General features: G+C 35.7%; 62 protein-coding genes and 1 riboswitch (2 of these 63 only partly in view). Of the genes, 53 read left to right on the top strand and 9 right to left on the bottom strand.

What is annotated here, in order from left to right; genetic code table 11:
* From JOC86_RS03990 to JOC86_RS03920, 15 genes are all read left to right on the top strand, one after another.
* Positions 1-990, top strand: the 3' portion of a protein-coding gene (locus JOC86_RS03990; protein ID WP_205168466.1) for a THUMP domain-containing class I SAM-dependent RNA methyltransferase. Its footprint begins 150 nt before the window's first position; 990 of the gene's 1,140 nt are visible here — the last part of the coding sequence; its start codon lies beyond the left edge, outside the window; it ends in the stop codon at positions 988-990.
* Between the two features lie 64 nt (positions 991-1,054).
* On the top strand, positions 1,055-1,237 hold the full coding sequence (locus JOC86_RS03985) for a hypothetical protein (RefSeq protein ID WP_205168465.1): 183 nt from the start codon (positions 1,055-1,057) through the stop codon (positions 1,235-1,237).
* A gap of 161 nt (positions 1,238-1,398) precedes the next feature.
* A complete protein-coding gene (locus tag JOC86_RS03980; RefSeq protein WP_205168464.1) occupies positions 1,399-3,300 on the top strand; it encodes an ATP-dependent DNA helicase in 1,902 nt (633 codons plus the stop codon).
* A gap of 212 nt (positions 3,301-3,512) precedes the next feature.
* Entirely contained in the window at positions 3,513-5,024 is a 1,512-nt protein-coding gene (locus JOC86_RS03975) for a carboxypeptidase M32 (protein ID WP_205168463.1), read from the top strand.
* A 477-nt stretch (positions 5,025-5,501) separates the two neighbouring features.
* A riboswitch (purine riboswitch) is annotated at positions 5,502-5,603 on the top strand.
* 121 nt (positions 5,604-5,724) lie between these two features.
* The gene (locus tag JOC86_RS03970) at positions 5,725-6,312 is read left to right on the top strand and encodes a xanthine phosphoribosyltransferase (protein ID WP_205168462.1); all 588 of its coding nucleotides are present in this window, start codon (positions 5,725-5,727) and stop codon (positions 6,310-6,312) included.
* A complete protein-coding gene (locus JOC86_RS03965) occupies positions 6,309-7,613 on the top strand; it encodes a nucleobase:cation symporter-2 family protein (RefSeq protein ID WP_205168461.1) in 1,305 nt (434 codons plus the stop codon). Before JOC86_RS03970 ends, JOC86_RS03965 begins: the two co-directional genes overlap by 4 nt.
* 190 nt (positions 7,614-7,803) lie before the next feature.
* Positions 7,804-8,037: a hypothetical protein gene (locus JOC86_RS03960; protein ID WP_205168460.1), complete on the top strand. Its 234-nt coding sequence runs from the start codon at positions 7,804-7,806 to the stop codon at positions 8,035-8,037.
* 121 nt (positions 8,038-8,158) lie between these two features.
* A complete protein-coding gene (locus tag JOC86_RS03955) occupies positions 8,159-8,296 on the top strand; it encodes a hypothetical protein (RefSeq protein WP_205168459.1) in 138 nt (45 codons plus the stop codon).
* A gap of 40 nt (positions 8,297-8,336) precedes the next feature.
* Positions 8,337-9,107, top strand: a complete 771-nt coding sequence (locus tag JOC86_RS03950) for an SDR family NAD(P)-dependent oxidoreductase (protein WP_205168458.1) — start codon at positions 8,337-8,339, stop codon at positions 9,105-9,107.
* A gap of 476 nt (positions 9,108-9,583) precedes the next feature.
* Complete coding sequence (locus JOC86_RS03945; RefSeq protein WP_205168457.1) at positions 9,584-10,657, top strand: type III polyketide synthase; 1,074 nt, start codon at positions 9,584-9,586, stop codon at positions 10,655-10,657.
* Positions 10,657-11,220, top strand: coding sequence for an isoprenylcysteine carboxyl methyltransferase family protein (locus JOC86_RS03940; protein ID WP_205168456.1), 564 nt, complete (start codon positions 10,657-10,659; stop codon positions 11,218-11,220). Before JOC86_RS03945 ends, JOC86_RS03940 begins: the two co-directional genes overlap by 1 nt.
* Before the next feature lie 107 nt (positions 11,221-11,327).
* The gene (locus JOC86_RS03935) at positions 11,328-11,495 is read left to right on the top strand and encodes a hypothetical protein (protein WP_205168455.1); all 168 of its coding nucleotides are present in this window, start codon (positions 11,328-11,330) and stop codon (positions 11,493-11,495) included.
* A 249-nt stretch (positions 11,496-11,744) separates the two neighbouring features.
* Positions 11,745-15,383, top strand: a complete 3,639-nt coding sequence (locus JOC86_RS03930) for a dynamin family protein (protein ID WP_205168454.1) — start codon at positions 11,745-11,747, stop codon at positions 15,381-15,383.
* Between the two features lie 204 nt (positions 15,384-15,587).
* The gene (locus tag JOC86_RS03925) at positions 15,588-16,421 is read left to right on the top strand and encodes a sulfurtransferase (protein WP_205168453.1); all 834 of its coding nucleotides are present in this window, start codon (positions 15,588-15,590) and stop codon (positions 16,419-16,421) included.
* A 79-nt stretch (positions 16,422-16,500) separates the two neighbouring features.
* Complete coding sequence (locus tag JOC86_RS03920; RefSeq protein ID WP_205168452.1) at positions 16,501-17,400, top strand: 5'-3' exonuclease; 900 nt, start codon at positions 16,501-16,503, stop codon at positions 17,398-17,400.
* Positions 17,401-17,513: 113 nt separating this feature from the next.
* Here JOC86_RS03920 and JOC86_RS03915 read toward each other — a convergent pair whose 3' ends face one another.
* Positions 17,514-17,645, bottom strand: coding sequence for a small, acid-soluble spore protein L (locus tag JOC86_RS03915; RefSeq protein ID WP_205168451.1), 132 nt, complete (start codon positions 17,643-17,645; stop codon positions 17,514-17,516).
* An 89-nt stretch (positions 17,646-17,734) separates the two neighbouring features.
* On the opposite strand from JOC86_RS03915, the gene JOC86_RS03910 reads away from it, so the two are divergent.
* Together JOC86_RS03910 and JOC86_RS03905 are read left to right on the top strand one after the other, a co-directional pair.
* The gene (locus JOC86_RS03910; RefSeq protein ID WP_205168450.1) at positions 17,735-18,223 is read left to right on the top strand and encodes a divergent PAP2 family protein; all 489 of its coding nucleotides are present in this window, start codon (positions 17,735-17,737) and stop codon (positions 18,221-18,223) included.
* A gap of 37 nt (positions 18,224-18,260) precedes the next feature.
* A complete protein-coding gene (locus JOC86_RS03905; protein WP_205168449.1) occupies positions 18,261-18,545 on the top strand; it encodes a DUF6123 family protein in 285 nt (94 codons plus the stop codon).
* A 135-nt stretch (positions 18,546-18,680) separates the two neighbouring features.
* On the opposite strand, the gene JOC86_RS03900 is transcribed toward JOC86_RS03905, so the two are convergent.
* Together JOC86_RS03900 and JOC86_RS03895 are read right to left on the bottom strand one after the other, a co-directional pair.
* Positions 18,681-19,067 (bottom strand): reverse transcriptase-like protein, encoded by a 387-nt coding sequence (locus tag JOC86_RS03900; RefSeq protein WP_205168448.1) that lies wholly within the window; start codon positions 19,065-19,067, stop codon positions 18,681-18,683.
* A 45-nt stretch (positions 19,068-19,112) separates the two neighbouring features.
* Positions 19,113-19,820, bottom strand: a complete 708-nt coding sequence (locus JOC86_RS03895; protein ID WP_205168447.1) for a queuosine precursor transporter — start codon at positions 19,818-19,820, stop codon at positions 19,113-19,115.
* Positions 19,821-19,951: 131 nt separating this feature from the next.
* On the opposite strand from JOC86_RS03895, the gene JOC86_RS03890 reads away from it, so the two are divergent.
* Complete coding sequence (locus JOC86_RS03890; RefSeq protein WP_205168446.1) at positions 19,952-20,611, top strand: reverse transcriptase-like protein; 660 nt, start codon at positions 19,952-19,954, stop codon at positions 20,609-20,611.
* 26 nt (positions 20,612-20,637) lie between these two features.
* Complete coding sequence (locus JOC86_RS03885; RefSeq protein WP_419096029.1) at positions 20,638-20,814, top strand: zinc-finger domain-containing protein; 177 nt, start codon at positions 20,638-20,640, stop codon at positions 20,812-20,814.
* Between the two features lie 91 nt (positions 20,815-20,905).
* On the opposite strand, the gene cspD is transcribed toward JOC86_RS03885, so the two are convergent.
* The gene (gene cspD, locus JOC86_RS03880) at positions 20,906-21,106 is read right to left on the bottom strand and encodes a cold-shock protein CspD (RefSeq protein WP_071411568.1); all 201 of its coding nucleotides are present in this window, start codon (positions 21,104-21,106) and stop codon (positions 20,906-20,908) included.
* Between the two features lie 351 nt (positions 21,107-21,457).
* Here cspD and mntR point away from each other — a divergent pair, with 351 nt between their 5' ends.
* A complete protein-coding gene (mntR, locus tag JOC86_RS03875; RefSeq protein WP_205168444.1) occupies positions 21,458-21,877 on the top strand; it encodes a transcriptional regulator MntR in 420 nt (139 codons plus the stop codon).
* A gap of 78 nt (positions 21,878-21,955) precedes the next feature.
* Here the strand turns inward: mntR and JOC86_RS03870 are convergent, their stop codons facing one another.
* Positions 21,956-22,174 carry a DUF3892 domain-containing protein gene (locus tag JOC86_RS03870; protein ID WP_239587369.1) on the bottom strand — a complete coding sequence of 73 codons (219 nt, stop codon included), beginning with the start codon at positions 22,172-22,174 and terminating at the stop codon, positions 21,956-21,958.
* 115 nt (positions 22,175-22,289) lie between these two features.
* Here JOC86_RS03870 and JOC86_RS03865 point away from each other — a divergent pair, with 115 nt between their 5' ends.
* A complete protein-coding gene (locus tag JOC86_RS03865) occupies positions 22,290-22,997 on the top strand; it encodes a class I SAM-dependent methyltransferase (protein WP_239587368.1) in 708 nt (235 codons plus the stop codon).
* Between the two features lie 17 nt (positions 22,998-23,014).
* Complete coding sequence (locus JOC86_RS03860) at positions 23,015-23,710, top strand: AIM24 family protein (RefSeq protein ID WP_205168443.1); 696 nt, start codon at positions 23,015-23,017, stop codon at positions 23,708-23,710.
* A 118-nt stretch (positions 23,711-23,828) separates the two neighbouring features.
* Here the strand turns inward: JOC86_RS03860 and JOC86_RS03855 are convergent, their stop codons facing one another.
* The gene (locus JOC86_RS03855; protein ID WP_205168442.1) at positions 23,829-24,983 is read right to left on the bottom strand and encodes an MGDG synthase family glycosyltransferase; all 1,155 of its coding nucleotides are present in this window, start codon (positions 24,981-24,983) and stop codon (positions 23,829-23,831) included.
* A 190-nt stretch (positions 24,984-25,173) separates the two neighbouring features.
* On the opposite strand from JOC86_RS03855, the gene JOC86_RS03850 reads away from it, so the two are divergent.
* From JOC86_RS03850 to JOC86_RS03760, 19 genes are all read left to right on the top strand, one after another.
* Positions 25,174-26,871, top strand: a complete 1,698-nt coding sequence (locus tag JOC86_RS03850) for a formate--tetrahydrofolate ligase (RefSeq protein ID WP_205168441.1) — start codon at positions 25,174-25,176, stop codon at positions 26,869-26,871.
* A 151-nt stretch (positions 26,872-27,022) separates the two neighbouring features.
* Positions 27,023-27,514: a hypothetical protein gene (locus JOC86_RS03845; protein ID WP_205168440.1), complete on the top strand. Its 492-nt coding sequence runs from the start codon at positions 27,023-27,025 to the stop codon at positions 27,512-27,514.
* Positions 27,515-27,546: 32 nt separating this feature from the next.
* The gene (locus JOC86_RS03840) at positions 27,547-28,395 is read left to right on the top strand and encodes a DegV family protein (RefSeq protein ID WP_205168439.1); all 849 of its coding nucleotides are present in this window, start codon (positions 27,547-27,549) and stop codon (positions 28,393-28,395) included.
* Positions 28,396-28,616: 221 nt separating this feature from the next.
* Positions 28,617-29,261 (top strand): HD domain-containing protein, encoded by a 645-nt coding sequence (locus JOC86_RS03835; protein ID WP_239587367.1) that lies wholly within the window; start codon positions 28,617-28,619, stop codon positions 29,259-29,261.
* Positions 29,258-31,141, top strand: coding sequence for an ABC-F family ATP-binding cassette domain-containing protein (locus JOC86_RS03830; RefSeq protein ID WP_205170040.1), 1,884 nt, complete (start codon positions 29,258-29,260; stop codon positions 31,139-31,141). Before JOC86_RS03835 ends, JOC86_RS03830 begins: the two co-directional genes overlap by 4 nt.
* Before the next feature lie 75 nt (positions 31,142-31,216).
* Positions 31,217-32,341, top strand: a complete 1,125-nt coding sequence (locus JOC86_RS03825) for a virulence factor (RefSeq protein ID WP_205168437.1) — start codon at positions 31,217-31,219, stop codon at positions 32,339-32,341.
* Between the two features lie 17 nt (positions 32,342-32,358).
* Positions 32,359-32,796, top strand: a complete 438-nt coding sequence (locus tag JOC86_RS03820) for a BrxA/BrxB family bacilliredoxin (protein ID WP_205168436.1) — start codon at positions 32,359-32,361, stop codon at positions 32,794-32,796.
* Between the two features lie 283 nt (positions 32,797-33,079).
* Entirely contained in the window at positions 33,080-33,856 is a 777-nt protein-coding gene (locus JOC86_RS03815) for a class I SAM-dependent methyltransferase (protein ID WP_205168435.1), read from the top strand.
* Between the two features lie 398 nt (positions 33,857-34,254).
* On the top strand, positions 34,255-34,836 hold the full coding sequence (locus tag JOC86_RS03810; protein WP_205168434.1) for a YpjP family protein: 582 nt from the start codon (positions 34,255-34,257) through the stop codon (positions 34,834-34,836).
* A 274-nt stretch (positions 34,837-35,110) separates the two neighbouring features.
* The gene (locus tag JOC86_RS03805; RefSeq protein WP_338021705.1) at positions 35,111-35,797 is read left to right on the top strand and encodes an anthrax toxin lethal factor-related metalloendopeptidase; all 687 of its coding nucleotides are present in this window, start codon (positions 35,111-35,113) and stop codon (positions 35,795-35,797) included.
* A gap of 25 nt (positions 35,798-35,822) precedes the next feature.
* A complete protein-coding gene (locus tag JOC86_RS03800) occupies positions 35,823-36,617 on the top strand; it encodes a thymidylate synthase (RefSeq protein WP_205168433.1) in 795 nt (264 codons plus the stop codon).
* Complete coding sequence (locus JOC86_RS03795; RefSeq protein ID WP_205168432.1) at positions 36,614-37,099, top strand: dihydrofolate reductase; 486 nt, start codon at positions 36,614-36,616, stop codon at positions 37,097-37,099. Before JOC86_RS03800 ends, JOC86_RS03795 begins: the two co-directional genes overlap by 4 nt.
* 386 nt (positions 37,100-37,485) lie before the next feature.
* On the top strand, positions 37,486-38,265 hold the full coding sequence (locus tag JOC86_RS03790) for a nucleotidyltransferase domain-containing protein (protein ID WP_205168431.1): 780 nt from the start codon (positions 37,486-37,488) through the stop codon (positions 38,263-38,265).
* A 215-nt stretch (positions 38,266-38,480) separates the two neighbouring features.
* A complete protein-coding gene (locus JOC86_RS03785) occupies positions 38,481-39,149 on the top strand; it encodes an SOS response-associated peptidase (RefSeq protein WP_205168430.1) in 669 nt (222 codons plus the stop codon).
* Between the two features lie 89 nt (positions 39,150-39,238).
* Positions 39,239-39,490: a DUF2535 family protein gene (locus tag JOC86_RS03780; RefSeq protein ID WP_205168429.1), complete on the top strand. Its 252-nt coding sequence runs from the start codon at positions 39,239-39,241 to the stop codon at positions 39,488-39,490.
* A gap of 199 nt (positions 39,491-39,689) precedes the next feature.
* Entirely contained in the window at positions 39,690-40,532 is an 843-nt protein-coding gene (locus JOC86_RS03775) for a DegV family protein (protein WP_205168428.1), read from the top strand.
* A 404-nt stretch (positions 40,533-40,936) separates the two neighbouring features.
* Positions 40,937-41,917, top strand: coding sequence for a nucleoside hydrolase (locus tag JOC86_RS03770; protein WP_205168427.1), 981 nt, complete (start codon positions 40,937-40,939; stop codon positions 41,915-41,917).
* Between the two features lie 117 nt (positions 41,918-42,034).
* A complete protein-coding gene (locus JOC86_RS03765; protein ID WP_205168426.1) occupies positions 42,035-42,868 on the top strand; it encodes an SGNH/GDSL hydrolase family protein in 834 nt (277 codons plus the stop codon).
* A complete protein-coding gene (locus tag JOC86_RS03760; RefSeq protein ID WP_205168425.1) occupies positions 42,865-43,449 on the top strand; it encodes a YpmS family protein in 585 nt (194 codons plus the stop codon). The genes JOC86_RS03765 and JOC86_RS03760 overlap by 4 nt, the downstream gene beginning before the upstream one ends.
* An 86-nt stretch (positions 43,450-43,535) precedes the next feature.
* Here the strand turns inward: JOC86_RS03760 and JOC86_RS03755 are convergent, their stop codons facing one another.
* A complete protein-coding gene (locus tag JOC86_RS03755; RefSeq protein ID WP_205168424.1) occupies positions 43,536-44,273 on the bottom strand; it encodes a DUF4397 domain-containing protein in 738 nt (245 codons plus the stop codon).
* Between the two features lie 319 nt (positions 44,274-44,592).
* Here JOC86_RS03755 and rsgA point away from each other — a divergent pair, with 319 nt between their 5' ends.
* The 4 genes from rsgA (at position 44,593) to JOC86_RS03735 (ending at position 47,295) form a co-directional block, all read left to right on the top strand.
* Positions 44,593-45,639, top strand: a complete 1,047-nt coding sequence (gene rsgA, locus JOC86_RS03750; RefSeq protein WP_205168423.1) for a ribosome small subunit-dependent GTPase A — start codon at positions 44,593-44,595, stop codon at positions 45,637-45,639.
* An 89-nt stretch (positions 45,640-45,728) separates the two neighbouring features.
* A complete protein-coding gene (gene msrA / locus JOC86_RS03745; protein WP_205168422.1) occupies positions 45,729-46,277 on the top strand; it encodes a peptide-methionine (S)-S-oxide reductase MsrA in 549 nt (182 codons plus the stop codon).
* A 22-nt stretch (positions 46,278-46,299) separates the two neighbouring features.
* Complete coding sequence (gene msrB / locus JOC86_RS03740; RefSeq protein ID WP_205170034.1) at positions 46,300-46,695, top strand: peptide-methionine (R)-S-oxide reductase MsrB; 396 nt, start codon at positions 46,300-46,302, stop codon at positions 46,693-46,695.
* 99 nt (positions 46,696-46,794) lie between these two features.
* Positions 46,795-47,295, top strand: coding sequence for a PTS sugar transporter subunit IIA (locus JOC86_RS03735; RefSeq protein ID WP_205168421.1), 501 nt, complete (start codon positions 46,795-46,797; stop codon positions 47,293-47,295).
* A 100-nt stretch (positions 47,296-47,395) separates the two neighbouring features.
* Here the strand turns inward: JOC86_RS03735 and JOC86_RS03730 are convergent, their stop codons facing one another.
* Positions 47,396-47,968: a DUF502 domain-containing protein gene (locus JOC86_RS03730; protein WP_205168420.1), complete on the bottom strand. Its 573-nt coding sequence runs from the start codon at positions 47,966-47,968 to the stop codon at positions 47,396-47,398.
* A gap of 195 nt (positions 47,969-48,163) precedes the next feature.
* Here JOC86_RS03730 and JOC86_RS03725 point away from each other — a divergent pair, with 195 nt between their 5' ends.
* On the top strand, positions 48,164-48,313 hold the full coding sequence (locus tag JOC86_RS03725) for a YjcZ family sporulation protein (RefSeq protein ID WP_205168419.1): 150 nt from the start codon (positions 48,164-48,166) through the stop codon (positions 48,311-48,313).
* A gap of 82 nt (positions 48,314-48,395) precedes the next feature.
* Here the strand turns inward: JOC86_RS03725 and JOC86_RS03720 are convergent, their stop codons facing one another.
* Positions 48,396-50,186 carry a methyl-accepting chemotaxis protein gene (locus tag JOC86_RS03720; RefSeq protein WP_205170019.1) on the bottom strand — a complete coding sequence of 597 codons (1,791 nt, stop codon included), beginning with the start codon at positions 50,184-50,186 and terminating at the stop codon, positions 48,396-48,398.
* Positions 50,187-50,534: 348 nt separating this feature from the next.
* Between JOC86_RS03720 and JOC86_RS03715 the strand changes: the two genes are divergently transcribed.
* From JOC86_RS03715 to kamA, 7 genes are all read left to right on the top strand, one after another.
* Positions 50,535-51,866 (top strand): aspartate aminotransferase family protein, encoded by a 1,332-nt coding sequence (locus JOC86_RS03715; RefSeq protein ID WP_205168418.1) that lies wholly within the window; start codon positions 50,535-50,537, stop codon positions 51,864-51,866.
* Between the two features lie 14 nt (positions 51,867-51,880).
* Entirely contained in the window at positions 51,881-52,585 is a 705-nt protein-coding gene (locus JOC86_RS03710; RefSeq protein ID WP_419096009.1) for a CoA transferase subunit A, read from the top strand.
* Positions 52,564-53,229 (top strand): 3-oxoacid CoA-transferase subunit B, encoded by a 666-nt coding sequence (locus tag JOC86_RS03705; protein WP_205168417.1) that lies wholly within the window; start codon positions 52,564-52,566, stop codon positions 53,227-53,229. The genes JOC86_RS03710 and JOC86_RS03705 overlap by 22 nt, the downstream gene beginning before the upstream one ends.
* Before the next feature lie 20 nt (positions 53,230-53,249).
* Complete coding sequence (locus tag JOC86_RS03700) at positions 53,250-54,515, top strand: peptidase (RefSeq protein WP_205168416.1); 1,266 nt, start codon at positions 53,250-53,252, stop codon at positions 54,513-54,515.
* 81 nt (positions 54,516-54,596) lie between these two features.
* Entirely contained in the window at positions 54,597-56,018 is a 1,422-nt protein-coding gene (locus JOC86_RS03695; protein ID WP_205168415.1) for an aldehyde dehydrogenase family protein, read from the top strand.
* Between the two features lie 78 nt (positions 56,019-56,096).
* The gene (ablB, locus tag JOC86_RS03690) at positions 56,097-56,948 is read left to right on the top strand and encodes a putative beta-lysine N-acetyltransferase (protein ID WP_205168414.1); all 852 of its coding nucleotides are present in this window, start codon (positions 56,097-56,099) and stop codon (positions 56,946-56,948) included.
* Between the two features lie 203 nt (positions 56,949-57,151).
* A protein-coding gene (gene kamA / locus JOC86_RS03685) for a lysine 2,3-aminomutase (protein WP_205168413.1) crosses the window boundary here: on the top strand, positions 57,152-57,671 show its beginning. It continues 899 nt past the right edge of the window; 520 of the gene's 1,419 nt are visible here — the first part of the coding sequence; the start codon lies at positions 57,152-57,154; the stop codon falls past the right edge of the window.

Raw genomic sequence — 57,671 nt, 5'->3', positions numbered from 1 at the left:
TGGCTTCGAACTGCTGACCGTGTGAAAATCCTAGTTGGAGAATTTAAAGCATTAACATTTGATCAGCTTTTTGAAGGAACAAAAGCCATTCAATGGGAAAAATATCTTCCGGTAGATGCTCAATTCCCAGTTCAGGGGAAATCGGTAAAATCAAAATTATTTAGTGTGTCAGACTGTCAGTCAATTGTAAAAAAAGCCATTGTTGAAAAATTAAAATCATCCTACAAAGTATCTAATTGGTTGGATGAAACAGGGGCAATTTTCAAAATTGAAGTCGCGCTGCATAAAGATATTGCCAGTATCACGTTGGATACTAGCGGTGCCGGGCTCCATAAAAGAGGGTATCGTGCGGGACAAGGGGAAGCACCACTAAAAGAAACGTTAGCAGCAGCACTAATTCAGTTATCGGTTTGGAATCCGGATCGACCATTGGTTGATCCATTTTGTGGTTCGGGTACCATTCCCATTGAGGCAGCACTCATTGGTCAAAATATTGCACCTGGTTTCAATAGAGAGTTTCTTTCAGAAGAATGGCCATGGATGAGTGAAACGATTTGGGAAGAAGCACGAATAGAAGCGGAAGATTTAGCTGACTATGACCAGCCTCTTGAAATCATTGGTACTGATATTGACCATCGTATGATAGAAATATCAAAAACCAATGCATTTGAAGCTGGGTTTGGTGATTTAATCCAATTTAAACAAATGCAAGTAAAGGACTTTCATTCAGATAAAAACTATGGTGTTATTATTGGAAACCCTCCTTACGGGGAAAGACTTGGAGATCAAAAGCAAGTGGAAAAAATGTATCAGGATATGGGGAATACTTTTGGAAGTCTTGAAACTTGGTCCGTCTACATTATGACCTCTCATGAGGGCTTCGAGAACTTTTATGGGAAGAAAGCGACAAAAAAGCGAAAGCTCTTCAATGGTTTCATTAGAACAGATTTCTATCAATATTGGGGTCCGAGACCACCTAGAAACAATTAAGTAAGAATATCACTTTTCTTTCATGCGTATAATAATTTTATCTATGGAAGAGGAGTGGTTTGACATGTATCAAACTCATATTGATTACACTAAAATCTCAAAAGCGATAGAAACGACTCTAACAACATTAAATAACCATATGGAACCCTCTTTTCAAAGGGCGGTTATGGATTTGAATTACGCAAAAGAAGAGTTGGCGAATGCGTTAGCTTTCGAATTACTTGGTAAGAAAGATTGGAATTATTAAAGGCATCTAAGAAAAACAAATAAAAAACGCAAGCGGCTAAACCGCTTGCGTTTTCTAATGTTATGATACCATAAATTCAATAATAAATTTAGTCTTTTCATAAAGCGTGTTTACATGTAAAGTAGTCTTATTGTATTAGAAGATAGATAGGGAGGGTTCCCATGAGGGGGAAATTACCGTTTGCATTATCAAGAGAGCAGACCTTTTACGAGGCTTTAAATGACTGGATCGGAGATGTATTTTATGACATTTTACCGGAAAAGGGCTTTGATTTAAGGGACGAGCAAATTTTTATGGCTTTTCAATTAACCAATTCTTATAAAAATAAAAAAGTAATGTTTGCGGAGGCAGGAGTCGGTACTGGGAAGACATTTGTATATCTACTATATGCTCTTGCTTATGCAAGATATACTGGAAAGCCTGCTGTCATTGCCTGTGCGGATGAAACCTTAATAGAGCAGCTCGTCAAAAAAGGCGGGGATATTGAAAAGCTTGAACATGCACTGGGTTTATCCATTGATGTACGTTTAGCAAAATCGAGAGATCAATACTTATGTTTACAAAAATTGGATGCTGAAATTTCTTCGGATGAGAAGTATTTTGATGTACATCAATCTCTTCCCGATTTTGTTGAGTCCCCTCAATCATTAAAAAAATATCATTCTTATGGGGACCGAAAAGAATATAGTCATCTCACTGATAGTGAATGGGAGAAGATTGGTTGGGATAGCCTTCAAGACTGCTTCTCTTGTTCAAAACGACATCGCTGTGGACAAACATTATCTAGAGATCACTATAGGCACTCAGAGGATCTGATTGTATGTTCTCATGATTTTTATATGGAACATATTTGGACTAAAGAATCAAGAACGAGAGAAGGACAGCTTCCTTTACTTCCAGAAGCAAGCTCTGTAATCTTTGATGAAGGACATTTACTTGAATTTGCTGCTCAAAAAGCGCTTACTTATCGAATTCAAAAAAATTCATTGGAAATTTTGCTTGAAAGGTTTAGTCATTCTGAAATGAGAGAGAAGACATTAACACTGATGGAAGACGTCTTACGACAAAACGATATTTGGTTTCAGGAGCTAGGCAACTCAGCCGAAACGAAAAATGAATCCTATAGAAAAAACGTTCATAAATCTGAACGTTCAACAAAGCTTGGGAAGAAATTGGTTTCATTAATTGAAAAACTGACAGAAGAATTAGTGTTTGAAGCAGAGCTATACGTTGTCGATGAGTATCAATTGAAAATAGTTGAGGAATATTTAGAGCAAATGCTTTTCTCACTTAAACTATTTAACGAGGATCAAAAGGGTATACAATGGTTAGAAACTACAGGAGATGGAACCCTAGTCATTATGCCTCGTCTAGTAGAGGACATCTTAAAATCACAGGTATTTAATCAGAATGTACCTTTTATTTTTTCTTCAGCTACTCTTTCAACAAAAGGTGAATTTCAATATCTTTCAAATAGTCTAGGAATTGAATCATTCGATTCATTTTCAGTAGAATCACCTTTTGATTATGAACAAAAAATGAAAATCTCAATACCTACATTGACTGATCATGAAAAGTATGAACATACTTATCAACAATTAATGAATATGAATGGCAAAAGTCTTATATTATTCTCCAGTAAAAAATCAATGGATTCATTTCGGAATCAAATGATAGACAAAAAACCGCCATTTAATCTTTATTTTGAAGGAGACGAAGAGATTAGTGTTACGGTAGAAAAGTTCCAAAACGATGTTCAATCCGTCCTTTGCTCTTATCATTTATGGGAAGGACTCGATATTCCAGGAGACTCTTTGTCGCAAGTCATTATTTTTGATTTACCTTTTCCACCTTCAGATCCTGTTTTTGATGCAAAGCGACGACATAGTGCCGATCCATTTCAAGAGGTGGATTTACCCTATATGCTTTTAAGACTTAGACAGGGAATCGGTCGTTTAATTCGTACCCATGAGGATCAAGGAACAGTACATTTATTAGTAAATCAAGATGAAAGTCAACTTCTTTCTTCTATTGAAGAAATTTTACCAGTAAAAGCTCAATAAGTAATAATATTAATTACCTTCTAAAAACAGACCAGCTAGTTATCTAGATTGGTCTGTTTTTGTTTGGAATCATATAAAAATTTTAATGATGTGCTTTATCCATAAGAAACGATTAGGACATAAACCATGGATAGTAAAGTCATTTTAATACTAAAATTCTGAAAAATATGATAAAATTAAATGGTTATTACCATATTAAGGGGGGAATTTTGATGTCTGACAACATAAAAGAATTAGAAGATGATTTTTTAGATTATGTAAAGAAAATGTCTGCCTACAATGAGGCACTTGGACTGATATTTTGGGATTTAAGAACAGGAGCACCTAAAAATGGTGTTGAACAGCGTTCCGAGGTTATTGGTATGCTTTCATCTGAAGTGTTCCAAATGTCAACTTCTAGCGAAATGGCAGCATACATAGCGAAGTTATCCTCACATAAAGATCAATTATCTCTTACTGTAGTGAAAATTTTAGAAGAATGTCAAAAGAACTATGAACGTAATAAAAAAATCCCTGCTGAAGAATACAAGGAATATGTTGTTCTTCAATCTAAAGCAGAGAGTGTATGGGAGGAAGCCAAAGAAGCATCGAATTTTGAACGATTCCAACCATACCTTGAGAAGATAGTAGAGTTTAATAAAAGATTTATTACGTATTGGGGATATGAAGGAAATAAATATAATACACTGCTCGATATCTATGAGCCTGGCGTAACAGTTGAAATATTAGATCGGGTATTTGGAGAGCTGAGAGACCATATCGTTCCACTGGTACATAGAATTAATGAATCATCTCACAAGCCAACGACCGATTATCTGTTTCAGCATTTCCCAAAAGAAAAACAAAAGCAGTTTAGTTTAACTATTTTAGAGCAAATGGGATATGACTTTAAGTCAGGGAGACTTGATGAAACTGTCCATCCTTTTGCCATTGGATTAAATCCTGGAGATGTTCGTGTAACAACAAAATACGATGAGAGTGATTGGAGAACGGCTGTATTCGGTACAATTCACGAGGGGGGCCATGCCCTTTATGAGCAAAATATTTCAGAAGAGTTAATAGGCACACCTCTCTGTACAGGAACATCTATGGGGATTCATGAATCACAATCGCTATTCTATGAAAATTTTGTTGGCCGGAACTATGCTTTCTGGGAAAAAAATTATAGATTGTTGAAAAAATATTCTGATGGGCAATTTGATCATATCGAGCTGGGAGATTTTTATCGAGCTATTAATGAATCAAAACCATCTCTTATCAGAATTGAAGCAGATGAATTAACATACGCCCTTCATATCATCATTCGCTATGAAATTGAAAAGGGTCTATTTAATGGCGAAATTGAAGTTAAGGATCTACCTCAAATTTGGAATGATAAATATGAAGAATATTTAGGTGTTAGACCTGAAAATGATGCTAAAGGTGTACTTCAAGATGTACATTGGTCTGGCGGAAGCTTCGGTTACTTCCCTTCCTATGCATTAGGATACATGTATGCGGCTCAATTTAAAGTCAAAATGTTAGAGGATCTACCAAACTTTGACGAACTTTTAAGAGCAGGAAATCTAAAACCTATTCAAGAATGGTTAACAAATCATGTTCATCAATGGGGGAAAATGAAAAAGCCTCTTGAAATTCTAAAGGAAGTAACAGGAGAAGGACTTAATGCGTCTTATCTCATTCAATACTTAACAGAGAAATATAAAGGAGTTTATAAACTCTAGTTAATTTATAAACAGATATTTATAAGGCTGACTCTAAACATTGCTGAGATGATTTAGAGTCAGTTTTTTATTAGGCTGTTTTCGTACACTTTGTTGCTATTTTTCAATAAAGAGTAGTGGTTGATTAGGGCGAAAGGGTGCTCGCTTTCCGCGAGGCGGACGGTGAGCCTCCTCGACGTTCTGCGCCTGTGGGGTCTACCTGTCCCGCTGCTCCCACAGGAGTCCCGCACCTTCCGCTACAATCAACTTTTTAAAAGGTGGATTGCTATTACAAACTCTATTAATAAAACAACAATCTTTTAAAAAGGAGCCTTTTAATATAAAAAACTTATCCTCTTCATAATCTGTAATCCACAAAATATTCTTTTTTGAAAATAAATGAAAAATACGAACAAATTAATGACTTTTTTGTTTTCTGTTCGGATAAATAACATTTTTAACTTGCATTAATGAGAAATACTGTTATACTAAAATAAAATTTCATTAATATCATTCACTCATATAATAGCGAGAATATGGCTCGCAAGTTTCTACCGAATGACCGCAAATTATTCGACTATGAGTGAACAATGTAAGAATCTAAACATATCTTGATGTTTCTATGGTTCTTGGAAGCTCAAGTAGCATTGTTCACTCTGTCTTTCTGAGTGTGATGTTACTTGAGCTTTTCCTATTAAAAACCTTTAGAGGAGGAACATCAATGAAGAATTTACAAACGAAAATTGTTAAAGAAGGAATTGTATTATCAGAATCTGTTCTAAAAGTTGATTCTTTTTTAAACCACCAAGTAGACCCTTACCTCATGAAGGAAATGGGAGAAACCTTTGCAAATAAGTTTCAAAGTGAAGGGGTTACAAAAGTACTGACGATTGAATCATCAGGAATTGCACCAGGTGTAATGACATCCTTGTCATTGCACGCTCCACTTATTTTTGCTAGAAAAAGAAAATCTGTAACGTTAACGGACGAACTTTATACGGCCAATGTTTATTCCTTTACAAAGAAAGAGGAAAATGTCATCTCTGTTTCTAAAAAGTACTTATCTCCTAATGATAATGTGTTGATCATTGACGATTTCTTAGCAAATGGTCAAGCAGCCTTAGGTTTAATAAAAATTATAGAAGAGGCAGGTGCCTCGTTAGCTGGAATTGGGATTGTTATCGAAAAAGCTTTTCAAGATGGCGGAAAACAGTTAAGAGACAAGGGCGTTAGAGTGGAATCCCTAGCGCGTATTAAATCCTTGAAAAATAATATCGTACATTTTGTTGAAGAGGAAGTGAGCGTATGAATTCATTGAAATTAACTTCACTTGGAATTCAGCATGTTCTAGCCATGTATGCCGGTGCTGTCATTGTTCCATTGATTGTAGGAGGAGCTTTAGGGTTAACAGGTGAAGAATTAACCTACCTAGTCTCCATTGATATATTAATGTGTGGAATTGCAACAATCCTCCAAGTCATGAGTAATCGTTTTTTTGGAATCGGTCTTCCTGTCGTTTTAGGATGTACCTTTACTGCGGTTGGTCCGATGATTGCCATTGGAGGTCAGTATGGAATTTCAGCCATTTACGGTTCCATTCTTGCTTCTGGACTTTTCGTAATATTAATCGCAGGCTTTTTTGGTAAACTAGTTAAATTCTTTCCTCCAATTGTAACGGGTTCAGTCGTTACAATTATCGGAATCACTCTTATTCCTGTAGCCATGAACAATATGGCAGGAGGGCAAGGTGCAGCCGACTTTGGATCATTATCAAATATCTCACTAGCGTTTGGAACTTTATTTTTTATTATTCTTTTATATAGGTTTTTTAAAGGATTTATTCGTGCAATTGCTATTTTACTAGGATTAATAGGAGGGACAGTTGTTGCTTCCTTCATGGGAAAGGTAAATGTTACACCTGTAGCTGAAGCTTCATGGTTTCATATGGTCGAACCATTTTATTTTGGAACGCCGACATTTGAATGGACAGCTATCCTAACTATGATTCTGGTTGCGCTTGTAAGCTTAGTAGAGTCAACAGGTGTCTACTTTGCTCTCGGAGATATATGCGAGAAAAAATTAAAGGAAAAAGATTTAGTAAAAGGATATCGATCGGAAGGAATCGCGATTGTACTTGGTGGATTATTTAATGCATTCCCATACACAACATACTCTCAAAACGTAGGTCTTATGCAATTATCAGGGGTGAAAACAAGAAAAGTCATATTTTTAACCGGTGGTATGCTTGTTGTTTTAGGACTTGTTCCTAAAATTGGTGCCATGACGACGATTATTCCTTCTGCAGTTTTAGGAGGAGCAATGGTGGCTATGTTTGGCATGGTCGTTGCTTACGGAATTAAAATGCTTAGTCGAGTGAATTTTGCTTCACAAGAGAATCTGCTGATTGTGGCTTGTTCTATTGGAATGGGATTAGGTGTTACCGTTGTACCAGATATTTTTAATCAGCTTCCAGAGGGTATTCAAATTTTAACGGATAACGGTATTGTCGCTGGAAGTTTAACAGCGATTGTATTAAATGTTGTTTTTAATATGGTACCAAAAAAACAACAAAAAGAAGCTCTGGAGTGGAAAGAACAACGGGCTTCATAATGGTCAGTTGTGACGTAATCGAGTGACAGACCCATTACTTCAACAATGTTACGATGAATATAACCACAAAAACGCTTGGAAATTTAAATTTCCAAGCGTTTTTGTATGATTTTATGATCAATATTTCAAAGGGAGCAGGAAATTTTTTATATGTGTAGAAGCAAATGGATAAAGAGAAAGGAGTGGAAGCATGAATATATTAAAAATAGAGGAGTTTTTGATACAGATAGAAAGAGAATCAAAAGTGAAAAACTATAAAGGGAATAAGTGGAATTGGGAAGTGAAAATTGCTCAAAACAAAAATGAATACTATGGGATTGCTTATGAACGAGCCTTAGACATTCAAACTTCTTGGATTGAATTAGAAAGTGATGATCCCCTTGAAGAAATGAAACGAATTTGTAAAGAAAAGATGGAACGGTAAGGGTTCAGCATTAACTTGAATGTTCAAGAAGTTATGCAGACTTTGTTTTTAAGTCCTATCACCATCTGATTTTCATTATCATAGAATAGCATATAGGACTATTTTTGGGAGATGAAATCAATTGGAAAGATATTATTGTGAAAAATGTCAAAGGTTATTTGAAATAGCAGGTATTTGTGATGGGTGTCATTTACCAGTTGAACAGAAAATAGTATTTCATAAATATTTTCAAACGAAGATTAAAAAGGAAGAAGAATGAAGAGAGTTATTTGGCAGAAAATAATAAAGGAGAGTTCACATTGTATTTACCATCTTTTTCACTTAAAAATAAAGTCATTGTTGTAACAGGAGCTGGCAGGGGAATTGGTAGAGCGATAGCAATTGGAATGGCAGAAGCCGGAGCAGATGTAGCCCTTTTGGCGCGTACAAAAGAGGACTTGGAGGAAACAGCTTGCCATATACATAATAAAGGGAGAAAAGCGTATGTTCTTCCAACAGATATAACATCACGGATGGAAATTACCGAATCCGTTGAAGAGGTCATAAAAACCTTCGGTAAAATAGACATTTTAGTCAATAATGCTGGGATGAATATTCGTTCACAAGCATTAGAGGTGACTGACGATGAATGGCAAAAAATAATGGATACTAATTTGAAATCTGCCTTTATGATCAGTCAGGAAGTAGGAAAACATTTTAAAGAACAGGAAAGTGGAAAAATCATTACCATTGCTTCTGTTGCAGGGCATGTAGCGCTAAGAACTGGTGTCGTATATGCCGCAACAAAAGCTGCATTGATTCAAATGACGAAAGTTTTAGCCCTTGAATGGGGGAAGTATAATATAAATGTTAACAGTATTGGTCCTTGGTATTTTCGTACGCCGCTTACAGAAAGCTTGTTAAAAGACGAAGAATACGTGAATGATATTTTAGCTGTTACACCATTAAAGAGAATCGGTGAATTACCGGAGCTAGTAGGACCAGCAGTATTTCTAGCCTCGGATGCAGGCAATTATGTTAGTGGTCAAACCCTTTTTGTAGATGGAGGTATGAAGATACAAGGATTTTAGATTTCTAGATAAATGGATAGTCATTCGAATTAATGGGTAATCGAAATCTTCAATGATTTTGATTACTCTTTTTAATTTAAGGCTCTTTTGAGATTGTTGTTTTTTAAGAGCATAAATTTTTGTGAAAAGGTTGGTCTTAAGTTGCAGGTTCGAGACTCCTGCAGGAGAAGCGGGACAGGTGAAACCTAAGCGGGAGTAAGGCCTACCGCTCGCCCCGCGAAAAGCGAGCATCCTTTCGCTGCAAACAACTTACTCTTACAACAAAAATGTTTACGAAAACAGCTTAATATAAAGACTAAGTCCTTCATGTCATATAAGAAATTTATCTGAAGAAAAAATAAAGTATCTAAAGTGCAGTTTTATACCAATGATTAGTGGTAAGGAATGAATAGCACTCTTAATCAATAAAGGTTCGTGCATGATTTCTCTCGATTTGGAAATCATATCCTTTATACATGTTTAAGGAGAGATATATGATGCCTAAAATCATTGCTGTCGAGACTACTTTACCTCCTTATCGAATTTCTCAAGAACAAGTGGCCCGGTTTGCCAAAAATTTATTCTCAAATAGCTTTCGAGATATCAATAGATTATTAAAGGTATTTCAAAATGGAGATATAGAATCAAGGTATTTTGTGAAAGATTTAGAATGGTTTTCCCGTTCGCATACATTTCAAGAAAAAAATGATGCTTTCATAGAAAATGCAGTGAGTCTAGGATCTAAAGCAATTCAAGCCTGTATTGAATCCCAGGACAAACTGAACTATGACAACATTGACGCTATTATTACTGTCTGTACAACAGGATTAGCTACCCCAAGTATTGAAGCAAGAATTATGAATCAGCTTCCCTTTCCCGAAAATGTAAAGAGGATACCCATTTGGGGATTAGGTTGTGCGGGAGGTGTTAGTGGATTGTCAAGAGCCCATGAATATTGCTTAGCCTATCCAGATGCGAATGTATTAGTTCTTTCAATAGAACTATGTTCATTAACATTTCAACATGGTGATCATTCAAAGAGTAACTTGGTGGGGACTTCTTTATTTGGTGACGGTGTAGCATGTGCCTTAGTATGTGGAGACAAGAGTATGTTAGTAGATTCAAATGGTCAAGTTTTTCCTGCGATTGTTACTACCCAATCAACGCTTATGAAGGACTCATTAGATGTAATGGGGTGGGATATAAGGAATGAAGGTCTTTTTGTAGTCTTTTCAAAAGATATTCCTACCATCGTGAAAAATTGGTTAGGTCCAAATGTGTCAGGGTTCCTAGAACAAAATCAATTACAGACATCAGATTTAAAACATTTTGTTGCCCATCCTGGTGGAAAGAAAGTTCTCGAGGCATACCAGGAAGCACTCAATTTCTCATCAGATATGATAGAACTTTCTTTAAAAGTCTTAAAAAAATATGGAAATATGTCATCTGCAACCGTTCTTTATGTGTTAAAAGAATTTTTGGATAAAGAGATTGCAAGCGGTCAATATGGATTAGCAGCAGCGCTCGGTCCTGGATTTAGCTCAGAATTGGTACTATTGAGGTGGGACTAATGTTTTTTTATATCTTCTTAATTGTAGTTGCTTCTCAAAGACTTATTGAAGTGCTCATTGCTAAAAGGAACGAAAAATGGATGAAGAGTAAGGGAGCAAAAGAATATGGAAAGAGACATTATCGGTTAATGGTTGCCATTCATTTTTTATTCTTTGTATCTTTAATTATGGAAAGTATATTAGGTAGATCCGATTTAAATTCTGATTGGCCGTTATTAGTCGCTGTATTTTTTATCGTTCAACTTTGCAGAGTATGGGTCATTATGGCGTTAGGACGGTTTTGGAATACAAAAATCATTGTTTTGAAGGATGCAGAAGTAGTCGCAAAGGGACCTTATAAATTCATAAAGCACCCGAACTACTTAATCGTGACAATTGAATTAATAATCATACCGCTAATATTTAATGCATACTGGACTCTATTTATCTTCGCTATACTCAATCAACTCATCTTAGCGATTCGGATCCCATTAGAAGAAGAGGTTCTCAATAAACAAACAAATTATGAAGATGAATTAACTTCAAAAAGGAGATTTATCCCATTAATAAGGAAAAGTCGATAACAAACGAAAATTAAAAAATTATTGAAAATGATTATCGTTTTTGATACGATGTTAATTGAAGATGAAAATCTTTCTCAAGAAGAGCACATAAAGGGAAGGTGTTCCAAATGATGATCGCTATGTTTATTTTATTAACTTTTGTAATTTATGGAATCATGGCCAAATATGTATTAGGGAATGTCTTTAAAAGTAGAAACCGATCTGCAGTAAAAGAAAGTGTAGCAAATACCTCAAAAACAACCGAACTCCTAAAACCATTACATACATCGAGATAATAAATATAAAACGTAGAAGCAGCCACTGGTTGCTTTTTTTATTATGCCTAGATTGTGGTTAGGGTACCAGGTAAAAAAAGACTTATGGCTTCGTACAACCCTCCATTCGAATCTCAGACTAAAACACACCATTCAAATTGTTAAAAATAATAAACATTAAGTGAAAACAGTGATATTCTATAGGTATGGGAATACTGTGAAATGTTCGGTAAAATAAAAGCGTTATCATCTGAGAAGGAGTAAATCTTAATGAGTACAAAAAATGTGACGAAAAGGATAGAAACGAACGAGCAAGCTTTACATACATTGGCTTCATTATATAAAGAATTTTTGAAAAAGGGAGATATCGAAACGGTTAAAAAGGCTGAAATTCTGGCAAGGAAAATGTGGAAGAACGAATTTATTGTTGCATTTTGTGGTCATTTTTCAGCTGGAAAATCGACGATGATTAATTCACTTATCGGGGAAAATGTATTACCATCGAGTCCCATCCCCACAAGTGCTAATACAGTAAAGGTTCATCGTTCTGTAACGGACTTTACTAAAGTGTTTTACCATGATAAAGCCCCTGTACTATTTCCGGAAGATTACGATTTCGAAATCGTAAAGGATTTCTGTAAGGACGGTCAAAATGTACATTCGATCGAGATAGGGCACAAAGATTCGGCACTTCCTGAAGGGGTTACAGTCATGGACACTCCAGGGGTGGATAGTACAGATGAGGCGCATAAAATTTCTACAGAATCTGCATTACATGTTGCAGATATCGTGTTTTATGTAATGGATTATAATCATGTGCAATCCCAACTGAATTTTCAATATACAAAAGAGCTATTAAGTCATGGCGTAAAGCTGTATCTAATCGTCAATCAGGTAGATAAGCATAATGAAGAAGAGCTTTCATTTGAGTCTTTTAAAAATTCCGTTAAGAAATCGTTTGAAAGCTGGAATGTTAATCCAGAAGGAATATATTATACAACATTAAAGAAGGAAGACGATCCTCATAATCAACTGCTTGAAGTAAAAAGTTTGATTTCTGGAAGCTTAGATAATAAAACAGAAATGATCCTGAACACGTATCAATCCGGTATTGACCAATTACTCGCTCAACACCAAAAGTGGTTAGAGCAAGAACTAGAAGAGGTTCGAGCAGAAGCAGAATCCATCATTGATAAGCAGGATTGGGAAAATAAAGATGAACTGATTCAGCAAGAGATCTCCTTAAAAGAAGCCATTGAACAACATAACCCAGATCGTTATTTAACTGGATTTAAAAAAGAGATCGAAAAAGTTCTAAAAAATGCATATCTTATGCCATTTGAAACAAGAGAACTAGCAAAATCGTATTTAGAGTCACAGGAAAGAAATTTTAAAGTCGGGCTGTTTTTTTCAAAAAAGAAAACAGAGGAAGTACGCGAGACAAGATTTCATTCCTTTATGAACCAATTGAAAGAAGGTGTAACATCCCAATTAGAGTGGCATTTGAAAAGCAAAGGGAATGAATATATTAAGAAATCAGGAGTAGACGACCCTGATGTATTACAAAATTTAGAGAATATAAGGATTGAAGTCAACGAAAATGTCATTCAAAAGCCAATGAAACAAGGGGCTAATGTAACAGGTGAATACGTTCTTAATTATTGTGAGGAGTTGGCAACAAATTTAAAGAGAATGGCAAAGGTCCAGACGGATATATGGGTTGAGACATGGATGGAAGCTTTACGGTTACAGAGTAAGGAAGAATCTCAAGACTTAGAAGAGAAGTATGAAATCATTAAACCAAAAGTGGAATGGTTTTATAAGCTTGATTCATTAGAAACTGAGCAGCAAGAACATCTCCGCGTTTTGTACTTAAAATTAAAAAAACATAATCTAGATCAAGAAGAAATTATTACCCAGTGGCAAAAAGAATGGAATCAGGATGCAAATAATGTATCGATTTTTTCTGGAGAATTGAAGAAACAAGAAAAAGCCTTGAGTATCGAAAATGTTATCGAACAAGAAAGAATCAACGATACGGATTCTCAAAATGTAGAGGATATGGTGAAGAAATTGAACCAAATGTCCTCAAAATTTAAGGAAATACGAGGCTTTTCTCAATTAGCTAACCAATTGAAGTTAAAAGCAGAAAGGCTAGGTAATCAGGAGTTTACGATTGCTTTGTTTGGAGCTTTCAGCGCAGGGAAGTCATCGTTTGCGAACGCTTTATTAGGTGAGAAGGTTTTGCCTGTTAGTCCAAACCCAACTACTGCTGCTATAAATAGAATTCGTCCAACAAAAGGAAATAAGAATCATGGTAGTGCAGAGGTTCATCTAAAGTCAGGGGTGCAAATGCTAGAAGATATAAAAAATTCACTTAAGCTATTTGGCCATTCATGTAATACAATGCAAGAGGCATACGAGATGATCCCATCTGTTCTATCTTCAGGGGTTGGAGAAGGGAAAGAAAAAGTTCACCTATCCTTCCTAAATGCTTTTTACAAAGGATTTGATCGGTTTCATTCACTTCTGGGACAAACAGTAACAACTGATCTTACAGATTTTAAGGAATTTGTAGCAAATGAAACACAATCATGCTTCGTTGAATCGATTGATTTATATTATGATTGTGAGATCACCCGTAGAGGGATTACACTAGTTGACACACCAGGAGCAGATTCAATTAATGCAAGACATACGGGAGTATCCTTTGAGTATATTAGGAATTCAGATGCGATTTTATTTGTGACGTATTATAATCATGCATTTGCAAAAGCAGACAGAGAATTTCTTATTCAGCTAGGGAGGGTTAAAGATTCTTTTGAGCTTGATAAAATGTTTTTTATTATCAATGCCATTGATTTAGCTGAAAATGAAGAGGAATATCAAGAGGTTAAGATGTATGTGCATGAGCAACTAACACAGTATGGAATACGATTCCCGAAATTATTTGGTGTTTCATCCCTTCTTGCTATCAAGCATTCATCAGAATTGAAGGAAGATCTATCGGGTATGGATAAGTTCAAACAAGAGTTTCATTCATTCCTTCAAAATGATCTTACATCCATGGCTATTGAGTCTGCACAATCTCAATGGGAAAAAGGTTTGAAGAGGCTACAGAATTTAATTGAGGTATCCTCGGAAGATGAATTCACAAGACAGAAGAAAAAAGAGACCTTAAAAGATGCTCAATCAAAAATCTTTGAATTGTTATCCACTCAAGTGGAATCTAATTCTAAAAAAAGGATTTCTCAAGAAATACAAGAACTCTTATTTTATGTGAAGCAACGTGTATTCTTAAGATTTTCAGATTTTTTTAAAGAGAGCTTTCACCCTTCAATGTTTCAAGGGAAAGGCTCCACTAAAGATCACTTGCAAAAATCCCTTAATGAATTATTAGAATCAATTGGCTTTGACTTTTCACAAGAAATGAGAGCAACAAGTTTAAGGGTCGAACGATTTTCACTTGAACAGCTAAAGAAAGAAATGAGCCAGCTAGAGAAAAAAATCACTAAAATTTATGAAGGAATCGTCATTCCACCCTATGAATTTGGTAAATTAGATACACTTCCATTTGAGAAAGCTTTTGAAAAAATTGAGCTAATGAAATTTCAAAAGGCATGGACGTACTTTAAAAATGAAAAACATTTTTTTGAAAGTGATGGAAAAAAGAAAGTAATGGAAGAACTCTATGATCACTTGCAACACCCTTCTGATTTATACCTAGAAAGACAACAAGAAAGAATGGAACAATGGTTTGTTCATTATGTTGAAAATGAAATGACATCGTTAAGAAAGGAAATGCTAAATGTTTGTCAAGAGCAATTTTCTTCATGGGAGGAAGCTTTAAATTCCTCTATTAATATTGACGATTGGAAAGAAAGCTATCGATTCCTAAAGGAAAGTTAATAGAAATAGAGAGGGGAATAATATGGGGTCAAAGTATCATGCATGTGCAACATGCAAACATTTTTCAGCAGAACGAATGGAAGGTGTTATGAATTATCGCTGCATAAGATTAGGGTATGAAACAAAACCCAAATATCAATTTTCATGTTGGGATCCAAGACCTCATATTATTAGCCTTATGAAGAAAGAAGGGGGAGAATGATGATGAACTTTGTTAGTGTTCAGTGGTTATCAGAGAGATACCAAAACGATAACGTTAGAGTCATTGATTGCCGTTTTTCACTCCAAAATCCTAAAGTCGGCCACGGAGCCTATCTCAGAGATCATATTCCTGGTGCAGTTTATTTCAACTTAGATAAAGATTTATCAAGCGAAATTTCAAATCACGGCGGACGTCATCCGCTTCCTGATCTGGCTCAATTTATAAGGAAGATTGAAAAGGCTGGAATCAATCAAGATACTGCCGTCGTTGCTTATGATGACAAAGAGGGAGCTTTTGCCTCTCGATTATGGTGGCTAATGAAGTATATCGGGCATAAAAAAGTTTTTATCTTAGATGGCGGGTATCAAGCATGGAAACGTTTTGATCAACCAACAGATGCTCTTAAACCTGCTTATCATTCATCAGTCTACACTCCTCACATCCAAACAGAAATGGTTGTGACAATGGAAGATGTAAAAGAATTCATTCGGAATGAGAAAGCAGGAACATTAATTGATTCGAGAGCAACAGAAAGATATTTAGGAAAAGAAGAACCGATTGACAGAATCCCTGGTCACATCCCAACCGCCCAAAATATTGTCTGGACAGAAGGATTTAAAGATAGCCATTGGAAATCAGCCAGTGAGCAAAAGAAACGATTTAAAGATCTGGATGAAAACTCGCCAATAATCGTTTACTGTGGATCGGGTGTCACCGCGATTCCAAATTATATCGCTTTAAAAGAAGCCGGGTTTACAGATGTTAAGCTATATGCTGGGAGTTACAGTGACTGGGTTTCTTATGAAGAAAACGAAGTCCGTAAAGGGAATAAGTAAGGATTATTGGCAGAGATAGACCAAGAGAGATCTATCAAATTATGTTATAATGCTATTCGTATGAAAAAGGAGGAGCTTAATGAATAATCGTGAACATTTATTAATTATAGATGGAATGGCGTTATTATTTCGTTCATTCTTTGCAACATCCTTATCAGGACAATTTATGATCAATTCTAATGGGACGCCGACAAACGGAGTCCAAGGTTTTATGAAGCACCTACTTACGGCTGTCGAGTATCACAAGCCAACACATGCGGTTGTTTGCTGGGATATGGGGAGTCAAACCTTCCGAAATGAAATGTATGTTGGATATAAAGCGAACCGTGATGCTCCCCCTGTTGAGCTAATCCCTCAATTTGATTTAGCAAAGGAAGTATCTGAAGGTTTTCAAATTCCTAATATCGGTCTAATTGGTTTTGAAGCAGATGATTGTATTGGAACTCTTGCAAAACAACACCACAAAGAAAGACAAGTTTCGATTCTAAGTGGAGATCAAGATTTACTTCAACTATTAGATGATGGAATTCAAGTGATTTTGCTTCAAAAGGGATATGGCAATTATAAAACATATACGAAAGAACTTTTTGAAGAGGAAAAAGAAATCACACCTAAACAGTTTATTGATGTTAAAGCCTTAATGGGTGATACTAGTGATGGCTACCCTGGTGTCAGGGGCATTGGTGAAAAAACAGCATTAAAACTGATAAAAACCTACAGAAACATTGAAGGTATACTTGAAAATATAAATGAGTTAACACCAGCACAACGAAAAAAGATTCAAGAAGACGAAGAAATGCTTCATCTTTCCCGAAAGTTAGCTGAAATAAAATGTGATGTTCCGGTTACTCTTTCAATTGAAGAAGCTAAATGGAATATGCTTTCAGATTCCACTGTTCAATTAATCGAAGACTTGGAACTTAAAGTATTACGTCGTTTTCTAATGACAACAGAGTACTTTTTAGAGAAACGGGCCTAATATGACCCGTTTTTTGTTGTCAATTGACCGAAACGGTACCTTTGTTTTTAACAAAGGATTAGGGAATACCAGTCATCGTATACTTCATCAGAAACTCAACTAGTCATGACCCATTATTTTTTATTCGCTTTTTTAGCGGCATTTTCCAGCTTGCTTTTCGGCTCTGCAGCAAATTCAGTATCTCCTTGAGGGGTCATTCCAGAGTATTTCTTAGAGCCTCGATTTCTTTTATTTTGTTCACTCATACATATCACCTCCCTTTTTATCGTAAACGAAAACGAACTTTTTTAATCAATACTTGAGGAATGGTTAAAATAGTAGAAGAGGTGGTTATATGAATAAGGGGATTTACACCGCTTTATTTAGCATACTCTTTGCTCAAGCATTAAAAATCCCGATACATTTTGTGAAAACAAAGAAATGGAATCCAATGCTCTTTTTCCAAACTGGTGGAATGCCAAGTTCTCATTCTGCAGGAGTTTCATCTCTCACGACATTTATCGCTCTCAAAAGAGGGGTTCCTACGATTGATTTTGCCCTTTCTTTTGTATTTGGCCTAATTGTTATGTATGATGCACAGGGAATCAGAAGACAGACCGGTGAACTAACACTTAAAGTGAACTCATTAGACGAGTTGGTTCGAAAAGCGCATGCGGATGAAAAAATTCCATTTGAAGAAAAGCAGCCGACGAAACTAAAGGAAATGCTTGGGCATAAGCCAGAGGAAGTCATTGGAGGCGGTATTCTTGGAATATTATTTGGATTTATTGGATTTCTGATTTCAAAAAAAGATAGGCAAAAAAGAAGATTTTTTGTAAGATAAAGAAAGAAATTAGAAAAGTAGGGTGAGGAGAAACATGATGAACAAGCATCAATCTGTTGAAGATTTTCTCATCTATTTAGAAAATAAGGGCTTTAAATTTCAAGAAGATGCGATTGGATTCATTTATTTTGGAAAAAGGTATACGGATGCATCTGATACAATTGTCAATACGGCAATCGAAATTACATTGAAGGCCCAGAAGATTTTCGACAGCAGTTTTTACATATCCGTTTTAGAAATATTACAGTCTCAAAATATCAAAACAAGAAGGGAAGCCTTTCAATTCATACAGGAAAAGGGAGTACTTGCTGAATCGGTATAGATTTTGGTTTTTGGAAACGGGCTGTCCCTAAAGAACCACCCGGATCCAATTATTTGTCCGTATATAGAAGATTTATAAAGGTTACATCTATACATGAAAATTTTGGTTCCTGAACTTTGAAAGCAGCCCTTTCCTTTAATTTTGTCTTATTGCCTTACGAGCTAATTCATCCGCAACTCGATTCTGTTTGCTAGGAATCCATTTTATAAAGAATAAATCCAAAGCTTTAGAAAGATGAATGATTTCTTGTAAGAGAAATTTATATTCAGAATTCCTTACATATTCTTTTTCAATAGCATGAACGACGGCTTGGGAATCACTTCTAAATGAAACAACCGTGTATTGTTTGTCAATACAAATTTCTAGTGCCATTTTACACGCCATAAATTCTGCACTATGATTGTCCATCTGCCCTAGTGGTATGGAAATGTGCTCAAGGATACCATTTCCTTTTATAAATATTCCAGCACCACTCAGACCGGGATCTCCAGCACTTGCACCATCAATATACACTTCAATCATATCGTCACCTCTTAATAATCCAATGAAAAAAAGAGCTAGATTTTTCTAGACTCTTTTTTCATTAACTATACCTTTATCCTCAACAAATGTGAATCGTTTTGCGATATAGCCAAATGGGGTGTCGAGTATTGAGACAATCCATTTTAAAATATAAGTAGTAAGGAAGATCTCAACCCATATTTCAAATGGAAACTCACCGAGAAAAGCTATGGATGTGAATACAAGTGTATCCAGTAATTGACTGATCATCGTTGATCCATTATTTCGAATCCAAAATTGTGAGTCTTTGGGGAATTTATTTTTTAAATAGGAAAAAATATAAACGTCGGCAAATTGACTTATTAAGTATGCAGCGAGACTCCCTAAGGCAATTCTTGGTATAAGGCCAAAAATAGTGGCTAATGATTCTTGTGCAAAATCATCGGGATGAGGATTGAATAAGAGCGCCATCTGCATAATAACAGTCATGGTCAATAAAGTGAAAAATCCAAGCCAAACCGCTTTTTGAGCTTCCTTTCGACCGTATTTTTCATTAAGAATATCAGTAACTAAAAACGCTGTACCGTACATTGCGTTTCCAAGTGTAGCCGTAAGCCCAAATATTTCAATTGTCTTTACCACTTGTAGGTTGGCTAAAATGGTTGAAATGCCAATCCAAGCAAAAAGTCCTGTTTTACCGAATAATCGATACATCGCTAGTACAAGAAAAAAATTAATAAGGACAAATAATAGTCCAAACCATTCATTAAACATTTTTATACCTCCTAGTTTTGATAACGCGGGAATTTTCGAACCGCAAGAAATGTATGAAATTGACCAGAATACATTATACATACAAAAAGTGAAAAGAACAAATAACTGTTCAGTGAGGAGAATCGATTATCATGCAAATGAGAATAAAATGGAAATATAAAGGGAAGAAAATAGAGCCTGTATGGTTTGAATCCCAATGGTTACAAAGAAAAATGATTATTAGTTTAATGAATGATATATCAAAGACTGGTCGTGTACTAGACCTTATTATTGAGGACGAAATGGGAAATGAATGGACCCCTAAAGAATTTCAAAAACTAGAGGTAGAACTCGATCAAGCGCCTGAAAACATAACAGTTTATTTTGATGGTGGGTTTGATATACAATCATCATTATCGGGTCTAGGAATGGTCGTTTATTATGAGAAAAATGGTCAGAAATGGAGAGTTAGAAAAAATGAGCGTTTAGAAGAGCTTGAAAATAACAATGAGGCAGAATATGCAGCTCTTTATGCAAGTCTAACTGTTCTTGAAGAACTAGGAGTCCATCACATGCCTTTGACAATAAAAGGGGACTCTCAAGTTGTATTAATGCAGCTTCAAGGAGAGTGGCCATGTTTTGAAAAGGTATTAAATGAATGGTTAGACCGAATTGAAGCTAAATTGGATCAATTGAAACTTAAACCGAGGTATGAATTAATTCCAAGGAAACAAAATAAAGAAGCGGACCAATTAGCTAACCAAGCGCTAGAAGGAACACAGATTGAAAGTGAATCGAAAATAAGAGAATAATGTCAGGGGTGAAAGGGTTGAGTACTGTGGATCGTAAAAAAGTCATACAAGGGGTGAATGAATTATTAAATACGTATTGTCATGACTGCTTATTAAAGTCACATTTTCGAAAAGATTATGGGAAAACAGAAGCACATCGCTTCTGTATACAAAAATGTACGGTCGGGCAACAATTAAAAAAATTGGGAGAAAAACTTTCCTGAAATTGAGTTTCTTATAATAGGTTGAAATTATAGAAAGAAAGGGTTGACCGAATAACGGTCAACCCTTTTCGTGTATTTTTTGTTTGATTGATTATAATTTAACTACGTTAGCAGCTTGAGGTCCACGGTTACCTTCAACAATTTCAAATGAAACCTCTTGACCTTCTTCTAAAGATTTAAATCCTTCTCCTTCAATTGCAGTGAAATGTACGAATACATCGTCTCCACCTTCAACTTCAATAAAGCCAAATCCTTTTTCATTATTAAACCATTTTACTTTACCGTTTTGCATATTTCTTAATCCTCCTAAATCTGTGAAGCACATTTGTGCTTAGGCAAAATATTATCACTGAACAAAACATGAAAGATCTGTTAAATGATGATTCTAATATACAATATGCAACGATTGAGAGTCAAGAAAAGGAAGATTATTTTTTCAGAGAATTTTCTTTTTTAATGAACCTGTTAATAAAAATTCAGAATATTTATAAATATTGTATTAGGGAATATTTAAATGTTAGTGAAAAATAACAGCCGTTATCTAGTAAATATGAACAAATATAATAAATAACCTCTGGGTTGTATTCATTCCGTATGTATAGTAAACTTTTAATGATATTTGACGGAATTTGGAGGGTGCGGAATGCCTACACCGAGTATGGAGGATTATATAGAACAAATTTATTTACTTATTGAAAATAAAGGATATGCAAGAGTATCTGATATTGCAGAATCACTTTCAGTCCATCCCTCCTCAGTAACGAAGATGGTACAGAAATTAGATAAAGACGACTATCTAGTATATGAAAAATATCGTGGACTAGTCCTAACTTCAAAAGGCAATAAAATTGGAAAACGATTGGTTTACAGACATGAACTATTAGAGCAGTTCTTGCGTGTCATTGGTGTAAAAGAGGAAAATATTTATGAGGATGTTGAAGGTATTGAACATCACTTAAGCTGGGACTCAATCGATCGTATTGGAGATCTAGTTCAATATTTTGAAGAGAATAATAGTCGAATAAGTGATTTAAAGATCATACAAGAAAAAAATGATGCTTGATGTACGTAATAAAGCTGATGTGAAAAGGAATAACCCTTTCTCATCAGCTTTTTGTTTTTCATAAAATAAAGAATTAACCTAAAATATAGTGGGATAACTGGAGAAATTTTCATCTTCAGAAAGTGTATTTGTTAAATGAGGATATCCTTCTTCATCCTCTCTAATGTCAATACCTGTAATCAGACCTTCTTCTACCTCAAGTGCAGCTTTCCGATAAGAAATGATCCTTCCAGATGAGGTTTGGAAATTGATGATATCTCCATTCACATTTCTTTGAACTTTAATGATTTCTTCCAAAATAATTCAACTCCTTTGAACCCGGATTTCATCATTATTATGGTCAAAAATGATGAATCTAAAAATCATAGAAGGATTTTTCCTGAGAAATTCAGAATTGATAATAGTAGAGAAAATGTCAAAGAAAGTTGAAGGTGTAAAAATGACAAGAAATCAATGGCATCTTAATGCAAAAGAAAAATGGGATGAAAATGCTGCCTCTTGGCATAGCAAAAGCATTAGTAATTGGCATGAAGGTAGTCGAAAGGACATCGTCCCATTTATAAAATTACATATACCAAAAGGTTCCAAGATTGCGGATCTTGGATGTGGGGATGGGTATGGCTCTTTTCGTCTATGGGAAGAAGGATATTCTGTTACAGGGATAGATCTTTCTCAAAAAATGATAGATCTAGCAAGAAAACAAGAAAAAGAAAGATTGAAATTTGTACAGGGAGACCTCTCAAATATTCCTTTTGATGAAGAATCCTTTGACGGGGCTATGGCGATTAATTCTCTAGAGTGGACAAGTGATCCTTTGCATTCACTTGAAGAGATTAGACGTATTGTGAAATTAAAAGGACTAGTCTGTATTGGGATATTAGGACCTACAGCGCATCCAAGGAAAAATGCTTTTCCTAGATTAAGAAGAGAAGAAGTAATTTGTAATACGATGATGCCTTGGGAATTAGAAGAATTAGTTGTTCAAAATGGTTGGGAAAAAATTGATGAACATTGGGTTTACAAGAAGGGTGTTAAACCTAGCTTGACTGAAAGCTTATCAAATGAACTAAAGCAATCTCTAACATTCATGACATTGTTTATATTTCAACGAATTCAATAATAATTGGAGGTAAAGTGATGGAACAAAGATATTCAATAGACGAATTTATTAATCAAACAAAGCAAGAAGACAAGGGTCAAGGGTATTTTGAATTGGAAACACCACGGATGCTTGAAGTTAATTTGCAAGGTCAAGTATGGGCCAAGGCTGGGGCGATGGTTTCTTACCGTGGTCAAATTAAGTTTGAAAGAGAAGGGGTCTTAGAGCACGGTATTGGTAAGCTTTTCAAAAAAGCTTTATCTGGTGAAGGAACTTCATTAATGAAGGCAAATGGAAATGGAAAGCTTTATTTAGCCGATCAAGGAAAGAAAATCTCTATTCTTAAGCTTCAAGGTGAATCAATATACGTTAATGGAAACGATCTATTAGCTTTTGACCCTTCGTTAGAATGGGATATTAAGATGATGAGGAAGGTAGCAGGAATGCTTTCAGGAGGGCTTTTTAATGTCAGAATCGAAGGAACCGGACTTGTTGCTATTACATCACACTATGAACCATTAACACTTTTAGTAAACCCTGGTCAACCTGTTTATACCGACCCGAATGCCACAGTTGCTTGGTCAGGAAATCTTCAGCCTGAATTTGTCACAGATGTATCGCTTAAAACATTTCTAGGGAGGGGAAGCGGTGAATCAGTGCAAATGAAATTTGAGGGGGAAGGCTTTGTGGTAGTACAGCCATTTGAAGAAGTGTACTTTAGTCAACAAAGCTAAATAATGAGCTTTTCTTAGGAGGTAGGGAACCACATTGATATTTACTTAAGAAGATCTTTAGTGAAATCTTCTATGAAAAAATGTGGTTCCTGACATCTTATATTCAGTGTATTCATTACTATTCTGAGTTCACCTTTGCAAAATGAGTCTGCCGATTTTTTATGGATAAATAGGATGTTATATCTTCTTGAATTTTGCTAGCTGCACTTTCCTTATAGATACAGGAATGACTTTTCTTAATCTTTCTGCGATAGTCTTCATCAAATACTGATTTATAAATACCTTCAATAATATCTTCAACTTTATTAGCAATCATTGCTGCATGATTGTGTTGGAAATAACGTGCATTTTCCATTTCTTGTCCCGGATTTGGCCGGAAGAGAACAATGGGTATTTTCATTGAAACAGCTTCAGTTAATGAGATTGCACCAGCCTTTGAGACAAGGCAATCTGTTATGGAAAACAGTTCATGAATGTTGTCGATATATCCATAAACATGCACATTTCCATTATGGTTTATTTGATCTAAGCGCTCTTTTAGTGTTATATTTTTTCCGCAGATAATAACCAATTGAATCTCTGCGTAGCTCTCTAATTCTTTAATTAGCTTTTGAACTTTTGGGATGATTCCAAATCCACCCCCAAAGATCGTAATTGTTTTTTTGTTTTCATCTAAATTAAATTTCTTATAATGATTGGAGATTCGCTGAGTAGAGTGAGTAAACGTAGATCGAATAGGAATACCCGTTATAAGTATACGTTTTTCTTTAATTCCATATCGGATCAATGTTTCTTTAACATTGTGTGAAGCAACATAATATCTTTCAATCATAGGATGGGTCCATAGTGGATGAGCACAATAATCTGTAATAATCGTAAATGTAGGAATATGTAATTTTGTCTTATTCCTTAAGTACGCGCTAGCATTTAAAGGAAAAGTAGTTAGGATGAACGATGGTTGATAGGTTTGTAGTAATTGCAATAATCTCTTTTTTCCGAGATGCTGATAAAAATAAGCTAATCCTTTCGAAGAAAGCTTATCTGTTCCATAATAAAACATCTTATATAAGGGAGCTCCAAACTTCGTAAAACTTTTCTTTAATAGTCCCTGTGTGAATAAATGTATAGCTGGATAAGCTTCTCCGTATAGATCAATAATATGGACGTTGGTAAAGCCTTTTTCAAGAAAAGTACTTGCCACGGTTTGGGCTGTTTGGATATGTCCCTCACCATATTGTGCCGTTAAAATTAAAATCGATTCATTCTGGTACATGCAATGCCCCCTTTGTATAGAATGATTTTATTACGCCCGATACTATTAGATTACAAATTTTTTGTAAATTTTGTATAAACAGAATCCTGTTTTTTTGTAAAAAATAGATGAGTGCATCAGAAAATTTTCACACAAGAATCCTGTGGAATGATAAGATGAGAAAAAAGATACATAAATGGAGGAAAAGAGAATGTCAGTACGCGCTAAACACCAATCAGATATTGAAATTGCTCAAGCCTCGAAATTAAAACCGATAAATGAAATTGCTGAACTAATAGGTTTAAAACAAGAGGATATCGAATTATATGGACCCTATAAAGCGAAGATTACATATGAAGCAATGAGCCAAATGAAAGATGTTAAAAACGGGAAACTTGTACTAGTAACATCGATAAATCCCACACCAGCAGGAGAAGGTAAATCCACTGTGACTGTTGGTTTAGGTGATGCTTTCAATTTATTAGGAGAAAAGGCAATGATTGCGATGCGTGAACCTTCCCTTGGTCCAACAATGGGGATGAAAGGTGGGGCGACTGGAGGAGGTTATGCACAAGTCCTTCCAATGGAGGATATAAATCTGCATTTTACAGGTGATATCCACGCTATTACTACGGCAAATAATGCCCTTTCTGCTCTCATCGATAATCATATACACCAAGGGAATGCTTTAGGAATAGATGCGAGAAGAATTACTTGGAAAAGATCTATAGATATGAATGATAGAGCTTTGAGACAGGTCGTTATTGGGCTGGGTGGCCCTGTACAAGGCGTCCCACGTGAAGATGGTTTCGATATTACGGTTGCTTCTGAAATTATGGCTGTACTTTGTTTAAGTAAAGATTTACAGGATTTAAAGAAACGTCTTTCAAGTATGGTGATAGGCTATAAATATGACAGAACCCCAGTTACTGTTAAAGACTTAGGAGTGGAAGGTGCATTAACGCTCCTTTTAAAAGACGCATTAAAACCTAATTTAGTTCAAACCATTGAGCACACACCTGCCCTCATTCATGGAGGTCCGTTTGCCAATATTGCTCATGGTTGTAATAGTGTGATGGCCACTAATGCCGCATTAAAGCTCTCTGATATTGTCGTAACCGAAGCAGGTTTTGGAGCAGATCTTGGAGCTGAGAAATTCTTAAATATTAAAACCCGTGCATTAGGTGCTCACCCTGATGCGGTTGTACTCGTTGCCACAGTCCGTGCATTAAAAATGCATGGTGGGCAAAGTAAAGGAGATTTAAATACGGAAGATTTACAGGCCTTAGAAAAAGGGCTTCAAAATTTAAAAAAACATATGGAAACCCTTGAGAAATTTGGAGTTCCATTTGTTATTGCGATTAATCGTTTTATAACGGACACTGATTTAGAATTGAATGCACTGCAAAAATGGTGTGAAGACCAAGGTGTTGCTGTATCTTTAACTGAGGTTTGGGAGCATGGTGGAAAAGGTGGTCTCGACTTAGCACAAAAGGTACTTAAAATAATCGATAAGCATGAGAATCATTTCAATCATTTCAATCATTTATATAATGAAGAAACAAGTATAGAAGAAAAAATTAAAACAATTGCAATAAATGTTTATGGGGCAAAAAATGTAGAATTCTCCGTAAAAGCAAAAAAACAATTAAATGAAATTGATAAATTTGAATGGGCCCATTTACCTGTCTGTATGGCGAAAACACAATATTCTTTATCAGATGATGCAAAGAATTTAGGAAGACCTGAGGATTTCATTATTACGATCCGTGAATTACGACCAAAAATTGGAGCGGGCTTTATTGTGGCCTTAACAGGAGAAGTTATGACGATGCCCGGGCTACCTAGCCAACCAGCAGCGTATCAAATGGATGTTGATGAACAAGGAAAGGCAATTGGATTATTCTAGAAAAAATTATGGTTGTCCTAATACCAAGGGAGAAGGAACCACATCTTCTATATAGCTGAAACCTTTAAGGTATCTTCTATTTATAAACAATCATAGCGTTCCTAACCCTTATGGGACAGCCCTGTTTAAAGTACATATTTGAGGAGGAACTATGTTCGACCCTACTGCATTTGACAATTTAAAAGTAGTCTTAGAAGGGGCTGTGTATGATCTCGAGTTAAATGGTGAATTAAAAATTGTCAATCGTAAAGATCTAGTAGATCTCGCTTCCCTTTCAAGAACCTATTCTATTTATTTCCACTCACGTATACAAATGGCTGTTCATGCTAAAATTGAACTTTCAGCAGGATTAGAAGAATTATCAGGTGAATTATTATTTAAAAAAAGAGAACGGGGTGCCTCCATTCAAATATCATATGAAGGAAAAGAAGGGTGTTTAACAAAAAATCATTATGAATATTTACTTCGTTCATGGGAAGCTAGAGAGATTGAATGGCTTGAGGTTTATTCCAACAAAAAGCCTTCAGCTTGTAGAGCCGTAGTGCATTTTGACAGATTTATAACAGAAGAAATGATTGATGAATTACCAGCACTTGTCCGGCATCTTCTCCAAACTTTAGATGAAATACCGTATTCATCTTGACTAGTACAACTCATATATGAAAAGGGGGCATGATGTTGAAGATAGCATGGGTAACAGATAGTACAGTTCATAACGATGAGTCAATTAATAAGCATCCAGATATCTATGTTGTCCCGATGACCATTTTGATTGGAGATGATGAATATCAAGATGGAATTGAATTGACACCTCAAGAATTATTCAAGCTATTAAATTCAAGTGATAAGGAAATAAAAACTTCTCAACCTTCTATTGGTATTTTTCAAGAACTTTATGACCAGCTTGCAGTCTCTTACGACCGGATCATTTCCATCCATGTATCTTCTCATTTCAGTGGTACCGTTTCTTCTGCCACTCAAGCTGCACAACTAGTAGATATCCCAGTTGATGTAATTGATTCAAAGATTCTATCGAATCCGTTAACTGAACTCATATTATCGGGAATAAAGTGGTTGGAAAATGGATTATCCATTGATGAGGTTATTCATCAATTAAAAAATAAAATAAATAGGGCTGAAACCTATGTTATGGTAGGGAGCCTAGAACAGCTTCACAAAAGTGGGAGAATGAATGGACTATCATTTTTTATAGGGTCTGTATTAAAGATTAAACCAATCCTCTCTATTGAAGATGGTAAGTTATCAGTAAAAGAAAAAGTAAGAAGCATTAATAAAGGGTATAGCCGAATGAAAGATTATTTTGATGAAGCCCTTTCAAAAAGAAAAGTTCATACAGTATCGATTCTATACGGTTTAAATAAAGAGGATGCACAAAATTGGATTGAAGAATTCTCGGTAAAGTATCCTGGCATTTCATTTACTGCCAACCCTCTTGGTGCTGTAATAGGCGTTCATGTCGGTGAGAACACCTTAGGCATTAGCTGGTTTGCAGAAGAAGATTAATAATAGGAAATGGCTGTCCAAAAGGTTTTGGAATCACGTCGATTTGTCCACATATAGAAGGGGTTATATGGTATTCTTCTATATTTTGATGTCGTGATACCATATATCTTGGTATAGGACAGCTTCTTTTTGTTTCGAATTTTTCCAGCATGTTTTATCATTTTAAAGTACCGATTCTTTTAAGGTAATCTGTTACAATGTTTATGAGAGGAGAAGATGTTATGAATGAGGCGATACTCCTTGCTGAAAATGAAGTGAAAAGCATTTTAGAAAAGGACGCAAGTGGTCATGATTGGCATCATATTGATAGAGTACGTAATTTGTCTTTACATATTGGAAGAAAAGAAGGGATCGATGATTTATATATCATTGAGTTATCTGCATTACTCCACGATGTCCCGGACGATAAATTACACTCATCTAGAATAATAGGTCATAAACTACTAGAATCTATCTTAAATCAATTAAATTTAACACAATTAGATAAAAGTAAAATAATAAATATTATTGATTCGGTTTCCTTTAAAGGTGGAAATCAAAAAACGTTAACATCGATAGAAGCAAAGATTGTTAGAGACGCAGATCGTCTTGATGCCATTGGTGCTATTGGAATTGCAAGAACATTCGCTTATGGTGGAAGTAAAGGTCAGTCCTTGTACAACCCAGAATTATCGGTCAGAAAAAATATGACTATTGAAGAGTACCGAAATGGTGAGACCTCATCAATCCATCATTTTTATGAGAAACTTCTTACTCTAAAAGATAGTATGTGTACGAACACAGGAAGAGAGATTGCCGAAGAACGTCATCATTATATGGAAGGCTTTTTGAAACAATTTTTTAATGAATGGAATGGTCATCAATGAAAATACTTTCAGTGGAAAATTTGACAAAAACTTATGGAGAAAAAACGATATTTAAAGATATTTCTTTTACAATAGCAGAAAAAGAACGTATCGGATTAATTGGGGTAAATGGTACCGGGAAATCGACACTATTAAGAATGATTGCCTCCATAAATGAGCCGGATAGTGGATTTATTTCCCTGCCAAACGATTATAGTATCTCCTATTTATCACAAAATCCAGAGCTGAACCCTGAGTTAACAGTACTCCAGCAAGTTTTTGAAAGTGATGCGGTCATCATTCGAACAATGCGTCAATATGAACAGGTAATAGCCAAATTAGAAAAGAATCCAGAAGACACCTCTATTCAGGAGGAATTATTTCAAGCGCAAAAGCAAATGGACCAATACCAAGCTTGGGATGCTAATGCAAATGCAAAAACGATTCTTACTAAGCTAGGGCTGAATAAATTTAATAAAGTGATCAAAGAGTTATCCGGTGGTCAAAAAAAAAGGGTTGCCCTTGCGCAAGTATTAATCGAAACTCCAGATCTTCTTATACTAGATGAACCTACCAACCATCTTGACTTTGCATCGATTAAATGGTTAGAAGACTTTCTTTCAAAGTATGCCGGATCCGTCCTAGTCGTAACACATGATCGTTATTTCCTTGATTCGGTCTCAAATAAAATCTTTGAATTAGATGGGGGCCACCTTTATAGCTATAAAGGGAATTATCAATCATTTATAGAAGCAAAAGCTTTAAGACAAGAAGAAGAGAAACAAACAGCTGAGAAACAGAAAAATTTGTACCGTCGTGAATTGGCTTGGATAAGAAGAGGGGCCAAAGCAAGGTCAACAAAACAAAAAGCAAGAATTCAACGCTTTGAAAACATTGAAAAAGGGGTTAATCAAGTAACATCATCTGATGATTTAACCATTGGAATAGCCGGAAGCAGACTTGGTAAACAGGTGTTCGAATTTGAAAATGCTGGGAAGAAATTTGATAGTAAAATCATATTAAATCATTTTAATTACCTCATTAAGCCTGGTGACAGAATTGGAATTGTCGGAAAAAATGGTTCAGGAAAGTCTACCTTATTAAATATTTTGGGAGGAAAATCCCTTTTGGATGAAGGGGCCTTAGTGACAGGTCAAACGGTTAATATTGCTTATTATACACAAGAGCATGAAGAAATGAATGAAAGTCAAAGAATGATTGAATATATACGTGAATCAGCAGAGGTGATTACGACTGAAAAGGGTGAGCAAATCTCTGCTGCCCAAATGCTGGAACGTTTTTTGTTTCCAATGCATTCACATGGTACATTGATCAAAAAGCTATCAGGTGGAGAAAAAAGAAGATTATTTCTTCTTAAACTTCTTATGAAACGACCAAATGTCCTACTTCTTGATGAGCCGACAAATGATTTAGATACAGAAACTCTTACAGTGCTTGAAGATTATATACTTGAGTTTGCTGGTGTCGTTATTACGGTATCACATGATCGCTACTTCTTGGATAAAGTGGCTACACAGCTTCTAATTTTTCAAGGGAATGGTGTTATTGGAAGTTATTATGGAGAATTTACAGAGTACCTTGAAATGGAAACACGTAGCAAGATCAATGAGAAAAAAGTCATAAGAGATGATAAAAAGATAGTTGATTCTCCTCCAAAGAAGAAAAAAATGACCTATAAGGAAAAGATTGAGTGGGAAGAAATCGAAGATAAAATTGAACAAACGGAATTGAGGCTTGAGGAAGTAGAAAAGGAATTATCGACTTCTGGAAGTAACTTTGAAGCGGCTCAAAATCTGATGAAGGAATCAGAGGAATTGAATAGCCAATTAGAGTATTTAATCGAGAGATGGACATACCTTTCGGAAATTGCAGGAGAGTAAGCTTTCGATTTTATTGTAATGATGCCCGTATGTTAAGATATAGAAAAGATTTGTTTTATGCAAAGGAGTGATTCGGTGAATATTTTATCCATTGAACCAACACCAAGTCCGAATACAATGAAAATCATATTGGACAAAGAATTATCTGCTGGAAAGAGCAATAACTATAAGAAAGATTCCAAAGAGGGTGCACCAAAGGTCATTCAAGACATATTAAATATTGAAGGAATTAAAGGTGTCTATCATGTTGCAGACTTTTTAGCAGTAGAAAGAAATGCAAAATTTGATTGGCAGGACCTCCTCCCAAAAGTAAGGAAATGTTTCGGAGAAGACGCAAAGGAAGCTAACGCAAAAGCTAACGTCGATGAACATTTTGGAGAGGTAACAGTATCTGTCCAAATATTTAAAGGGATCCCCATGCAAGTTAAATTATCTGACGGTAATGAAGAGAAACGTTTTTCGTTGCCAGAACGATTTGTGAAAGCTATAGCTGAAGCGCAGGTCGAGGGAGATAATGTTGTTCTCCTAAGAAAGTGGAAAGATTTCGGTGTACGATATGGCGATCTTGAACAAATTGGTGTGAATGTCATAGAAGAAATAATGGCTGCTTACCCTAAAGATAGAATTCAATCGCTTGTTAACCAGGCTCATAATCCTGAAATCTCACAAGAGACATCTAAAAAAGAACGGATAAAAGTAACACCAGATATGCTAGATGCACCTGATTGGCAAACAAGATATCAGGCATTGGATAGTATGGAACAACCAACACTTGAAGACTTACCGTTTCTAGAAAAAGCTTTAGAGGATGAAAAAGCATCGATTCGTCGTTTAGCTGTTGTCTATTTAGGGATGATAGAGGATAAAAAGGTCTTACCACTATTGCATAGAGGATTAGTAGATAAGACTGTTACAGTTAGAAGAACAGCTGGAGATTGTTTTTCAGATTTAGGTTTTGAGGAAGCGATCCCGTATATGATTAATGCCTTAAAAGATAAGAGTAAACTTGTCCGTTGGAGAGCGGCTATGTTTCTTTATGAAATAGGGGACAAGAATGCACTACCTGCTTTAAAAGAAGCTGAAAATGACCATGAATTTGAAGTGAAACTTCAAGTAAAAATGGCGATTGAACGAATTGAAGGCGGGGAAGAAGCAAAAGGTTCTGTTTGGAAGCAAATGACAGAAGCACGACAACAATAAGAAAGGGGAATTCATTTATGTCAATGGCATATGAAGAATATATGAAGCAATTAGTGAAACCGATGAGGCAGGAGCTGATTCAAGCAGGATTTCAAGAGCTGACCACAGAAGGGGAAGTAGAAAGTTATATGAACAAGGTAGAGGGTACTACCCTTGTGGTAGTGAATTCCGTATGTGGATGTGCTGCAGGACTAGCTCGTCCAGCCGCGACACAAGCAGCCTTAAATAGCGAGAAAGCCCCCGATCATTTAGTTACTGTATTTGCAGGGCAGGATAGGGAAGCGACAGCTAAAATGCGTGAATACTTTGATGGATTTGAACCTTCATCACCTTCAATGGCTTTATTAAAAGGCAAAGAAGTAGTACATTTTATTCCTAGAGAACAAATAGAGGGTCAAAACATTGAAGATATTATAGGAAATTTACAGGCTGGATTTGAGAAGAATTGTGATTAGTTAGAAGACAATAAATTAGCTTTGCGGCTGCCCCAAATAAAGTTTCAGAAACATAGAAAAGAAGATTTTAAACTCTTCTAAATGGATCATTTTTGTGATTTCTGGTGCCTTTGGGTGCTGCCGTTTTTCTATTTTATTAGAGGGAATGTCCCAAAACCAAGTTATCAGGAACCACAACTTAAATATAAGAAGAAACTCTCAGGGAAGCTGCTGTATACGAACAATCATAGGGGTTCCGGAATCCTTATGAGACAGCCGCTTCTTTTGAAAAGGATGGGGAAACTTGTTTATAACTACAGCTGGGAGAACGAATGAGGATATGATCAAAAAGGCGAAGGCTATTGCTAATCGTTTTAACATTCCTTATCATAATCGAAATAAACAATCTATTAGAAAATTGCTCAACCATGAAAAGGATCGTTGTATGGTTGTTGGAAAAAATCGGGTGGAATTATTCCATCATCAGAGTGAAGAGCCATTCTTTTTTCATCCAAACTCTGCTTCATTTCGTCTAAAAAGAGTAATAAACGGGGAAGAGGATCCTTTTCTTCAAACTGCGCAACTTCAAAAAGGGATGTCCTTGCTAGATTGTACGTTAGGTCTTGGATCTGACAGTATAGTAGCAAGTTTTGCAGTTGGAAAGACAGGTGAAATTGTAGGGCTCGAAGAAAACCCCTTTGTAGCTTATATTGTCAAAGAAGGCTTACATTCTTGGCAAACTAATTTGGAAGAATTAAATACAGCCATGAAAAATATTCAAGTAGTCAATACTCATTCACTTTTCTATTTAAAAGAATTGCCCCCGAATTCGTTTGATTGTGTTTATTTTGACCCCATGTTTCATCAATCAATAGCTGAATCGGATGGGATTAATTCCTTAAGAGCCTGGGCTTCCCCCGACCTTTTGGATTCAGAAATGATAAAGGAAGCAAAAAGAGTAGCAAAATATCGGGTCATTCTCAAGGATCACTTTCGTTCATCAACTTTTGAAAAGCATGGTTTTGAAGTAATCAATAGACCTTCGTCAAAATTCCACTTTGGAGTCATTGCATTGACTTAAAATAAATGAACCCCTTTTTAAAATGGTATGTACAGTAAGGAGTCCATTTAAGGGGTTCGGATTTTATTAATCAGTGAATGTTAGGGATGTAAAATATAGAAGAAGCAATAGTAAACCAATGCTTATCATGATATCGACGCTCATGATGAAATCCTCCTTAAAACGTATTCTAATATTATACTACCACACTTTTTCATTCATATCCTTTATTAAATGAAACTTCGTAAGTGAGAGTCCTAAAAACTTTTCACTGATTTTTCACAATTAATGAATAGCTTGTGTCAATAATATGACTTTTGATGGGTGTTTAATAAAATTTTTGAAACCTTTGCCCCTTTTAACCGTATATCCTTGTATAATAGAATTGAAGAAATACATAGGAAGGGAAGTACATACCATTGGCTAATTGGGTTAGAAAGTCCTTTGTCGTCCTAGTATCTATTTTAACATTCGGTCTCGTTACCCCTGCACAGGCGGTATTGAATAATAATGAAGAATTAAGCAAACAGAATAATAAACAAAATTTTCAATCTGAAAAAAGTTCTGAAGATCAACAAGTTATTTATGATCATCAGCATTTTGTGCAAAATATGATGGAGGAAGCTGAAAAACAATCATACATAAAGTTTGGGGATAAAATTAAACCCGTGATTGAGGATGAGTTTAAAACAGTAATCCTTCCGAAAATGGAAGAAGCCATTTCTTCTATGGCTTCTCAATATCCAGAAGAAGATTTATCCTCCTTCGAGATTTCAGAAGTTCCTTCATACGCAAAAAGTGAAAAGATATTTCATATTTTAGATTCACGTACAGGTAAGGATATCATTCGCTTTCATGTAAGAAAAGATCACCCTCCACTTGAAGGTTATTATTTTAATTTCCATTATCATACCCACCGTGATGATTATCAATCACATCATCATTTAGGAAGTATCTATTGGGATAAAAATACTCCGCCGCAATGGATGTCAGTTTCATAATTTTTTTCTATTAAACTATCTCTTTATGAAAAGTTCTAATATGAAAAAGGTCTGGCACTAATCCATCACAAATGATGGATTAGTGTCAGTTTTATTTTGTCCTTATTCTGTTTAATGCAGTGACCTCCCCATTCGATTCGTAGTTAAAATGTATTTTACTCCCCATTTGTTAATGGATGATATTACATCCCGGTATCAAAAACTTCATATGTTATACTAGAGTTATAGTTTTGTAAAATGTACGGAATATAGCTGACGAAGGGTGGCAACATGTGTGAATAAACCGAGACTTCTCTTTGTGGCTCTCACAATCATCATGTTTCTCTGGCATCATACAGAAGCAAGCTATAGTGGGGTTTTACTTAAAAACTCAAAGCTTTCCTCTGACCTCGCTCTTCAATCTTCTGTTTTAAAAGAGATTGTCCTTTTACCACCACAAACGTATGATGAGGATGAGGTAAGAGCTATTGTCAAACGATTAGATCATCTTCCTACCAACCTCCTTGAAAAAGTAAACTCTAAGGAAATTAAAATAAGATTATTTCAAGAGCAATTAACCGATTTTCCTTCAACGGATCACTTGAAAGGTGTAACCCCAAGAGGGTACACTAGTAAAGAAAAAACATGGGATCAAGTTCCAGGAATTGGTGGTTCTAAACTGGTCCTTGTTAAGATTGGTCATAGTGATAAAGGTATGGGGCACGGTTCTGAAAATCTAGAATTGCATGAGCTCGCGCATAGTATTGATCGATATGTCCTTAATGATCTTTATATAGACATGGAATTCTTAAATATTTGGAAACGTGAATCCACATTAATTTTCCAAAACCAAGCTTATTTTACCCAGTATCAAGAAGAGTATTTTGCTGAAACATTTACAATGTTTTATTTAAACGATGAAACTAGAAAGCTCTTAAAGAAGAAAGCGCCAGCAACATACCGATTTTTCAAAGAAATTTAATTCGATCTAAAGGGAGACTAGAACGATGAAACAGTATCTTGACCTATGCCAACATGTATTATCAAATGGTACAAAAAAAGAAGACCGGACCGGAACCGGTACAATCAGTACGTTTGGATATCAAATGAGATTTGATCTTAGTAAAGGATTTCCTTTGCTAACAACGAAGAAATTACATTTGAAGTCCATTATTCATGAACTTCTTTGGTTTTTAAATGGAGATACCAATGTAGCATACCTTCAAGACAATGGGGTACGGATATGGAATGAGTGGGCTGATGAAAAAGGTGATTTAGGACCTGTGTACGGACATCAATGGAGGTCATGGACAGGTGCAGATGGAAATACTGTCGACCAAATTAAAGAATTAGTTAATACGATTAAAACGAACCCCGATTCAAGAAGATTGATTGTCAATGCTTGGAATGTAGCTGAAATTGATAAAATGGCATTACCACCGTGCCATTGTATGTTTCAATTCTATGTGGCTGATGGGAAGCTTTCCTGTCAACTTTATCAACGTTCAGCAGATGTATTCTTAGGAGTACCTTTTAATATTGCTTCGTATGCATTATTGACGTTAATGATTGCCCAATCATGCGATTTACAACCAGGTGAATTTATTCATACATTTGGCGATGTTCATATTTATCAAAATCATCTAGAACAAGTTGAATTACAGCTTTCTAGGGAACCTAAAACACTCCCTACGATTAAAATTAATCCGGATGTCAAAGACATTTTCTCTTTTAAATTCGATGATTTCACTTTAGAGAATTATGAAGCACATCCACATATTAAAGGAGTGGTTGCTGTATGATCTCATTTGTTTGGGCTATGGATCAAAATGGAGTGATTGGCAAAAATAATTCGCTTCCATGGCATCTTCCTGCCGACTTAAAATTCTTTAAAGAAACAACGATGGGACACCCAATCGTAATGGGGAGGAAAACATATGAATCCATTGGAAAACCTTTACCAGGAAGAGAGAACATCGTATTAACCAGAGATGCTTCTTATAAAGCAGAAGGATGCATCGTTTTCCATGAAGTCGAAGATATTCTTCACTACGCAGATGAAAAGGAAGTAGAAGTAATGGTGACCGGTGGTGCAGAAGTATTTAAAATGTTTCTGCCCTTTGTAGATCGATTATATGTAACTAAGATCTATGCATCATTTGAAGGGGATACTTATATTCCAAAGATTCCATGGGAAAAGTTTTCACTTATATCAAATGAAAAAGGACCTAGAAATGAAAAAAATCCGTATGATTATGAATTTCAGATTTATGAAAGTAAATAGAATGATGTAAAAAGCTTTTATTAATGATTATCATTTCATGAATTTGAAGATTCAATTTATAGATTTACAAATACAAAGCTCCCTTTAAATTAGAGGCTGTCCCTAAAAGGTTTAGAACCACTATATTTCTATTTATAGAAGTTGTGGTTATGAGTCTTGGTTTTGGGTCAGCCCTTTTTGGTTTAGTATATAATAACGTTAATTGAAGGTAGCCTTCTTCCTTAATAATTTGACTAGACAATTCAAATGAAAAAGATAAATTTTCCCTTCTATAACGATAAGATAAAATAAATAATAAAGTATAACTCTTAATTTAACTCGAAGTACTAAAATAGGAGATTCACTAGGGAAAATACTTATTATCTAAAAGAAGATGGGGGATTATTTTGAAAGAAACGATAATAAAAATGCTTCAACAAATCGAGGAAGATCATAATGTAAAAGTTTTATACGCGTGTGAATCTGGTAGTAGGGCGTGGGGGTTCCCATCAAAAGACAGTGATTATGATGTTAGATTTATCTATATACATAAAAAAGAGCATTATTTATCCATCGATCCTATAGGAGTAGGGAATAAACGAGATGTTATCGAACTCCCTGTTAATCATTTATTAGATGTATCAGGTTGGGAGCTAACAAAAGCCCTTAAATTGTTTAGAAAATCGAATCCCCCACTACTAGAGTGGCTATGTTCCAGTATTGTTTATTATCAAGCTTATTCAACAATAGAAAAAATGGAAGAGCTAAAATCAACTATTTTTGCTCCTAGCTCTTGTTTAAATCATTACTTAAATATGGCTAGCAAAAATTTCCGAGATTACCGACATCGAAAAGAAGTAAAAATCAAAAAATATTTTTATGTTCTCCGGCCTGTTCTTGCAGCTCGTTGGATTCAACAATTTAATGAATTTCCGCCTTTAGAGTTTCAAACACTATTAGAAGTGGTACCTTCGGGAAAATTGAAAGAAGAAATCACCATATTACTAAAACGGAAAATGTTGGGGGACGAATTGAATTTAGAACCTCAAGTTGACATTATTAATGAATTTCTTGATCAAGAAATTTCTCGCTTACAAACATATGCAAAAACTATAAAAATGAAAATTCCAGATTCTACAATGCAATTAAATCGGTTATTTCAAAACACATTGGATGAAGTTTGGTAGTAAGTATTTAAATGCAAAAATCATTCCATTATATTTTGGTATTTCCCACTTTATATCCCAAAACGGACCCATAATCTTGTAAAAATCGAGTATCTCCTCATTTATACTAGTAAGCATCACTTTGTTTAGTCTCAAGTATATTTTAATTATTGTCATTTGAAATTCTCCTTAACTCGAAATACAATTGGGATAGAGAATGAAAAGGAGTGGGAACTATGTGTGGCAGGTACACGTTAACTACACCAATTGATCAGCTAATGGAAGAATTTATGATTGACCAAATGGTTGAAGAATGGGGTATTAGATATAATATTGCTCCGTCCCAATCGATTCTTACAATGATTCAAAATGGGAAATCTCGTCGTGCTGGCCCAACAAAATGGGGGCTAACTCCTTTCTGGGTAAAGAACAAAAAAAGATTTACGCCTTTAATAAATGCAAGAAGTGAAACAATAGGAGAAAAACCTAGCTTTAAACACTTAATAAATAAAAATAGAGCCGTGATCATGGCTGACAGTTTTTATGAATGGAAACAGGAAAATGGAGAAAAGCTACCTATCCGGTTTACACTCGAAAATGGTGAACCGTTTGTATTTGCAGCATTGTGGGATAAGCAAACAGAAGATGGGGAGGTTACGATTACTTCAACGATCTTAACGACGGAAGCAAATGAGCTCGTACAACCTGTACACAAACGGATGCCAGTTATATTGACAAATAAAGAAGATATTGCTGCGTGGTTAGAAACAGATAACTACTCTTTTAATGATGCTAGTAAAGTTTTACAGCCATATGATCATTACAAAATGAAGAGCTACCCTGTATCTAAAGTTGTAAATTCCCCATCTAATGATTCTATATCTTGTATCCAAAGAATGTCGTAAAAATTTTTCATACTCAACATATTTTGACATTCATTAGATCGATTTTAGGTTATAATAATATCAAACGGGTGAAAAAGAGGATTGATATTTTGATAACGAAAAGCTTTGAGTTTAAGACAAAAGCTGGACAGAGGGTCAAGATCTTAGAAATCCCAGTATTGGAGGAAGATAATCCACTTTATTTTAAAGTAAACACTCGTCTTCAGCAATTTATTATGTACGTCAATCATGAAAAATCTCAAAAGAAAACTTTTTGTTTTAGAGATTATTTAAAGAGGGCAGTAAAATGGTCTGAGTATGAACAAATCTACCAATGTGTAAAGCTTAAAAATAATGCGTAAAAGCCTTTGGTGTTGATCGCTTAATATACCTGACTTACCATTTTAATTGAATGGTAAGAATAGGGTATTTGAGGGTCACACCTTTTTAGTTATATCCTATATGTTTAGTATAAAGTGACTAGAATTCAATCCCTATCTATTTTATCTAGTTCGAATTAACGTTATAATACATATGAATTGGCAGATAGGATGTGGCATAATGACAGTAATTAAAATCGTTACAGATTCAACAGTGGATTTATCAGAGGAAATGATACGTCAATATAATATTCATGTTGTTCCCCTCTCCCTTACAATTGAAGGGGAAACATTTTTAGATCGAGTAGATATTACCCCAAGTCAGTTTATTGAAAAAATGCAGAATTCCAAAGAGCTTCCAAAAAGTTCACAGCCCGCAGTGGGGACTTTTCTAGAGTTGTATAACCAACTAGGGGCTGATGGAAGTACTATTCTTTCCATTCATATGACTGGAAAGATGAGCGGTACGGTAAGATCTGCAGAGAGTGCAGCCGATATGTCAGAATCAAACGTCCATGTGATTGATTCTAGATTTATCTCGAAAGGGATGGGCTTTCAAGTAATAGAGGCGGCTAAATTAGCACAGAGAGGTAATAATCTAGATAGCATTTTGGCTCATCTTGAGGAAATTCGACATCAGACCAAGCTTTTTGTTGTAGTTGATACATTGGAAAACCTCGTAAAAGGCGGAAGAATTGGAAAAGGACGAGCAATGATCGGATCTTTACTGAATATTAAACCAATCGCTTCTTTAGCTGGTGGAGAATATACTCCAGTTGCCAAAGTACGAAGCCATTCACAAGTAATAAAATATTTGGCTTCACAATTTGTAGAGGATATCAAAGGAAGAACCATTGGAAAAATCGGGTTGGTCCATGCAGATGGAAATGAACTTGCACAAAATTTAAAAAAGAAATTAGTTGAATTAACAGGATTTGATGAAATTGAAATAGAAGAAACAACGCCGATTATTAGTACTCATACTGGAGTAGGAGCGATTGGATTCATGTATTATCTAAAATAAATGGGGTCGTCCATACGGGTCAGGAACCACTATGCTTGTCCGTATATAGAAGTTATCATGAGGGATTCTTCTATATATTGATGTTGTGGTTCCTGACACCTTAGTTTTGGGCTGGCCCTTTTTATTTTGAAAGGCAGTTTTCGCATAGGGTGCTGCTTTCGAACAAGAAAAGAAACCTGTAAAGACGAAGGCTCATTGGCATCTTTCCGTCAATGCAATAAATGTTTCATTAGGATTGAATGATTTAAGATGTTTATGATTGAATAAGAGCAGCAAAGTCTTAGCGAAAAGAGAATAAATGGATACGAAGATTAAGTGAGTTTAAGAATTCTCATCCTCTATTCGTAATTTATATGAAAGATAATTCATTTCTTCCATATAATAGTAAGAAGGAGGGTGAAATGATGTTAAAGAAAAAAGTTCTATTCTTCGGTGATTTTGGAGTTGATGATATAGTGGCAACCATTTATTCCTATTATACTGAAGAGATTGAAATCGTTGGATTTGTAGCGGACTATGGAAATATTTCTAAAGAAGATGCCCTTCGAAATATCTATTTTCTCCAAAATAAATTCGGTATAACAAATATACCTGTTATTAGTGGAGCAGTTTCTGCCTTAACCGGAGATCTTCCAAATTACTTTCCTGAAATTCATGGTGTAGCAGGTCTAGGGTCGATCATACCTGAAGATAGCGAATCCAATAATGGACCTGTTTCCGAAAATTTCTATAAAGTTGTAGAAATTGTGAATCAGTATAAAGGAGAGCTGACGATCTATTGTGCGGGCAGATTAACTTCATTAGCTACCGTTTTTGTTCTTTATCCAGAAACAATGAAACATTTAAAAGATATTTACATAATGGGAGGAGCATTTACTGTCCCTGGGAATGTAACTCCACTAGCCGAAGCCAATTTTCACGGTGACCCTTACGCTGCCAATATCGTTCTCCAGATGGCACCTATGAAAGTCTATATAATTCCATTGGATGTTACGATGTATGCCATTTTTACACCAGCAATGATTAATCGCCTTAATGATTATTATCAAAATCAGGAAGATAAAGTTGGTCTTCTTATAAAGCCTATGGTAGATTACTATTATGATTTTTATAAGAAAAACTATCCAGCTATATCTGGTAGTCCACTTCATGATTTATTAGCAATCTGGTCAATTACGGAACAATCTGAGATATCATTTAAACAGGTACCCATAAAAGTTTCGGTAAATAAAGGGGTTACAATTGGACAAAGCGCTGGAGATTTTAGAGATTCCCCAGATAAAGAAAGTTGGCCAGTCCATAATGTCGCATTACAATTTAATTATAACGTGTTCATTAAGCAAGTATTCAATGCTTTTTTATCTTCCCCCAAGGAAAGACAATAGGGAGAAAAACCATTTTTTTCATTTATTAACTTGGTCAGATAATGATTGCATCAAAATAAGTTTCAACAAAAAAATAGCGTGATATAATAAGTTTAATGAACAAGAGAGGTGAACAGCATGAGAAAAGCGATGATCTCACTTTTCACTTTCCTTATTCTTCTCTCCGGGTGTTCCGTTGATAATATGACTCAACATGTGATGAAAGAACTGGAATTGGATATTAAAAGTGATCCACCAGAAAATTTCATTCCTAAAGATCTGAAAGTTGTTTCAATTGGAGATTCATTGACACAAGGGGTGGGGGATAGTACGAAAAGTGGTGGATACATCCCATACCTACAAACTCAATTGGAATCGTTAAAGGCTATTAAAGAAGCGAAGTTTACCAATTATGGTGTCAGAGGAAACCGGACCGATCAATTGTTAAAAAGATTAAACAAAGAAAAGATTAAAGAGAGTATTGATGAGGCTGATTTGGTTATCATTACCATAGGTGGGAATGATGTGATGAAAACGTTCAAAGAGAATATATCAAATTTGAAAATCCAAGCCTTTGAAAGTGCAATGGTGGATTATGAAAAAAGACTTCATCACATTATTCAAAAGATTCAATCCTATAATCCTAATGCGGGAATTGTATTGATTGGAATATATAATCCATTTAGTACGTGGTTTTCTGATATTAAAGAGTTAAATCAAATCATTGTAGAGTGGAATACGCTTAGTAGTAGAGTTATTGGAGAGTACAATCAAACAGAATTTGTCGAGGTACAGAATATGTTTTTGAACTCTGAAAGAAACTTATTATTCGAAGAGGACTATTTCCATCCTAATGATTTAGGTTACGAATTGATGGCGAATCGTATGTTTAAGATACTTACACAGCGGGAAACGTTAAATGAATTAACAAATAATCAATTTTTACTAAAGGAAGAGGAGCAGCCATCATGAGGAACAAATGGAAAGTGGGGTTTTGGGTATTATTCTCCCTCGTCATTACTGGGGTCATCCTGTTAATGACGTTAATTGTAATGCCAATTTCAGATGATGAAACACCATTAAAGGATCAACATAACTTAAGTGGGGAACCAGCTTTTAATATAAAAGCAAATAAGAAAGACTTAAATCGAGTGATAAATCACTATATTGAGACAGAATTCCAAGGTCCTATTGATTATTCAGTTCAATTAAAAGATGATGTAGAAGTATCAGGTTCAATCCCATTCTTTACTTCAAAGCTAGACTTTTTTATGACTTTTGAACCGAAAGCGATGGAAAACGGTGGCCTTTTATTAAAGAACAAAACAATATCATTAGGGCAATTGGATCTTCCAGTTTCCCGAGTGTTAAAAATTATCAATGAATCATATAACTTTCCAGAATGGGTAAACATCCACCCAAAAGAAGAAATGATCTATATATCATTACAGAACATGGAACTTAAAAGTAACATGAAAATGAAGGCAAAGTCATTTAATCTAGAAGATGATAATATTGAATTTTTACTATTAGTTCCAGTAGAAGATGAATAAAGGAAAACCTGACGCCCATTTTATTAATGGAGTCAGGTTTTTTTATTCTTTAGTCATCTTTCTAATTACCAAGCATCCCATTTGTATTAACTTTTTAGTATTATGGTTTCAAGCTCAGGGTTTCCTTCGACAAAGCCGACAGCCACAATTGTGTATGATTGATCGGCTTCTAGCTTGACTTTTGGAATAGATAAAACTACATTTTTGCTACCAGCCACTCTTGCTTCTAAGTTAACCGTCATTGGACTTAAGCCAAGGTAATCAGACGCCTGTTTATAAGTTACCTTTGGAAATACGACATCCCCACCTTTAACGGCTATATCTACTGCCGGTGCATCAGGAGAAAGGTGGATGAAACGTGCTTTTGTTTCCCCAGATGGAACATCAGGGTTGTCAAGATATGGGAGAAGCTGCAGCTTATTCCCAGTGCCTAAAGTCGCTAATGTATAGATTTTACCAGCCTCTATGGTCACCTTTTTACTTATAATGGTTGTAATACTGTTTCCGGCAGGATAGATGTCAATATGATATTTTCCTTGAGGAACAGTTAAGTAATCACTTACTTCTTTAAAGGTAACATTTCTTAATACAAGGTTTGCGTTTACATATACATCCACACTTGTGACTTCAGGTGCTGCATGAAGAAATCTTACATATGATGGAGCTGAGCCCAATTGATTTCGATCAGTATGCATCGCTTTATGAATATTTTTTAAATGCTTTTGATAATAGTGAATATGTTTATTGGGATCAGAATACTTATAATAGCTTGCTAGTAAATCATACATAGAAGCCCTATTTAAATAATATTCTTTATTTTTCATTCTGCTCTCTCCATTCGTTATTCATTACCTTATACATATTGGGTGAAATTGGTGAGAATACCTATTTTTCAAAAAACTCTTGCAAATTTAGAAAGGTTAAGAGATAATACAATTAATTACAAGAAAGTGGGTGATGTACGATGAAAATAATCTCAAGCAGACTTTTAAAGAATAGACAATTTGATCGTATGTCCCATCGGAAGAATATAGGTTTATTCGTTAATTAGTGTGGAAAAATTCCACCTTCTTTAATGTATGTATTAAACCATGGGACTACGATGTTCCATGGTTTTTGTTTTATATTAAAGGAGGAAAATGAATGAATTGGTTTATCGATATGATTAATAAAAAGAGAACAGAGTATATTGATCAATATGGTCATTTATTATTAGGGAGAGTCTTTGCTGAATATCAATCAATGTATTCCATTTTAACAACAAATGGAGAAATTAAAGCGAAGATTTCAGGGAAATTCTTCCACGGAGTTCAAACAAGGGAGGATCTCCCAGCTGTTGGGGATTGGGTATTTCTGCATGCTGTTGATGAAGAAACGGGTCTTATTGATAGGATATTACCTCGCCAAAGTAAATTTTCACGGAAAAAAGCAGGGATTGAGGCAGATGAACAAATTATTGCGGCTAACGTGGATTATCTGTTTATTGTAAGTTCTCTCAATGATGAACTTAACCCTAGGAGATTAGAACGGTATTTGTTATTATGTTGGGATTCAGGAGCAAATCCAGTTATCGTTTTAAGTAAATCTGATACATGTGATGAAGTAGAAGAAAAGAAAGAAATGATTGAAAATATAGCAATGGGAGTTCCTGTATTGGTAACGAGCTCTGTAGAGGATACAGGGTTAGAGGAGCTAAAGGCATTTATGAGAAATGGCCATACGATTGCACTTGTAGGCTCATCAGGTGTAGGGAAATCTACATTGTTAAATGCTTTAATAGGGGAGCAAATCCAAGATGTTCAACAGGTTAGAGAAAAAGATAGTAAAGGTAAACATACAACCACACATCGCGAAATGTTTTTGACAGAAGAGGAAGCTTTTATTATTGATACTCCTGGAATGAGAGAGTTGCAAATGTGGGATGGTGAAAAAGGATTATCCACTCAATTTGCAGAAGTTGAAGAGCTAGCTTCTGAGTGTCGGTTTAGAGACTGTTCACATCATAATGAACCCGGTTGTTATATCCAAAAATCATTAGAAAATGGAGAACTCTCACTGGAGAGATTTGAAAGTTATTTGAAACTTCAAAGAGAAATAGCTTATCAAAAGCGAAAAAATGATAAGCGTCTAGAATCGTTAGAGAGGAAGAAATGGAAGAAGCAATCCAAAAACAGTAAGAATAGACCGTAATCATATTTTTTTACCCTACAAAAAAAACGCGTTAAAATACAGTAATAAGGGAATATTGTAAGCAACGTGTATTAGAAAGGGTGAAGATAATGGGAGCGGAAAAATTAGAAAAAGCAACCTTTGCCGGAGGTTGCTTTTGGTGTATGGTTAAGCCTTTTGATGAACAACCAGGAATTGTAAAAGTGGTATCTGGATACACCGGAGGAACAAAAGAGAATCCAACATACAGAGAAGTATGTTCAGAGACAACAGGACACTTTGAAGCTGTGCAAATTACATTTGACCCAGAAATGTTTTCCTATGAAAGGTTATTAGATTTATTTTGGCAACAGATTGATCCAACAGACCCAGGTGGGCAATTCCATGACCGTGGACATTCATATAAAACCGCTATATTCTACCATAGTGAAGAACAAAGGCAATTAGCTGAACAGTCAAAGCATCAACTTGAATCAAGTAACAAATTTAACAAGCCAATTGCTACACAGATTATACCTGCAAAACCTTTTTATGAAGCAGAAGAATATCATCAGGATTATTATAAAAAGAACTCTGCCCATTACAACAGATATCGAATTGGTTCCGGCAGGGAAGCGTTTATTCAAAAATATTGGGGGGATAGAATTGAAGAAAGATGAAATAAGGGACAAGCTAACTCCGATGCAGTATAATGTGACACAACAAAACGGCACAGAACCACCATTCCGAAATGATTACTGGAACAACTTTGAGGTAGGGATATATGTCGACATTATATCCGGGAAACCATTATTTAGTTCAAAAGATAAATATGATGCCGGGTGTGGTTGGCCGAGCTTTACAAAGCCGATAGATGATTCTGAAATCGAAGAAAAAATGGATACTAGTCATTTTATGGTACGAACAGAGGTCCGAAGTAGATCCGGTGAGTCACATTTAGGCCATGTCTTTGATGATGGACCAGGACCTTCTAATTTAAGATATTGTATCAATTCAGCTGCACTAAGATTCATTCCATTTGAAAAATTGGAAGAAGAAGGGTATGGTGAATATAAAAAATTATTTCAGAAAAAGTAAATCATTGTGAACAAATGAACATTTGTGCTAAAATAATTTCTTGTATGTTTTGAATAAAAAAATAAACTTGTAATATCGCGTTAGGAAGGTGAAGTGGTCATGTTTAAAAAACTATTTGGAAAAAAAGAAGATGCGCCAACAACAGTAAGTATTTATTCTCCATTAAGCGGTAATTTACTTCCGTTAGAGCAGGTTCCTGATCCTGTTTTTTCCCAAAAGATGATGGGAGATGGTTTAGCGGTTGAACCAACTGATGGAAAAGTGGTTTCTCCAATCGAAGGGGAAGTGATGCAGGTATTCCCTACAAAACACGCTGTCGGATTAAAATCAAAAAATGGAGCAGAAGTACTTATCCATATCGGATTAGAAACCGTTTCAATGGAAGGAAAGGGTTTTGAAGCTCATGTTTCCGAAGGGAGCAAGGTAAGTGTAGGAGACCCATTAATTACATTTGATATGGAGCTTGTAAAAGAAAAGGCAAAAAGTACGATTACGCCTGTCATTGTAACCAACGGTGATGACCTTGGTACTCTTGAAAAAAAACAAGAGGAATCTGTCGCTGCAGGTCAAAGCGAAATTATGACGGTATCAGCTAAATAATATTAGGGAAAAAGAGCTATCCTATAAGGTGTCCGGATCACAAAAATGGATTTGTGGTCCGGACTCTTTGGTTTTTGGGGACAGCACTTTCTTTTATAATTTATTTCGAAGTCATCCCACCTGATAAAATAAACTTCATGGCATCCTCTGCCTTTACATCAAGAATTTCTACATCCTCTACTGGAATTAAAAATGTTACCCCTGCCACTTGGAAAGTTTGTGGGATATAAACAGCCACATGAGTATTTAATGGCTGGTAAAAGTCGCCAACATTTTCTGAGGTGATAAATCCAAGACATTTCATATTTGTTCCTGGTAATGTCACCAAAGCAACCTTTGAGAATGATTTTTTCTCTCCAAGAAATGAGTGAATGGTATCTTTAATAACACTGTACAAGGTCTTTACTAGGGGGATAGTAGCCAAAAGTTTGTCAACAAACCTGACAATTGCTCCTCCAATAAAGCGATTAGATAACCAGCCTAAAACGGTTATTAGAACAATGGTAAGGATAATTCCAATCCCAGGTATATAATTTTCATCCATAACAGGTTTTAGAATATTTCCTAGTAAGCTATCTAAAAATAAGAATAGTTTATAAATAAGATAGATAACCAGACCGATTGGGACGAAGATTAAGATACCCTTAATAAAAAAATTAATCATGACCTTCATATCCATTTCTCCTCTTCATAAAAAGAATATGAACATTATAAGCCAAATCAGCAGAAATGAAAATAAGAGACCTAGTTCCTAACAATTTCTTAGGTAAGGAATCTAGAATTGGGCAAATGCACAAACATTCTTATAGGCACTTACATACATTAGCAAGTGAAGATAGAAATATATTTTTATTGAGGAGTGAGAAGTATGCATCAAGGTTATGACAATTGTTATTATGGTGGTTATGGATATCCAGTAGCTGGAGCAGCAGACTATGGCTATGGATGTGGTTTTGCGTTAATCGTAGTATTGTTCATTCTTTTAATTATCATCGGTGCTTGTTACGTAAAATGCTAAATAAAGAAAAAACGATTTCAATTCAAAAAGAGATGAATCCTTCCTTTGGATCCATCTCTTTATATTTCGGACTATTTGGAGTTTAAATTTTAAATTTCGAAACCACATTTCTTAATGCTTCCGCTTGCTGTGATAGTTCGGATGCAGAAGCGGTAACTTCTTCCATAGCAGCCGAACCTTCTTCAGACGCCGCTGCGGTGGATTCTGTATTATAGGCAGTGCTTTCAGTAATTTCATTAACATGGGCAAATGAAGCGGCTACTTCTTGGCATAAGCGTAAAGTGTCCTGGATTTGAGTAGCCATTCCTTCAATTACCTCTGTTGTTTTATTTGTTTGATAAATGATTCCTTCTAATGAAGCATTTGTTTGATTTGAAATTTCTACCCCTGCTATAACTTCCTTTACTCCGGCTTGATTTTGTTTAATAATTTCATTGACTTCTTGTTGAATTGAATGGACGATGCCTGTTACACCCTTAGCAGCATTTTGCGATTGCTCAGCTAGTTTTCGTACTTCATCTGCAACGACTGCAAACCCTCGTCCATGTTCACCTGCTCTGGCCGCTTCGATTGCCGCATTAAGAGCAAGAAGATTCGTTTGCTCAGCAATATCTGTAATGGTTTTAATGATTGTTGTAATTTCAGCTGATTTATTTCCTAGTTCGCTTACCGTTTCGCTAGTGTTTGACATCATTTCTTCAATAATCATCATTTTTGAAGAGGAAGCTTCGACAGATTCACCACCGCTAATTGCTGCCTTTCTCATTTCAGTAGACGTTGTCTTAACGATTAGTGCTTGGTCATTTAATTTTCTTGATGCCTCTTCTAGTGAATTCATTTTTTGTAAAGATTCATGCATTCTTGTAGAGGTCTGTTCTCCACCTGCAGCAATTTCCCCAGTCGTTTCTGCAATGGCGGTAATTGTTTTAGATGTTTCTTCAGCAGAGGCGAGCAATTGTTGACTGCTTGCTGAAACATTTTCAGCCATTTGCGTAACTTTTTTAACTAAAAAAGCAATTCCCTCAATGAGCTGATTAGCATCATTCGCTAAGCGTCCAAGCTCATCATTGCTTTTCACTTTGATTCGTTTTGTTAAATCTCCCCCTGCACTTGCAACCTCTAAAATGGACTGGCTAATTTTTTTAACATTTGTTTTGATACTTGTTGAGATAATAATTCCAAATACTAATGCGAGAAAGATAGCGAAGGCAGAAAGACCAATAGTCGCCATTTGTGAGTAAGAAACTTGATTGTTTAAATCAGTAACCCTTTTATCAATATTCTTGCTTTGATCCTCCACAATCATGTCGACATAGGATCTAATATAATCCATATATTTTTTCCCTTGTTCAGATGACACCAATTCACTAGTTTTTTCAAAACCTTCTTCTTTTCTGGTATCGATAACCCTTTCTGTCCATTTTGACCAATATCCATAAGATTGTTCAATCTTACCTAACTTATCAAGTTGTTCCTTTTTCCCGCTTAATAGTTTATTCAATTCTTTTATGTTATCTTCAACTGCATTTTTCCCATTATTATAAGGGGCAAGAAATCCAGTTGCTCCAGTAATGATATATCCTCTTTGGCCAGACTCGATTTCTGTTAAAGATTTGGAAAGTGCTTGTACTTTCGTATGTATTTCCATATCATGTCCTATTAAATAATCAATCTCATTTTTTAATTTGTTCATGTTGATGAATGAAGTGTAGGTTAATGCTAAAAGAACAAGGATAAGCAAAATAAATGATGAAGTAACCTTACCTCTAATGGTTCGAAAGTATGAGGGTAGTGGGTTTCCACCCATTGTTTTCAACTTGTTTTTTTCTTTCGATTGAGAAGATTTCCTCACTTTTTTTTGATTTCTAAACATTTTTTTCACGTTTCGACCTCTTTTCTGTGTCTAAAGTATCATATGTGAAGAATATATCATCATTGTAAACATTTTTACCTAAATTATCTATACATTCTTATAATTTCCTGATTAATTTTTCCGAATTTTATTAATTTTAACTCGATCTCAATCGGTCCAGGTACTAGGAAATTCTAAAAACAAGAAGTCTAAAAATGATATTTAGAGGGAATGGTTCCTAAAGGAAGATGTTCTACAATTTTTGGTGATAAGAAAAACCTTAGATATCCCAAAAAATATCAGAAAGATTCTAGTATCTTGTCATAAGAATGTAGTAAGGGGCTTTTATCTTTTTCAGGAGGGGGTTTTATGCCTCATTCACATTTAATAAAACCTGTATTAAATGATACTTATCCCGAAATTGACTATGGGAAAGGTGTTTATTTGTATGACAAAGAAGGGACACAGTATTTTGATGCATGTTCGGGAGCTGTTACAGCTAATATTGGTCATGGGATGGAGGAAATTGTCCAAGCGATAGCCACACAGGCAAACAGAGTTTCATTCGTTTATCGATCACAATTTTCAAATGAACCAGCAGAAGAGCTAGCCAATCATCTTGCCAAAGAGACTGATTTCCCGTGGTGCTTTTTTGTAAACAGCGGATCAGAAGCAGTAGAAACAGCTATCAAAATAGCGATTCAACATTGGCAAGAAAAAGGATACGCTTCAAAAACAAAAGTGTTATCGAGGTGGTTAAGTTATCACGGAATTACTCTTGGGGCTTTATCAGCATCTGGACATCCAGCGAGAAGAGAACGATTTCATTCAATGATTGGTGATTGGCCGGTTGTTGAACCTCCTTACTGTTATCAATGTCCTTTTGAGAAGGAATTTCCAAAATGTAATCTTCAATGTGCTAGACAGCTAGAGACAATGATTAAAAGAATGGGTCCAGCGAATATTGCAGCATTTATTGCTGAACCCATTATCGGTGCCGCAGGTGGTGCAATCAATCCGCCAGAGGGTTACTATCAAAAAATAAAAGAAATCTGTGACAAATATGATATCTTGTTTATTGCGGATGAAGTCATGACGGGCTGTGGAAGAACAGGGAAGTTTCTTGCTATTGATCATTGGGGAGTGAAGCCAGATATCGTCGCTCTTGGGAAAGGATTAAGTGCAGGATACTCTCCGATTGCAGCAACGATGATTTCTGAACGTGTCATGCAACCTATCATTGATGGTTCAAATATTGTGATGGGCGGTCACACATATAGCGCTAATCCTTTATCAAGTTCAGCCGCATTATCTGTTCTGAAATTGATTCAGTCAGAACACTGGATTGAAAAAGTAGAAGAGAAAAGTATTTATCTTCAACATTATTTAAAGAAGCTAAAAAATGAATTTTCTTTTATTGATGATATTCGCGGTAAAGGGTTTTTACTCGGTATTGAATTTAAAAATAATTGGAATGTGCTAAAAGCGGAAGTAGATGCATCTTTCACTTCGTATGTTGTGAAAGAAGCTCAGGCGGGTGGTGTTCTGCTTTACCCTGCTGGAGCAGGACTAGATGGGAAGAGTGGTTCGGCGATTATTATTGCTCCACCAATTACGACGACTAAACGAGAAATTGAAGAATTATACAGAAGACTTCGGTCCATCTTTTCAATTATCAGCAGTAAAGTGGCTCTACAGTAAAGGGGGTCTTTTTTTTGAAGCAGAAATGGAATAAAGTTTGTAATTTGGACCAAGAACAGCCTTTTATTCCCCTAAAAAGTGGGATGACACTCATGTTTGGTGGGTTTGGAGGGGTTGGTTCTCCCCCTACTCTTATTCAATCCATTTTAGAGTTAGGAATAAAGGATTTAACCATAATCGGAAATGACACAGGCTTCCCTCATATTGGAATTGGACAATTGATCTCAGAGGGAAGAGTAAAGAAAGTGATTGCATCACATATTGGTTCGAATCCAATCGCCGGTAGGCTAATGACAGAGGGAAAGCTAGATGTAGAGTTCTCCCCACAGGGAATTCTTGCAGAGAGAATTCGCGCTGGTGGTGTCGGTCTTGGTGGAATTCTTACAGATATAGGAACAGATGATGAGTTTTTAAATAAGGGAAAAGAAATGATGAATCTAGCTGGAAGGCGATATATGGTTGAAACAGCTTTAACTGCGGATATTGGAATTGTTTATGCTAAAAAAGGGGATGACTTTGGAAACTTGACCTATGACAAAAGTGCTCGTAATACCAATCCTTTAGTGGCAATGGCTTCTAATTACACTGTTGCTGAGGTGGAGGAGTTATATCCTATGGGGGGAATTAACCCTGAAGAAATAATTACACCTGGAGTTTTTATTAACAAAATCGTGCCGTCTAAAGGGGTGAACTGGAAGTGGGCATGGGAATCGAAATGAAAAATAAAATGGCTAAAAGAGCAGCAAAAGAAATTAAAAATCATATGGTAGTAAATTTGGGAATTGGTATTCCTTCTCTCGTTCCTAATCATCTTGATTCTGATAAAAATGTGTTCTTTCATGCAGAGAATGGAATTGTTGGTATGGGAAGAGCGCCATCACTTGGGAATGAGGATGAAAATTTATGCAATGCAGGAGGGTTTCCAGTATCGTTAGTAGAGGGGGGGAGCTACTGTGACAGCTCTATTGCATTTGCCATAATCCGAAGGGGCATAATTGATGTCACAATTTTAGGTGCATTGCAGGTCAGTGAACAGGGGGACTTAGCAAACTGGATCATTCCGGGGAAGAAAGTACCGGGAATGGGTGGGGCAACAGAGCTGGCAACTAAAAGCAAGAAGGTCATCGTACTCATGACTCACTGTGATAAAAAAGGGAGAAGTAAGCTTGTTAAAGAGTGTGATCTACCGCTAACAGCGAAGAGATGTGTAGATTTAATTATAACGGAACAAGCAGTATTTTCATTTAGAGGAGAAAACTTATGGTTAACGGAGGTTTTTACGCCCTTTACGATAGAAGAGGTGCAGAAGAATACAATGGCTTCATTCAATATCGATGAAAATATAATACTCAATAAAGAATAAATGACTAGGGAGGGGTCGAGGTGAATTTACCTGAAAAAATTCATCGTTTTATCCATAGTCAACAACCGAAAACGATTGAGCTTCTACAACGATTAGTCCAGGAAGAAAGTACACGTGAAAATGAATCAAGTGCACAAGCGATAGTGATTGAAAAATGTAGAGAATTAAAACTAGATTTAGATATTTGGGAAATAGAAAGAATAAAATTACAGAGTCATCCATTTTTTCGTTGTGATCGAAATGAGTTTGAAGGTAATCCGAATGTTGTCGCCACTCTCAAAGGAAATGGCGGCGGACGTTCAATTATTCTTAATGGCCACATTGATGTAGTTCCTGAAGGCGACCCGAAGGATTGGCGTGATGACCCTTTTAGTGGTAGAGTTTCTGAGGGTAAATTATACGGTCGTGGGTCAACAGATATGAAGGGTGGCAACGTAGCACTCCTACTAGCAATAGAAGCAATTATCTCTACAGGGATCAAGCTAAAAGGTGATGTTATCTTTCAAAGTGTTATTGAAGAAGAGAGTGGAGGTACAGGTACTCTAGCAGCCTTACTCAGAGGCTACAAAGCCGATGCAGCGATTATTCCCGAACCAACCAATATGAAGCTGTTTCCTAAGCAACAGGGGTCGATGTGGTTTAGAATTAAAGTAAAAGGGAAATCTGCCCATGGTGGAACAAGGTATGAAGGGGTTAATGCCATTGAAAAGGCCATGAAAGTCATATCATCCCTGAGAGAATTAGAGATAAAGAGGAATGAAGAAATCAATGACCCTCTTTATCAGTCTATTCCGATTCCGGTTCCAATCAATATTGGTAGAATTGAATGTGGAAAATGGCCTTCATCAGTACCAGATCTCGCAATAATAGAGGGAAGAGTCGGAGTTGCTCCACACGAAACTTTAGAAGAGGTTGAAAACGATGTAGAGAATTGGCTAAGAGAATTAAAGGAACAGGATGAATGGTTCAAAGAGTTTCCAGTAGAATTGGAATGGTTCGGAGGAAGGTGGCAGCCCGGAAACCTTGATCATAACCATGAATTGATGAATACGATTAAATCAGCCTATAGAGAGATATTGAATAGTGAGCCGATAGTCGAAGCATCTCCATGGGGTACAGATGGAGGAATTCTTTCAAAAGGAGCGAATATTCCAGTAGTAGTCTTTGGACCAGGAACAACTGAAGTGGCCCATGATTCCAATGAGTATATCGAATTAGAAAAAGTATTTCAATCCGCAGAAATTATTGCGGTAACACTCTTAAGTTGGTGTGGTGTTGATTTGTAATATCGATTGAATTCATATATTTAGGGTAAAGAAATCATTAGAATTGATATTGCATTATCTATAAATAGAGGAGGCTTTTAAATGAAACAACATTTGTGGATAAATGGAGAGGCGATCGAAGCGAAGGAATATACAGATTTGCTTTCTCCATACTCTCGTAAAAAAATTGCAAAGATCGCTAAAGCGAATGAAAATCATGTTGTTGAAGCCATTTATGCAGCAAAAGAAGCCTTTGAGTCAAGCATGAAAACAATGCCAGCTTATAAACGTGCGGAAATACTTGAAAATGTAGTAGAGCTTCTAAAGATAGAACGTGAGAGTTGTGCAGAGATTATTTGTCAAGAAGCATCAAAACCTATGCAAGCAGCTCTTGTTGAAGTAGATAGAACGATTATGACATATTCTTTCGCAGCACAAGAGGCTAGAAGAATTTACGGAGAGTCTATTCCGATGGATGCAGCACCAGGTGGAGAAGAGCGAGTAGCTTACACTGTAAAAGAGCCATTGGGTGTCATTGGAGCGATTACCCCGTTTAACTTTCCAATGAATCTTGTCGCACATAAGGTAGGTCCAGCAATTGCCGCAGGAAATACAGTTGTCCTTAAACCTGCAAGTCAAACACCACTCTCAGCGTATAAAATAGCCAAGATATTTCACAAAGCGGGATTACCGGCAGGAGCTCTTAATGTTGTGACTGGTAGTGGGAATGAAGTGGGAACTTTATTAACGAGACATAAGGATATTAGTATGCTCACCTTTACTGGTAGTCCTGAAGTAGGAAAATCGATAAGAGAAAAAGCAGGACTTAAGAAAGTTACTCTTGAGTTAGGATCGAACTCAGCTGTAATTGTTGATAAGGGGACATCCTTGAACGATATTATTCCCAAAATGGTGAAAGGGGCATTTGCGTTTCAAGGTCAGGTTTGTATATCTATCCAAAGAATATTTGTCCATGAAGATCTTAAAGATGAGTTTATTCAACAGTATGTGGACAAAACAAGTAAGTTGAAACTCGGAGATCCTATGAACCTGGAAACTGATGTTTCGGCGATGATATCACCCTATGATGCGGACCGAGTTCTGAAATGGATTGAAGAAGCTGTTCATAACGGGGCAAAGCTTGTTCATGGTGGAGAAAAGCAAGGATCTATCCTTTATCCAACTGTATTAGTGGATGTTGCACTTGACCAAAAGATTTCTTGTGAGGAAGTGTTTGCTCCAGTAGTTCATATTAACTCATTCCAAGATTGGGATGAAGCTATTGATAAAGTTAATGACTCTCAATATGGTTTACAAGCAGGAGTTTTCACAAATAATGTACAAAATGCATTTAAGGCAACGAAAGAATTACATGTGGGTGGAGTTATGGTAAATGAAATTCCAACCTTCCGTGTTGATCACATGCCATACGGGGGCGTTAAAATGAGCGGGATGGGTAGAGAAGGAATTAAATATGCTGTTGAAGAAATGACAGAGTTGAAATTAATCAGTTTTAAATTGTAGAAATACTTAAACTATTGAAATGGGATGATCAAAATAGATTTTTAGATTATCCCGTTTCCAAAAAATGGAGGAATTCAGGTGACGAAACAATTTTACCAGGAGATTGATCTCCCTGATGCTTGGTCCAAAGCTTTTATTGATCGAGTGAATGGGAGGATACGAATCGATGACTATCGAGGTAATCTATATACACTCAATGATAGAATACTTGAGATTGCTAGATTAGAAAGAGTAGAAAAAATCATTATTAAATCAAGAAATGAACATATTCATCTTCTTTTAGAATTAGGATTTCAGCTTGAAGGAGTTGTAAACGGTTACTTTAATGGGGGGGATGCCTATTTTGTTTCGAAATTTTTAGAAACAAACCGAAGGGAAAATCAATTTTGGATTAAGGAAGATGAAATAATTGCAGGAGTCCGGGGACTCGATAGAGAAGAACTATTTATAGAGGGAGGGAGGATAAAAAAGGCAAAAATAGATGATGCACCCAGGTTATCAAAATTATACCAAGAAGTATTCGAAATCTACCCGGTACCATTACAAGAGCAAGATTATCTAGAAGATTGCTTAAATTCGGGTACGATTTTTTTATTTGTAGAAGAAGGAGGCGAGATTGTCAGTGCAGCTTCTGCGGAAATCAATACCCAGTATTCTAATGTAGAGATGACAGATTGTGCAACACTTCCTAAGCATCGAGGAAAAGGGTATATGAAACAACTTCTCCTAGCACTCGAAATTGAATTGAAATCTAAGAATATATATTGTGCCTATACGATTGCAAGGGCTTTATCATTTGGAATGAATGCCGCTTTTCATCAATTAGATTATCGATATCGAGGACGATTAGTAAATAATTGTTATATCTTTGACAAAATGGAGGACATGAATATTTGGGTAAAAGATCTTTCCAAACGGATACAAAATTAGGTTAGTAGTGAAACTAATATGTATTTCCATCATAGCCTATATAACATAACGGACATTAATGAAAAATTACATCTTTTTTCTATCCTAAACGGATATACGTCAAGGACTTAAAATTCTTGGGATTAAAAATGAATTTTTTAATTCGATTAATCCCTACCGAAAAAAGAGTTCATGGAAAAAAATTCAAAGGTTGGTGGAGAATGATGAAATTTGATCTATATAAGCCAGACAGGGATTGGAAAGATATCGAATTATGGAAAGATGTTACAGATGATCAATGGAATGATTGGCTTTGGCAATTAACGAATACAATCAGAACCTTAGACGATTTAAAAAAAGTAGTCGATTTAACTCCTGAAGAAGAAGAAGGCGTAAAAATATCAACCAAAACAATCCCATTAAACATTACCCCCTACTATGCATGGCTGATGAATCAAAAAGATCCAAACTGTCCAATTCGTATGCAGTCTGTTCCAATTGGAGAAGAAATTTATAAAACAAAATATGATATGGAAGATCCCTTACAAGAAGATGAAGATTCACCAGTTCCAGGTTTAACTCATAGGTATCCAGACAGAGTCCTTTTTCTAGTTACAAATCAGTGTTCCATGTACTGCAGGTACTGTACGAGGAGAAGATTTTCAGGACAAATTGGAATGGGTGTTCCAAAGAAACAATTAGATGCTGCAATTACCTATATCCGTGAAACACCACAAGTTAGAG

Origin of the sequence: Rossellomorea pakistanensis (assembly GCF_016908495.1) — a bacterium.
Classification (GTDB): Bacteria; Bacillota; Bacilli; order Bacillales; family Bacillaceae_B; genus Rossellomorea; species Rossellomorea pakistanensis.
The sequence above is the reverse complement of the archived record's forward strand: the minus strand, read 5'-3'. Positions and strand labels throughout refer to the sequence as shown.

Excerpts from the sequence above, each read along its gene's own strand:
- JOC86_RS03985 (WP_205168465.1), top strand. The coding sequence starts at position 1,055 with ATGTATCAAACTCATATTGATTACACTAAAATCTCAAAAGCGATAGAA.
- JOC86_RS03980 (WP_205168464.1), top strand. The coding sequence starts at position 1,399 with ATGAGGGGGAAATTACCGTTTGCATTATCAAGAGAGCAGACCTTTTAC.
- JOC86_RS03975 (WP_205168463.1), top strand. The coding sequence starts at position 3,513 with ATGTCTGACAACATAAAAGAATTAGAAGATGATTTTTTAGATTATGTA.
- JOC86_RS03970 (WP_205168462.1), top strand. The coding sequence starts at position 5,725 with ATGAAGAATTTACAAACGAAAATTGTTAAAGAAGGAATTGTATTATCA.
- JOC86_RS03965 (WP_205168461.1), top strand. The coding sequence starts at position 6,309 with ATGAATTCATTGAAATTAACTTCACTTGGAATTCAGCATGTTCTAGCC.
- JOC86_RS03960 (WP_205168460.1), top strand. The coding sequence starts at position 7,804 with ATGAATATATTAAAAATAGAGGAGTTTTTGATACAGATAGAAAGAGAA.
- JOC86_RS03945 (WP_205168457.1), top strand. The coding sequence starts at position 9,584 with ATGCCTAAAATCATTGCTGTCGAGACTACTTTACCTCCTTATCGAATT.
- JOC86_RS03940 (WP_205168456.1), top strand. The coding sequence starts at position 10,657 with ATGTTTTTTTATATCTTCTTAATTGTAGTTGCTTCTCAAAGACTTATT.
- JOC86_RS03935 (WP_205168455.1), top strand. The coding sequence starts at position 11,328 with ATGATGATCGCTATGTTTATTTTATTAACTTTTGTAATTTATGGAATC.
- JOC86_RS03930 (WP_205168454.1), top strand. The coding sequence starts at position 11,745 with ATGAGTACAAAAAATGTGACGAAAAGGATAGAAACGAACGAGCAAGCT.
- JOC86_RS03925 (WP_205168453.1), top strand. The coding sequence starts at position 15,588 with ATGAACTTTGTTAGTGTTCAGTGGTTATCAGAGAGATACCAAAACGAT.
- JOC86_RS03920 (WP_205168452.1), top strand. The coding sequence starts at position 16,501 with ATGAATAATCGTGAACATTTATTAATTATAGATGGAATGGCGTTATTA.
- JOC86_RS03915 (WP_205168451.1), bottom strand. The coding sequence starts at position 17,645 with ATGAGTGAACAAAATAAAAGAAATCGAGGCTCTAAGAAATACTCTGGA.
- JOC86_RS03910 (WP_205168450.1), top strand. The coding sequence starts at position 17,735 with ATGAATAAGGGGATTTACACCGCTTTATTTAGCATACTCTTTGCTCAA.
- JOC86_RS03905 (WP_205168449.1), top strand. The coding sequence starts at position 18,261 with ATGAACAAGCATCAATCTGTTGAAGATTTTCTCATCTATTTAGAAAAT.
- JOC86_RS03900 (WP_205168448.1), bottom strand. The coding sequence starts at position 19,067 with ATGATTGAAGTGTATATTGATGGTGCAAGTGCTGGAGATCCCGGTCTG.
- JOC86_RS03895 (WP_205168447.1), bottom strand. The coding sequence starts at position 19,820 with ATGTTTAATGAATGGTTTGGACTATTATTTGTCCTTATTAATTTTTTT.
- JOC86_RS03890 (WP_205168446.1), top strand. The coding sequence starts at position 19,952 with ATGCAAATGAGAATAAAATGGAAATATAAAGGGAAGAAAATAGAGCCT.
- cspD (WP_071411568.1), bottom strand. The coding sequence starts at position 21,106 with ATGCAAAACGGTAAAGTAAAATGGTTTAATAATGAAAAAGGATTTGGC.
- mntR (WP_205168444.1), top strand. The coding sequence starts at position 21,458 with ATGCCTACACCGAGTATGGAGGATTATATAGAACAAATTTATTTACTT.
- JOC86_RS03865 (WP_239587368.1), top strand. The coding sequence starts at position 22,290 with ATGTCAAAGAAAGTTGAAGGTGTAAAAATGACAAGAAATCAATGGCAT.
- JOC86_RS03860 (WP_205168443.1), top strand. The coding sequence starts at position 23,015 with ATGGAACAAAGATATTCAATAGACGAATTTATTAATCAAACAAAGCAA.
- JOC86_RS03855 (WP_205168442.1), bottom strand. The coding sequence starts at position 24,983 with ATGTACCAGAATGAATCGATTTTAATTTTAACGGCACAATATGGTGAG.
- JOC86_RS03850 (WP_205168441.1), top strand. The coding sequence starts at position 25,174 with ATGTCAGTACGCGCTAAACACCAATCAGATATTGAAATTGCTCAAGCC.
- JOC86_RS03845 (WP_205168440.1), top strand. The coding sequence starts at position 27,023 with ATGTTCGACCCTACTGCATTTGACAATTTAAAAGTAGTCTTAGAAGGG.
- JOC86_RS03840 (WP_205168439.1), top strand. The coding sequence starts at position 27,547 with ATGTTGAAGATAGCATGGGTAACAGATAGTACAGTTCATAACGATGAG.
- JOC86_RS03835 (WP_239587367.1), top strand. The coding sequence starts at position 28,617 with ATGAATGAGGCGATACTCCTTGCTGAAAATGAAGTGAAAAGCATTTTA.
- JOC86_RS03830 (WP_205170040.1), top strand. The coding sequence starts at position 29,258 with ATGAAAATACTTTCAGTGGAAAATTTGACAAAAACTTATGGAGAAAAA.
- JOC86_RS03820 (WP_205168436.1), top strand. The coding sequence starts at position 32,359 with ATGTCAATGGCATATGAAGAATATATGAAGCAATTAGTGAAACCGATG.
- JOC86_RS03800 (WP_205168433.1), top strand. The coding sequence starts at position 35,823 with ATGAAACAGTATCTTGACCTATGCCAACATGTATTATCAAATGGTACA.
- JOC86_RS03795 (WP_205168432.1), top strand. The coding sequence starts at position 36,614 with ATGATCTCATTTGTTTGGGCTATGGATCAAAATGGAGTGATTGGCAAA.
- JOC86_RS03785 (WP_205168430.1), top strand. The coding sequence starts at position 38,481 with ATGTGTGGCAGGTACACGTTAACTACACCAATTGATCAGCTAATGGAA.
- JOC86_RS03775 (WP_205168428.1), top strand. The coding sequence starts at position 39,690 with ATGACAGTAATTAAAATCGTTACAGATTCAACAGTGGATTTATCAGAG.
- JOC86_RS03770 (WP_205168427.1), top strand. The coding sequence starts at position 40,937 with ATGTTAAAGAAAAAAGTTCTATTCTTCGGTGATTTTGGAGTTGATGAT.
- JOC86_RS03765 (WP_205168426.1), top strand. The coding sequence starts at position 42,035 with ATGAGAAAAGCGATGATCTCACTTTTCACTTTCCTTATTCTTCTCTCC.
- JOC86_RS03760 (WP_205168425.1), top strand. The coding sequence starts at position 42,865 with ATGAGGAACAAATGGAAAGTGGGGTTTTGGGTATTATTCTCCCTCGTC.
- JOC86_RS03755 (WP_205168424.1), bottom strand. The coding sequence starts at position 44,273 with ATGAAAAATAAAGAATATTATTTAAATAGGGCTTCTATGTATGATTTA.
- rsgA (WP_205168423.1), top strand. The coding sequence starts at position 44,593 with ATGAATTGGTTTATCGATATGATTAATAAAAAGAGAACAGAGTATATT.
- msrA (WP_205168422.1), top strand. The coding sequence starts at position 45,729 with ATGGGAGCGGAAAAATTAGAAAAAGCAACCTTTGCCGGAGGTTGCTTT.
- msrB (WP_205170034.1), top strand. The coding sequence starts at position 46,300 with ATGCAGTATAATGTGACACAACAAAACGGCACAGAACCACCATTCCGA.
- JOC86_RS03735 (WP_205168421.1), top strand. The coding sequence starts at position 46,795 with ATGTTTAAAAAACTATTTGGAAAAAAAGAAGATGCGCCAACAACAGTA.
- JOC86_RS03730 (WP_205168420.1), bottom strand. The coding sequence starts at position 47,968 with ATGAAGGTCATGATTAATTTTTTTATTAAGGGTATCTTAATCTTCGTC.
- JOC86_RS03725 (WP_205168419.1), top strand. The coding sequence starts at position 48,164 with ATGCATCAAGGTTATGACAATTGTTATTATGGTGGTTATGGATATCCA.
- JOC86_RS03720 (WP_205170019.1), bottom strand. The coding sequence starts at position 50,186 with ATGTTTAGAAATCAAAAAAAAGTGAGGAAATCTTCTCAATCGAAAGAA.
- JOC86_RS03715 (WP_205168418.1), top strand. The coding sequence starts at position 50,535 with ATGCCTCATTCACATTTAATAAAACCTGTATTAAATGATACTTATCCC.
- JOC86_RS03695 (WP_205168415.1), top strand. The coding sequence starts at position 54,597 with ATGAAACAACATTTGTGGATAAATGGAGAGGCGATCGAAGCGAAGGAA.